Origin of the sequence: Priestia sp. YIM B13486 (assembly GCF_042787865.1) — a bacterium.
Lineage (GTDB): Bacteria > Bacillota > Bacilli > Bacillales > Bacillaceae_H > Priestia > Priestia megaterium.
In genome coordinates this window covers 1-55,604 of the sequence record NZ_JBHZOZ010000009.1, presented here as the reverse complement: position 1 = coordinate 55,604, position 55,604 = coordinate 1, and the positions used below count along the sequence as shown (strand labels likewise).

63 protein-coding genes, 1 pseudogene and 1 riboswitch (1 of these 65 running past the window's edge) are annotated in these 55,604 nt (G+C 37.4%); of the genes and pseudogenes, 38 read left to right on the top strand and 26 right to left on the bottom strand.

Annotated elements, in window-relative coordinates:
* Nucleotides 1-689, bottom strand: the beginning of a protein-coding gene (pruA, locus tag ACFX4G_RS20755) for an L-glutamate gamma-semialdehyde dehydrogenase (RefSeq protein WP_377576561.1). 880 nt of this gene lie to the left of the window's left edge; the window shows 689 of its 1,569 coding nt (coding positions 1-689); the start codon lies at nt 687-689; the stop codon falls past the left edge of the window.
* A gap of 532 nt (nt 690-1,221) precedes the next feature.
* On the opposite strand from pruA, the gene ACFX4G_RS20750 reads away from it, so the two are divergent.
* The 3 genes from ACFX4G_RS20750 to ACFX4G_RS20740 all read left to right on the top strand — a co-directional run bounded on the left by ACFX4G_RS20750 (nt 1,222) and on the right by ACFX4G_RS20740 (nt 4,531).
* A complete protein-coding gene (locus ACFX4G_RS20750; RefSeq protein WP_028409796.1) occupies nt 1,222-2,616 on the top strand; it encodes an amino acid permease in 1,395 nt (464 codons plus the stop codon).
* A 40-nt stretch (nt 2,617-2,656) separates the two neighbouring features.
* A complete protein-coding gene (locus ACFX4G_RS20745; RefSeq protein ID WP_016765133.1) occupies nt 2,657-4,045 on the top strand; it encodes an amino acid permease in 1,389 nt (462 codons plus the stop codon).
* A gap of 372 nt (nt 4,046-4,417) precedes the next feature.
* Complete coding sequence (locus tag ACFX4G_RS20740) at nt 4,418-4,531, top strand: YjcZ family sporulation protein (RefSeq protein ID WP_080781593.1); 114 nt, start codon at nt 4,418-4,420, stop codon at nt 4,529-4,531.
* Nucleotides 4,532-4,571: 40 nt separating this feature from the next.
* On the opposite strand, the gene ACFX4G_RS20735 is transcribed toward ACFX4G_RS20740, so the two are convergent.
* Nucleotides 4,572-5,246, bottom strand: a complete 675-nt coding sequence (locus ACFX4G_RS20735; protein ID WP_230184430.1) for a hypothetical protein — start codon at nt 5,244-5,246, stop codon at nt 4,572-4,574.
* Nucleotides 5,247-5,343: 97 nt separating this feature from the next.
* Here ACFX4G_RS20735 and ACFX4G_RS20730 point away from each other — a divergent pair, with 97 nt between their 5' ends.
* From ACFX4G_RS20730 to sigH, 4 genes are all read left to right on the top strand, one after another.
* On the top strand, nt 5,344-5,904 hold the full coding sequence (locus ACFX4G_RS20730) for a histidine phosphatase family protein (RefSeq protein WP_230184429.1): 561 nt from the start codon (nt 5,344-5,346) through the stop codon (nt 5,902-5,904).
* A 327-nt stretch (nt 5,905-6,231) separates the two neighbouring features.
* Nucleotides 6,232-6,432, top strand: coding sequence for a cold-shock protein (locus tag ACFX4G_RS20725; RefSeq protein ID WP_013058502.1), 201 nt, complete (start codon nt 6,232-6,234; stop codon nt 6,430-6,432).
* Between the two features lie 77 nt (nt 6,433-6,509).
* Nucleotides 6,510-6,665: a DUF3934 family protein gene (locus ACFX4G_RS20720; RefSeq protein WP_162837669.1), complete on the top strand. Its 156-nt coding sequence runs from the start codon at nt 6,510-6,512 to the stop codon at nt 6,663-6,665.
* A gap of 385 nt (nt 6,666-7,050) precedes the next feature.
* Nucleotides 7,051-7,701 carry an RNA polymerase sporulation sigma factor SigH gene (gene sigH / locus ACFX4G_RS20715; RefSeq protein ID WP_013058500.1) on the top strand — a complete coding sequence of 217 codons (651 nt, stop codon included), beginning with the start codon at nt 7,051-7,053 and terminating at the stop codon, nt 7,699-7,701.
* Nucleotides 7,702-7,722: 21 nt separating this feature from the next.
* Here the strand turns inward: sigH and ACFX4G_RS20710 are convergent, their stop codons facing one another.
* Nucleotides 7,723-8,151: a hypothetical protein gene (locus tag ACFX4G_RS20710; RefSeq protein ID WP_230184428.1), complete on the bottom strand. Its 429-nt coding sequence runs from the start codon at nt 8,149-8,151 to the stop codon at nt 7,723-7,725.
* Between the two features lie 252 nt (nt 8,152-8,403).
* Between ACFX4G_RS20710 and ACFX4G_RS20705 the strand changes: the two genes are divergently transcribed.
* The 3 genes from ACFX4G_RS20705 (at nt 8,404) to ACFX4G_RS20695 (ending at nt 11,454) form a co-directional block, all read left to right on the top strand.
* Nucleotides 8,404-8,856, top strand: coding sequence for a MarR family winged helix-turn-helix transcriptional regulator (locus tag ACFX4G_RS20705; protein WP_013058498.1), 453 nt, complete (start codon nt 8,404-8,406; stop codon nt 8,854-8,856).
* Nucleotides 8,825-10,024, top strand: coding sequence for an MFS transporter (locus ACFX4G_RS20700; protein ID WP_195782217.1), 1,200 nt, complete (start codon nt 8,825-8,827; stop codon nt 10,022-10,024). The genes ACFX4G_RS20705 and ACFX4G_RS20700 overlap by 32 nt, the downstream gene beginning before the upstream one ends.
* Nucleotides 10,025-10,203: 179 nt before the next feature.
* Entirely contained in the window at nt 10,204-11,454 is a 1,251-nt protein-coding gene (locus ACFX4G_RS20695; protein ID WP_377576556.1) for a C40 family peptidase, read from the top strand.
* Nucleotides 11,455-11,492: 38 nt separating this feature from the next.
* On the opposite strand, the gene ACFX4G_RS20690 is transcribed toward ACFX4G_RS20695, so the two are convergent.
* On the bottom strand, nt 11,493-12,032 hold the full coding sequence (locus ACFX4G_RS20690) for a DUF2199 domain-containing protein (protein ID WP_097823130.1): 540 nt from the start codon (nt 12,030-12,032) through the stop codon (nt 11,493-11,495).
* 152 nt (nt 12,033-12,184) lie between these two features.
* Between ACFX4G_RS20690 and ACFX4G_RS20685 the strand changes: the two genes are divergently transcribed.
* The 5 genes from ACFX4G_RS20685 to ACFX4G_RS20665 all read left to right on the top strand — a co-directional run bounded on the left by ACFX4G_RS20685 (nt 12,185) and on the right by ACFX4G_RS20665 (nt 15,890).
* The gene (locus ACFX4G_RS20685) at nt 12,185-12,850 is read left to right on the top strand and encodes a sigma-70 family RNA polymerase sigma factor (protein ID WP_377576553.1); all 666 of its coding nucleotides are present in this window, start codon (nt 12,185-12,187) and stop codon (nt 12,848-12,850) included.
* A 29-nt stretch (nt 12,851-12,879) separates the two neighbouring features.
* Nucleotides 12,880-13,461, top strand: coding sequence for an ATP-dependent Clp endopeptidase proteolytic subunit ClpP (gene clpP / locus ACFX4G_RS20680; protein ID WP_060747225.1), 582 nt, complete (start codon nt 12,880-12,882; stop codon nt 13,459-13,461).
* A 144-nt stretch (nt 13,462-13,605) separates the two neighbouring features.
* The gene (locus ACFX4G_RS20675) at nt 13,606-14,250 is read left to right on the top strand and encodes a Bax inhibitor-1/YccA family protein (RefSeq protein WP_013058492.1); all 645 of its coding nucleotides are present in this window, start codon (nt 13,606-13,608) and stop codon (nt 14,248-14,250) included.
* Nucleotides 14,251-14,611: 361 nt separating this feature from the next.
* Entirely contained in the window at nt 14,612-15,064 is a 453-nt protein-coding gene (locus ACFX4G_RS20670) for a hypothetical protein (RefSeq protein WP_230184425.1), read from the top strand.
* A 142-nt stretch (nt 15,065-15,206) separates the two neighbouring features.
* Nucleotides 15,207-15,890: a hypothetical protein gene (locus ACFX4G_RS20665; protein ID WP_377576548.1), complete on the top strand. Its 684-nt coding sequence runs from the start codon at nt 15,207-15,209 to the stop codon at nt 15,888-15,890.
* A gap of 106 nt (nt 15,891-15,996) precedes the next feature.
* Here ACFX4G_RS20665 and ACFX4G_RS20660 read toward each other — a convergent pair whose 3' ends face one another.
* The 3 genes from ACFX4G_RS20660 to ACFX4G_RS20650 form a co-directional block, all read right to left on the bottom strand.
* Nucleotides 15,997-16,158, bottom strand: a complete 162-nt coding sequence (locus tag ACFX4G_RS20660; RefSeq protein WP_165575905.1) for a hypothetical protein — start codon at nt 16,156-16,158, stop codon at nt 15,997-15,999.
* Nucleotides 16,159-16,225: 67 nt separating this feature from the next.
* Nucleotides 16,226-17,542: a CitMHS family transporter gene (locus ACFX4G_RS20655; protein ID WP_013084478.1), complete on the bottom strand. Its 1,317-nt coding sequence runs from the start codon at nt 17,540-17,542 to the stop codon at nt 16,226-16,228.
* Between the two features lie 296 nt (nt 17,543-17,838).
* Nucleotides 17,839-18,699 (bottom strand): LysR family transcriptional regulator, encoded by an 861-nt coding sequence (locus ACFX4G_RS20650; RefSeq protein ID WP_025750019.1) that lies wholly within the window; start codon nt 18,697-18,699, stop codon nt 17,839-17,841.
* Nucleotides 18,700-18,883: 184 nt separating this feature from the next.
* On the opposite strand from ACFX4G_RS20650, the gene ACFX4G_RS20645 reads away from it, so the two are divergent.
* Both ACFX4G_RS20645 and ACFX4G_RS20640 read left to right on the top strand, forming a co-directional pair.
* Nucleotides 18,884-20,011, top strand: coding sequence for a 2-methylaconitate cis-trans isomerase PrpF family protein (locus ACFX4G_RS20645; RefSeq protein WP_097823126.1), 1,128 nt, complete (start codon nt 18,884-18,886; stop codon nt 20,009-20,011).
* 102 nt (nt 20,012-20,113) lie between these two features.
* Complete coding sequence (locus ACFX4G_RS20640; protein WP_377576545.1) at nt 20,114-20,956, top strand: GNAT family N-acetyltransferase; 843 nt, start codon at nt 20,114-20,116, stop codon at nt 20,954-20,956.
* A gap of 27 nt (nt 20,957-20,983) precedes the next feature.
* Here ACFX4G_RS20640 and ACFX4G_RS20635 read toward each other — a convergent pair whose 3' ends face one another.
* A complete protein-coding gene (locus tag ACFX4G_RS20635) occupies nt 20,984-21,568 on the bottom strand; it encodes a YjgB family protein (RefSeq protein ID WP_377576542.1) in 585 nt (194 codons plus the stop codon).
* A gap of 331 nt (nt 21,569-21,899) precedes the next feature.
* Between ACFX4G_RS20635 and ACFX4G_RS20630 the strand changes: the two genes are divergently transcribed.
* From ACFX4G_RS20630 to ACFX4G_RS20620, 3 genes are all read left to right on the top strand, one after another.
* Complete coding sequence (locus ACFX4G_RS20630; RefSeq protein ID WP_377576539.1) at nt 21,900-23,510, top strand: putative polysaccharide biosynthesis protein; 1,611 nt, start codon at nt 21,900-21,902, stop codon at nt 23,508-23,510.
* Between the two features lie 13 nt (nt 23,511-23,523).
* Nucleotides 23,524-23,892: a hypothetical protein gene (locus tag ACFX4G_RS20625; RefSeq protein WP_377576536.1), complete on the top strand. Its 369-nt coding sequence runs from the start codon at nt 23,524-23,526 to the stop codon at nt 23,890-23,892.
* Between the two features lie 144 nt (nt 23,893-24,036).
* Nucleotides 24,037-24,143, top strand: a riboswitch (SAM riboswitch).
* 74 nt (nt 24,144-24,217) lie between these two features.
* Nucleotides 24,218-24,880, top strand: coding sequence for a sulfite oxidase-like oxidoreductase (locus ACFX4G_RS20620; RefSeq protein WP_377576704.1), 663 nt, complete (start codon nt 24,218-24,220; stop codon nt 24,878-24,880).
* A 33-nt stretch (nt 24,881-24,913) separates the two neighbouring features.
* Here ACFX4G_RS20620 and ACFX4G_RS20615 read toward each other — a convergent pair whose 3' ends face one another.
* Entirely contained in the window at nt 24,914-25,426 is a 513-nt protein-coding gene (locus tag ACFX4G_RS20615) for a MogA/MoaB family molybdenum cofactor biosynthesis protein (protein ID WP_043978592.1), read from the bottom strand.
* A 12-nt stretch (nt 25,427-25,438) separates the two neighbouring features.
* The gene (moaC, locus tag ACFX4G_RS20610; protein WP_377576533.1) at nt 25,439-25,927 is read right to left on the bottom strand and encodes a cyclic pyranopterin monophosphate synthase MoaC; all 489 of its coding nucleotides are present in this window, start codon (nt 25,925-25,927) and stop codon (nt 25,439-25,441) included.
* 114 nt (nt 25,928-26,041) lie between these two features.
* Between moaC and ACFX4G_RS20605 the strand changes: the two genes are divergently transcribed.
* Nucleotides 26,042-27,307: a molybdopterin molybdotransferase MoeA gene (locus ACFX4G_RS20605; protein ID WP_377576530.1), complete on the top strand. Its 1,266-nt coding sequence runs from the start codon at nt 26,042-26,044 to the stop codon at nt 27,305-27,307.
* A 12-nt stretch (nt 27,308-27,319) separates the two neighbouring features.
* Here the strand turns inward: ACFX4G_RS20605 and ACFX4G_RS20600 are convergent, their stop codons facing one another.
* Nucleotides 27,320-27,439, bottom strand: coding sequence for a YvrJ family protein (locus ACFX4G_RS20600; protein WP_306472928.1), 120 nt, complete (start codon nt 27,437-27,439; stop codon nt 27,320-27,322).
* A 702-nt stretch (nt 27,440-28,141) separates the two neighbouring features.
* Between ACFX4G_RS20600 and ACFX4G_RS20595 the strand changes: the two genes are divergently transcribed.
* On the top strand, nt 28,142-28,414 hold the full coding sequence (locus tag ACFX4G_RS20595; protein WP_028409822.1) for a WGxxGxxG family protein: 273 nt from the start codon (nt 28,142-28,144) through the stop codon (nt 28,412-28,414).
* 804 nt (nt 28,415-29,218) lie between these two features.
* Nucleotides 29,219-29,482, top strand: a complete 264-nt coding sequence (locus tag ACFX4G_RS20590; protein WP_097823117.1) for a DUF3973 domain-containing protein — start codon at nt 29,219-29,221, stop codon at nt 29,480-29,482.
* Nucleotides 29,483-29,529: 47 nt separating this feature from the next.
* Here the strand turns inward: ACFX4G_RS20590 and ACFX4G_RS20585 are convergent, their stop codons facing one another.
* Nucleotides 29,530-30,171 carry a DUF1232 domain-containing protein gene (locus ACFX4G_RS20585; protein WP_097823116.1) on the bottom strand — a complete coding sequence of 214 codons (642 nt, stop codon included), beginning with the start codon at nt 30,169-30,171 and terminating at the stop codon, nt 29,530-29,532.
* Nucleotides 30,172-30,290: 119 nt separating this feature from the next.
* Between ACFX4G_RS20585 and ACFX4G_RS20580 the strand changes: the two genes are divergently transcribed.
* Both ACFX4G_RS20580 and ACFX4G_RS20575 read left to right on the top strand, forming a co-directional pair.
* The gene (locus tag ACFX4G_RS20580) at nt 30,291-30,872 is read left to right on the top strand and encodes a manganese efflux pump (RefSeq protein WP_377576526.1); all 582 of its coding nucleotides are present in this window, start codon (nt 30,291-30,293) and stop codon (nt 30,870-30,872) included.
* A 425-nt stretch (nt 30,873-31,297) separates the two neighbouring features.
* Complete coding sequence (locus ACFX4G_RS20575; RefSeq protein ID WP_377576523.1) at nt 31,298-31,867, top strand: MEDS domain-containing protein; 570 nt, start codon at nt 31,298-31,300, stop codon at nt 31,865-31,867.
* Between the two features lie 137 nt (nt 31,868-32,004).
* On the opposite strand, the gene ACFX4G_RS20570 is transcribed toward ACFX4G_RS20575, so the two are convergent.
* Nucleotides 32,005-32,457 (bottom strand): DUF4288 domain-containing protein, encoded by a 453-nt coding sequence (locus ACFX4G_RS20570; protein ID WP_097823114.1) that lies wholly within the window; start codon nt 32,455-32,457, stop codon nt 32,005-32,007.
* A 15-nt stretch (nt 32,458-32,472) separates the two neighbouring features.
* On the bottom strand, nt 32,473-32,658 hold the full coding sequence (locus ACFX4G_RS20565; protein ID WP_377576519.1) for a hypothetical protein: 186 nt from the start codon (nt 32,656-32,658) through the stop codon (nt 32,473-32,475).
* Between the two features lie 109 nt (nt 32,659-32,767).
* Here ACFX4G_RS20565 and ACFX4G_RS20560 point away from each other — a divergent pair, with 109 nt between their 5' ends.
* The 3 genes from ACFX4G_RS20560 to ACFX4G_RS20550 all read left to right on the top strand — a co-directional run bounded on the left by ACFX4G_RS20560 (nt 32,768) and on the right by ACFX4G_RS20550 (nt 33,849).
* Nucleotides 32,768-32,953, top strand: a complete 186-nt coding sequence (locus ACFX4G_RS20560) for a hypothetical protein (protein ID WP_025749995.1) — start codon at nt 32,768-32,770, stop codon at nt 32,951-32,953.
* A gap of 80 nt (nt 32,954-33,033) precedes the next feature.
* The gene (locus ACFX4G_RS20555) at nt 33,034-33,315 is read left to right on the top strand and encodes a hypothetical protein (protein WP_025749994.1); all 282 of its coding nucleotides are present in this window, start codon (nt 33,034-33,036) and stop codon (nt 33,313-33,315) included.
* A gap of 15 nt (nt 33,316-33,330) precedes the next feature.
* Nucleotides 33,331-33,849: a YfiT family bacillithiol transferase gene (locus ACFX4G_RS20550; RefSeq protein ID WP_377576516.1), complete on the top strand. Its 519-nt coding sequence runs from the start codon at nt 33,331-33,333 to the stop codon at nt 33,847-33,849.
* 204 nt (nt 33,850-34,053) lie between these two features.
* Here the strand turns inward: ACFX4G_RS20550 and ACFX4G_RS20545 are convergent, their stop codons facing one another.
* The 4 genes from ACFX4G_RS20545 to ACFX4G_RS20530 form a co-directional block, all read right to left on the bottom strand.
* Nucleotides 34,054-34,524 carry an inorganic phosphate transporter gene (locus ACFX4G_RS20545; RefSeq protein ID WP_230184411.1) on the bottom strand — a complete coding sequence of 157 codons (471 nt, stop codon included), beginning with the start codon at nt 34,522-34,524 and terminating at the stop codon, nt 34,054-34,056.
* A 4-nt stretch (nt 34,525-34,528) separates the two neighbouring features.
* Nucleotides 34,529-35,317: a hypothetical protein gene (locus ACFX4G_RS20540; RefSeq protein WP_377576512.1), complete on the bottom strand. Its 789-nt coding sequence runs from the start codon at nt 35,315-35,317 to the stop codon at nt 34,529-34,531.
* 588 nt (nt 35,318-35,905) lie between these two features.
* Entirely contained in the window at nt 35,906-36,418 is a 513-nt protein-coding gene (locus ACFX4G_RS20535; protein ID WP_230184409.1) for a DUF3231 family protein, read from the bottom strand.
* 330 nt (nt 36,419-36,748) lie between these two features.
* The gene (locus ACFX4G_RS20530) at nt 36,749-36,958 is read right to left on the bottom strand and encodes an alpha/beta-type small acid-soluble spore protein (RefSeq protein WP_013084404.1); all 210 of its coding nucleotides are present in this window, start codon (nt 36,956-36,958) and stop codon (nt 36,749-36,751) included.
* Between the two features lie 595 nt (nt 36,959-37,553).
* Between ACFX4G_RS20530 and ACFX4G_RS20525 the strand changes: the two genes are divergently transcribed.
* Both ACFX4G_RS20525 and ACFX4G_RS20520 read left to right on the top strand, forming a co-directional pair.
* Nucleotides 37,554-37,817 carry a DUF1292 domain-containing protein gene (locus ACFX4G_RS20525; protein WP_377576507.1) on the top strand — a complete coding sequence of 88 codons (264 nt, stop codon included), beginning with the start codon at nt 37,554-37,556 and terminating at the stop codon, nt 37,815-37,817.
* Between the two features lie 18 nt (nt 37,818-37,835).
* On the top strand, nt 37,836-38,222 hold the full coding sequence (locus tag ACFX4G_RS20520) for a hypothetical protein (RefSeq protein WP_377576504.1): 387 nt from the start codon (nt 37,836-37,838) through the stop codon (nt 38,220-38,222).
* 12 nt (nt 38,223-38,234) lie between these two features.
* On the opposite strand, the gene ACFX4G_RS20515 is transcribed toward ACFX4G_RS20520, so the two are convergent.
* Nucleotides 38,235-38,468 (bottom strand): hypothetical protein, encoded by a 234-nt coding sequence (locus ACFX4G_RS20515; protein WP_377576502.1) that lies wholly within the window; start codon nt 38,466-38,468, stop codon nt 38,235-38,237.
* A gap of 215 nt (nt 38,469-38,683) precedes the next feature.
* Between ACFX4G_RS20515 and ACFX4G_RS20510 the strand changes: the two genes are divergently transcribed.
* The 4 genes from ACFX4G_RS20510 (at nt 38,684) to ACFX4G_RS20495 (ending at nt 42,156) form a co-directional block, all read left to right on the top strand.
* Complete coding sequence (locus ACFX4G_RS20510; protein WP_377576499.1) at nt 38,684-39,175, top strand: general stress protein; 492 nt, start codon at nt 38,684-38,686, stop codon at nt 39,173-39,175.
* Between the two features lie 216 nt (nt 39,176-39,391).
* Nucleotides 39,392-40,387 (top strand): DUF3231 family protein, encoded by a 996-nt coding sequence (locus ACFX4G_RS20505; RefSeq protein WP_377576496.1) that lies wholly within the window; start codon nt 39,392-39,394, stop codon nt 40,385-40,387.
* Nucleotides 40,388-40,833: 446 nt separating this feature from the next.
* On the top strand, nt 40,834-41,115 hold the full coding sequence (locus tag ACFX4G_RS20500) for a MerR family transcriptional regulator (protein ID WP_230184404.1): 282 nt from the start codon (nt 40,834-40,836) through the stop codon (nt 41,113-41,115).
* Between the two features lie 807 nt (nt 41,116-41,922).
* Nucleotides 41,923-42,156 carry a YczF family membrane protein gene (locus tag ACFX4G_RS20495; protein ID WP_322552354.1) on the top strand — a complete coding sequence of 78 codons (234 nt, stop codon included), beginning with the start codon at nt 41,923-41,925 and terminating at the stop codon, nt 42,154-42,156.
* Here the strand turns inward: ACFX4G_RS20495 and ACFX4G_RS20490 are convergent.
* From ACFX4G_RS20490 to ACFX4G_RS20470, 5 genes are all read right to left on the bottom strand, one after another.
* Entirely contained in the window at nt 42,149-43,252 is a 1,104-nt protein-coding gene (locus tag ACFX4G_RS20490) for a GerAB/ArcD/ProY family transporter (RefSeq protein WP_377576492.1), read from the bottom strand. The two genes, ACFX4G_RS20495 and ACFX4G_RS20490, sit on opposite strands and share 8 nt — an antisense overlap.
* 109 nt (nt 43,253-43,361) lie before the next feature.
* Nucleotides 43,362-44,453 (bottom strand): GerAB/ArcD/ProY family transporter, encoded by a 1,092-nt coding sequence (locus tag ACFX4G_RS20485; protein WP_377576489.1) that lies wholly within the window; start codon nt 44,451-44,453, stop codon nt 43,362-43,364.
* Nucleotides 44,454-44,491: 38 nt separating this feature from the next.
* Complete coding sequence (locus tag ACFX4G_RS20480; RefSeq protein WP_043978632.1) at nt 44,492-45,700, bottom strand: Ger(x)C family spore germination protein; 1,209 nt, start codon at nt 45,698-45,700, stop codon at nt 44,492-44,494.
* Nucleotides 45,690-47,333: a spore germination protein gene (locus ACFX4G_RS20475; RefSeq protein WP_043978636.1), complete on the bottom strand. Its 1,644-nt coding sequence runs from the start codon at nt 47,331-47,333 to the stop codon at nt 45,690-45,692. Before ACFX4G_RS20475 ends, ACFX4G_RS20480 begins: the two co-directional genes overlap by 11 nt.
* 760 nt (nt 47,334-48,093) lie before the next feature.
* Nucleotides 48,094-49,323, bottom strand: coding sequence for an MFS transporter (locus ACFX4G_RS20470; protein ID WP_377576486.1), 1,230 nt, complete (start codon nt 49,321-49,323; stop codon nt 48,094-48,096).
* Between the two features lie 393 nt (nt 49,324-49,716).
* Between ACFX4G_RS20470 and ACFX4G_RS20465 the strand changes: the two genes are divergently transcribed.
* From ACFX4G_RS20465 to ACFX4G_RS20450, 4 genes and pseudogenes are all read left to right on the top strand, one after another.
* Nucleotides 49,717-50,709 (top strand): LacI family DNA-binding transcriptional regulator, encoded by a 993-nt coding sequence (locus ACFX4G_RS20465; protein ID WP_165575914.1) that lies wholly within the window; start codon nt 49,717-49,719, stop codon nt 50,707-50,709.
* A gap of 238 nt (nt 50,710-50,947) precedes the next feature.
* Nucleotides 50,948-52,657 carry an alpha-glucosidase gene (locus ACFX4G_RS20460; RefSeq protein ID WP_377576483.1) on the top strand — a complete coding sequence of 570 codons (1,710 nt, stop codon included), beginning with the start codon at nt 50,948-50,950 and terminating at the stop codon, nt 52,655-52,657.
* Between the two features lie 60 nt (nt 52,658-52,717).
* Nucleotides 52,718-54,226 carry a glycoside hydrolase family 32 protein gene (locus ACFX4G_RS20455; RefSeq protein ID WP_377576480.1) on the top strand — a complete coding sequence of 503 codons (1,509 nt, stop codon included), beginning with the start codon at nt 52,718-52,720 and terminating at the stop codon, nt 54,224-54,226.
* 206 nt (nt 54,227-54,432) lie between these two features.
* Nucleotides 54,433-54,588 (top strand): annotated as a pseudogene (locus tag ACFX4G_RS20450) (esterase); the annotation flags it as partial.
* A 220-nt stretch (nt 54,589-54,808) separates the two neighbouring features.
* Here the strand turns inward: ACFX4G_RS20450 and ACFX4G_RS20445 are convergent.
* Nucleotides 54,809-54,967 carry a hypothetical protein gene (locus ACFX4G_RS20445; RefSeq protein ID WP_192995136.1) on the bottom strand — a complete coding sequence of 53 codons (159 nt, stop codon included), beginning with the start codon at nt 54,965-54,967 and terminating at the stop codon, nt 54,809-54,811.
* A gap of 83 nt (nt 54,968-55,050) precedes the next feature.
* Nucleotides 55,051-55,260: an alpha/beta-type small acid-soluble spore protein gene (locus ACFX4G_RS20440; protein ID WP_013084442.1), complete on the bottom strand. Its 210-nt coding sequence runs from the start codon at nt 55,258-55,260 to the stop codon at nt 55,051-55,053.
* Between the last annotated feature and the right edge of the window lie 344 nt (nt 55,261-55,604).

Below are 55,604 nucleotides of genomic sequence, written 5' to 3'. Positions count from 1 at the left end.
TCTTTCATTACTTCTACAAATTTTGCTGCGATAACCGGTGTGTTGTTAGCCGGTTTTAATAGAACTGTATTTCCTGCTACGATTGCTGCTGCTGCTGTTCCTGCCATGATCGCTAACGGAAAGTTAAACGGTGAAATAATAACGCCGACACCAAGCGGAATGTAGTTGAATTTATTTTCTTCACCGTCGCGGCTCTCCACAGGCGCACCGTCTTTTAGCTGCACCATTTGGCGAGCGTAGTATTCAAGGAAGTCAATTGCTTCTGCTGTATCAGCATCTGCTTCTTTCCACGGTTTTCCGGCTTCTTTCACAAGGTAAGCTGAAAATTCATGCTTGCGGCGGCGAATAATATCCGCTGCGCGGAAAAGAATATCTGCTCGTGCTTCCGGCGCTTCTTTTTTCCACGTATTAAAGGTAGAAAGTGCTGCTTGCATTGCTTTTTCAGCCAAGTCTTGATCTGCTTTTGACACGCGGCCGATAACTTCTTTTTTATTTGCTGGGTTAATGGACTGAATTTGATCTTCTGTTGTAATTAATTCTCCGCCAATTACAAGAGGATAGTCCTTGCCAAGCTCTGATTGTACAAGTTCTAATGCAGATTCAAATGCATCTTTGTTTTGTGCAACCGTAAAGTCTGTGAAAGGCTCGTGTTTGTATTGTTTGATTTCGTTGATATTCATTGTGTTCATTTTCATTACCCCTTTTTTAGAAAATTTTAAACATAATTAATATTCCAACACCCTATACCTGTATTATAATCACCTTATTATCGTTTTGTACATAGTTTTTTAACAAAAATGTTCAAAAAAATTTAAAAATAAACACTTTTGTTTAAAATGCCAATGAATCTATGGTTTTTATAGTGATTTTGAACAAAACGAAAAGAAAGGAGTGTCGGTAAAGGATAAGAAAAGATGTTTTGAAGTAAAGAATTACGATAGGGGAAAGAGTTTATCGGCAGTAAATTAAAATGATCTTCCTTTCAAAAAAACAATAGACAAAGTTGTTCAATATAAATTATCATATAATTCGAAAAGTAATTTTTGTCGAATGAAGCTGTCTTTTTCGTCAAGTGAAGGCTTTATTTGAATGTACAGATAGAAGGAGGGTAGAAAAACAGCAGCTATTTGTCCACATTGTTGTAAGGGCTTACATATTTAACGCGTGATGCGAAGAACGTGTAATTCTTTAAATGACGGTTCCTATAAGGAGGATTTTAACATGAGTCATCAACCGCCTGAGTTAAAAAAAGAATTAAAAATTCGACACATAACCATGATTTCTTTAGGGGGAATCATTGGTGCCGGTTTGTTCATTGGAAGTGGATCGCTCATTAACGCAGCGGGTCCTGGTTCCATTTTTTCGTACGCGTTTGCCGGTTTGCTGGTGATTCTAGTTATGCGAATGCTGGGGGAAATGTCTACGGCTAATCCTTCAAGCGGCTCGTTCGCCACATATGCCAGAGAAGCGCTTGGACCGTGGGCCGGCTACACAATCGGCTGGCTGTACTGGTTTTTCTGGGTAATTGTTATTGCAGTTGAAGCGATTGCGGGTTCAACGATTATTCAATATTGGTTTCCGTCTTTACCGTCTTGGGGCGTGAGTCTCATCCTGACGTTTTTATTAACGTTAACGAACTTATACTCTGTTAAATCATTTGGTGAATTTGAATACTGGTTTTCACTTATTAAAGTAGTTAGTTTAGTGCTGTTTTTACTTTTAGGAGGAGCGATCATCCTTGGTTTAATACCGGGAGTAGAGTCTCCAGGAGCGTCAAACCTTCTTCATAGAGGAGGATTTCTTCCAAATGGAATCAGCTCCGTCTTTTTAGGAGTGGCGATTGTCATGTTTTCTTTTATGGGGACAGAAATTGTCGCAACAGCGGCTGGAGAATCGGCTCAGCCTGAGCGAGCAATCACCATCGCAACAAATACCGTTATTTATCGTATTTTATTTTTTTATCTTGGGTCTATTTTAATCTTAGTAACGATCCTTCCGTGGGATTCTTCAAGCTTGATGAAAAGTCCGTTTGTTTCGATATTGGAGCTGGTAAACGTTCCGGCAGCGGCTCAAATTATGAATTTTATCGTACTGACTGCTGTTTTGTCTTGCCTAAATTCAGGTCTATACACAAGTTCTCGTATGCTGTACTCAATGGCGCAAAAAGGAGACGCGCCGCGCATGTTTTTGAAGGTGAGTAAAAAAGGCATTCCGTTTAATGCCATTGTAGGATGTACCGTGATCTCTTACATCAGCGTTGGTTTTAACTATCTTTCACCTGATAAAATCTTTTTATTTTTAGTAAACGCATCGGGAGGCGTAGCGCTTCTTGTGTACCTTGTTATTGCTTTTTCACAGCTTCGCATGAGAAAGAAATACGAAAAAGAAAAGCCGGAAGCATTAAAAATCAGAATGTGGCTGTATCCTTATTTAACGTATGGAACGATTGCGGCAATCACAAGTATCTTTATTGCGATGGCATTTATTGATTCACTTCGCACTCAGTTTTATCTCACGCTGCTGATTGCTGTATTTGTGGTATGTTCGTACTTCTTTATAAAAAAGAAAAAAGATGATAGTTCTCTATCAGGACAAGGGAATAAAAGAATTTCTTAATAGAAGAGAAAATCATCACGAGGGGCTAGGGGGAAGTGAATTGGCAAACAAAGAGTTAAAAAGAGGGCTTGAATCTCGTCATATCCAAATGATTGCTCTTGGAGGAACGATTGGGGTAGGGTTATTCATGGGTTCAGCAAGCACTATTAAATGGACGGGGCCATCCGTCCTGCTTGCGTATGCTATTTGCGGCGTTTTTATTTTCTTTATTATGCGTGCAATGGGTGAGATGCTTTATTTAGAGCCAAGTACGGGTTCGTTTGCGACATTCGGTCATAAATATATTCATCCGTTAGCGGGTTATATCACGGCTTGGAGCAACTGGTTTCAATGGGTGATTGTGGGCATGGCAGAGATTATTGCAGTCGGAGCTTATATGCAGTACTGGTTCCCGCATTTACCGGCGTGGGTTCCGGGAATTGTCGCCATGGTCATTCTTGGTGGGGCCAATTTAATTTCGGTGAAATCGTTTGGAGAGTTTGAATTTTGGTTTGCAATGATTAAAATTGTCACGATTGTTCTCATGATTATTGCCGGTCTTGGCCTTATTTTTTTCGGTCTTGGAAACGGCGGCGAAGCGCTTGGCCTGTCGAATTTGTGGGCAAACGGCGGTTTCTTTACAGGCGGATGGTCAGGCTTTTTCTTTGCCTTGTCCCTTGTTATTGCTGCCTATCAAGGAGTAGAGCTTATTGGAATTACAGCAGGAGAAGCAAAAGATCCTAAAAAAACGTTAACAAGTGCAATTCAAAGCTTAATTTGGCGTATTTTAATTTTTTATATCGGTGCCATCTTTGTGATTGTAACGGTGTATCCGTGGAACGAGCTGGATTCACTCGGCAGTCCGTTTGTTTCTACGTTCGCTAAAGTAGGAATTACAGCAGCGGCAGGCATTATCAACTTTGTTGTCATCACAGCGGCCATGTCTGGGTGCAACAGCGGAATTTTCAGTGCGGGACGTATGCTTTACACGCTAGGTGTAAACGGTCAGGCTCCAGCCTTTTTCACAAAGGTCTCTCGAAACGGTGTGCCTATTTATAGTACCGTTGCGGTGATGATTGGCTTAGCGGCGGGCGTTGTCTTAAATTATATTGCACCGCCAAACGTTTTCGTGTACGTGTACAGTGCGAGCGTGCTTCCAGGTATGATTCCGTGGTTTGTGATTCTCATCAGTCAAATTCGTTTTCGAAAAGCAAAAGGAGCGGCGATGGATCAACATCCGTTTAAAATGCCTTTTGCTCCTGTGACGAACTACGTAACCATCGCGTTTTTACTTATGGTGCTTGTAGGCATGTGGTTTAATGATGAAACGCGCATATCGCTGATTGTTGGCATTATCTTTTTAGCTATTGTTGTGCTGAGCTACTATGTATTAGGTATCGGTAAGCGTACGGAAGTAAGGTCTTCTGAAAGACGTAAGCTAGTGAAATAAATGATTTTGTAAGAGAGGCTGAAAAGCATTTTAGTTTAAGGAGAAGATCCGAACGATGAATGTAACGCGTTCGGATTTTTTTATTGATATGGTGAACGTAAGTTTCAGCTTATGGATCTCATTTCTTCGTCTTTAGATTGAATTAATTTTGTATGTCTTAATCTCTTTTGGACAGAAAAGAAGAACCGAAATCAGCGCTTTTCTTAGGCTGTTTTCTTCTTTTATTAATGAGGTGCATGGCAAGAAGGAAAAAGAAAAAAGAAAAAACCAGAGTCAAAAGGGCGTGTTCAGGCATAAGATAATCCAACTCAAGCGAAATGCAAGTGGCATTTTTCTTGAGGAAAGAGTAACTAAAGAAAAGGAAGTGTTCGTATGTCTGGAAACGCTGGATGTGGATATGGATCTGGTTTTGCTTTATTAGTTGTATTATTTATTTTGTTAGTGATCATCGGCTGCAGCTGCTACGGCGGAGGCTTTGGCTGGTAATTCACTCATTTAAAAAGCCCTATAAGGGCTTTTTCTATGCTTATAAATAACGCTTTTTCCCGTTTTGATAAATGTTGACGTGAAAGCCATTCATTTCCCCGATATAGAGTTCAGAGGGTAAATCAGCTACTTGGATAGATGAAGTAATTTCTACAGTTTGATACCCCTTTGATTCTAGCGTAACGGTATGAAGTTTAGGCTTATTCATCATTTGTAAAAAAGGCTGTTCATCTTCAAAAAAAGCGCGCTTATCGATTGCCACTTCAAACGTAACAGGCTTTGAACGGTTATTTTCAAAGGAAAGCTTGCAATTTCCCGTTAATATGGTTTCTCTTTTATTAGTCTCGAATGTGCAGTTGCTGTTTTCAGCATCGTAAGAAACAGCATACATTCCTGACAACACGGTCTTTTGCATGACTTCAATCATACACCCAGGGCCAGAAGTAACGATGAATGCAGCTAAAATTGTTAATTTTAAACGATGACGGTTTAAACTTTTATAAAGTAAAAAAAGACTTATTAAAAGCATGATTGCCCACGCATTGTTAGCATAATAGAATCCCGTCATTGTTTCTTCATCTCCATAGAGGGGAAGACCTAAAAGAGAAAAGACAGAATGACTGAGCGGCGTTGAATTAGGAAAAGGGATGTTTAAAATAAAAACAGCTAGTAAAAAGGTGAGTCCTTTTATCAAAAGTGATCGTTCACGAATCATGTTGTTCCTCCTTAGCTATAAATCACGTATCATTATATACTATTATTATCTTATTTTGTAATTAATGGTTATTTGGATGCGCCTGGAGGGAAGATGTATGAAAACTTTTTTATTAGTTAGGCATTGTGAAGCAGAAGGGCAAGAAGCAAAAGCATCACTGACGGAACAAGGCATACAGCAAGCCCAGCAGTTAATGGATTATTTGAACAAGCTGAGTTATCCCATTGATAAAATTATTTCAAGTCCGTACAAACGAGCCGTTCAAACAATTGAACCTTATGCAAAAGATACCGGTCTGCCTCTTCATATAGATCAAAGGCTAGAAGAAAGGCGTTTAAGCGGACAGCCTCTTTTCAACTGGATAGAAGTATTGAAAAGAACTTTTGATGACATAGACTTTAAGGTAGACGGAGGAGAATCGACCAAAGAAGCCACGGTACGTGTTTTAGAGCTGTTTAAAGAAGTAATGAATGAAAAACAGAAAACGACTCTGTTTGTTACGCACGGCAATTTGATGACGTTAATCCTCAGATATTTTGATCCGAAATTTGGCTTTGGTGAATGGTCGCGTTTAACAAATCCCGATGTATATCAAATCGATTTCCAAAAGAAGAACGTTTCCATTACAAGGCTTTGGAATGAGCAGAAAACAAATTAATGAAATAAAAGATTTTTTGTGCATTTGTGCAGATGATAAGTTTAGCTCAATATAAAAACCTTCTGCCGCATCACAATCCAGAAATGTTGGTAGCCTCAAAGCTGCCCCGTAGGCTTTTAGCAGATACATAATTAGGATAAAGCCTGTCTTAGAACAGAAACTTGCTATTTCTAAATTGATATGTTACACTAAAGTTAATTATTTTTGTTCGGTATGAAATTGAAAGAAGAGAAATATTCTTCAATAGAAATTTTTATCTGGAAATAGTACGATTGAGCAAGGGTAGTAATATATGCGTGGATTAATTCCACCACTGGAGGAAATAGTATGACTGAAGGTACAGTAAAATGGTTTAATGCAGAAAAAGGTTTCGGTTTCATCGAAATTGAAGGCGGAGAAGATGTATTCGTACATTTCAGCGCAATTCAAGGCGACGGATTCAAATCTTTAGACGAAGGTCAAAAAGTGACTTTCGACATCGAGCAAGGTCAACGCGGTGCACAAGCTGCTAACGTTGTAAAAGCATAATTTTATGCAATCCAAAAAAGACTCCGACTTTGGACGGGGTCTTTTTTTATTGTAGCAAACACGCAGGTAACGGAGGAATACGTATGAGTAAAGCAAAAGGTAAAGGCGGCACGGGGCGAGGCACCGGCAAAAAAGGGTGGAACCGCTGGCAGGCGAGTGCAAAAAAGAAGAAAAATGCAAAGCCTTATAAAAGCAAGGGAACAAAAAATGCTGATAAGCCGGAAGGCAACTAATCCTATATGCGCAGTATCATCTGCAACTTCGACTTACTCTGCTTGAGTAAGTTTATTTCATATGGAATTATTTTTTTATTGCTTTTTTGACAGATTGCTGTCACTATATGAAATAATAAAGTGATTTGTGTGAATTTTCTATAAAAATTGATTTTTTTTGCAACCACTTTCATATTTCGACAACCTTTTTGATTTTTATCGGTTATACTTCTTTATAATAGATTATAGAAAGATGCAGGGGAGCATAAAGTGAGAGAGGAAAGCGACAGTTTACTCTGTACGCTTTTTACGTTTCTGGACCGTATTGCAGTAGCGTCGTAACAAGTAGATCATGCATCAGTTTAGAACACATCAAAACTCAACTAAGTGTAACGGGGGGATATGAGTGAGCGTAGGCATCGTAATTGAAAAAGTTCAAAATTATGCTATGTTAGAAGATCATGTTTTGGTTGAAATGGTTCACAGCGGAGATGAAAAATCATTGGAGTATTTAATCAACAAGTATCAAAATCTTGTGAGGGGTAAAGCAAGAAAATACTTTTTGATTGGTGCTGAAAAAGAAGATATTGTCCAAGAAGGAATGATTGGACTGTACAAAGCAATTCGCGACTTTAATGAAGACAAGCTAACATCGTTTAAAGGGTTTGCGGAGTTATGTATCACAAGACAAATCATTACGGCGATTAAAACGGCTACTCGTCAAAAGCACGGTCCGTTAAATTCGTACATTTCATTGGACAAGCCTCTGTATGATGAAGAATCAAATTATACGCTGATGGATATGATTCCTGGCGATCAAATTGCTAATCCGGAAGCGGTGCTGATTCATCAAGAAAAAGTGGAAGACCGCGAGTTAAAAATTGCGGAAACACTTAGTGAATTGGAAAGAAAAGCATTGACGCTGTATATGGACGGCCATTCATACGCTGAAATTTCGAAAGAATTAAACACGCACGTCAAGTCAATTGACAACGCGCTGCAGCGTATCAAAAGAAAGTTAGGTCGAGACGTAGAAAGCAGACAAGCTATTTCATAATAGGTAAAAAACAGCCGGACCTCAAAGGGGTTTCGGCTCTTTTTCACGGTCTTTTAAAATGTCTTGAATAATTTCAATATGAACAGAAGCCCACGATTGTTCACGGAAATGAAGAAACACGCTTGGAATGAGAATAAAAACATACAGCACCACAAAAATGATCCAAAGCCAGCTGCCGTCTTTAAATAAAAATTGCTGCAGCCGCTGCGAAAATAAAAAAAAGAGCCAAGGCAAAGCAGAAACAAGGATGGGAATGACGCCGGAGCCGTTTTTTTCTTTAGTCATTCGGTAATACACTTTTCGCAAAATAGCGCTGTCTAGCGTAAGGTAAAGCTGCCGGATTTCTTCCATTTCCGCTAATTCATCAATTTCTTCTGCGTTTTGGTTTTGATGAGCTGCTTTTTTCAGTTTAAGGTAGACTTTATGAGCATCGCCGCGCAGTGAAAACATATACCAGCCTCCCGCATATTGTTTCGTCTTCTTTAACAGAGTTTGCAGGTGCATGTAAATATATACAAAAAGTTTCGTGATACGAAAGAATAAGAAAAAAGAAGTGAAAGCGTAAATCATTAGTAGAAAGTAAGAGAAAATAGCTGATTTTCGCCCTTTTTAGGCGCCTTTACACATCAAGTAGCAGCACATATACTAATAAAAGAACAATTAGTTACCTAGGTAAATAAAATGAAAGGTGAGGTGGGAAAAGTGAATAACTTGGTGTTTCATGAGCTTCATCAAAAGTCGAGATTGTCTATTAAAGAAGTAAATGAAGTGTTAAAAGCGTACGGGCTATACAGCTCACAGTATTCAATTTTATTTTGTTTAAAGCGATTCGGCTCGATGACGCAAACGGAGATTTGGCAGTATTTAAATGTCGAAGCGCCAACGGTGACCCGAACGTTAACAAGGCTTGAAAAAAGCGGATGGATCGTTCGAAAAGCAGGCAGTGATAAACGAGAGCGCATCGTTTATTTATCTCCTCAAGCGAAGAAAAAACTTCCGGAAATCCAGCAAGAAATTGAACGTTTGGAAGAAAATTTGCTGATTGCTTTATCCGACAGCGAACAAGATCAGCTTATTTCGTTATTAAAGAAAATTTGTAAATCTACAGAAAAGGGTGAAATGAATGACGAACCAGCAGGAGCCAATCTGGACTAAAAGCTTTATCAGTATTGCGATTACTAACTTTTTTATTTTTGTCGTGTTTTATGCATTGCTGACGCTGCTGCCGATTTATGTATTAGACGCCTTAGACGGCACGAGTACGCAGGCAGGGCTTGTTGTTACTATCTTTTTATTATCTGCGATTATTGTTAGACCATTCTCAGGGAAAGTCATTGAAAACATTGGAAAGAAAAAAACGCTTGTATTTAGTACCCTCATTTTTGCGCTTTCTTCCTTCTTATATATGTTCATCCACCATTTTAACGTGCTTTTATTACTGCGCTTCTTTCAAGGGATTTCATTCAGCTTAGCAACAACCGTCACCGGAGCGATTGCAGCGGATTTAGTTCCCGCTAAACGACGAGGAGAAGGGCTTGGCTACTTCGGAATGTCAATGAACTTAGCCGTTGTTGCAGGGCCGTTTTTAGCACTAACGCTTCATCAATACATGGCATACAACATTATTTTTCTTGTATTTGGCGTGATTATGCTCGTTGGCTGGCTGTGCGGAATGATGGTCAAAAATCTTCAAGAAAACGCTGCTCCGTCAGTAAAGAAATCATTTTCACTGAGCGATTTGTTTGAAAAGAAATCCATGCCGATTTCATCTGTAGGTATTCTCGTTTCTTTTTCGTATGCAAGTATTATTTCTTTTATTTCTGTGTACGCACAGTCGCTTGGATTGATTAAAACAGCAAGCTTTTTCTTTGTCGTGTTCGCAGCTGCGATGCTGATTTCACGACCGTTTACAGGAAGATTATTTGATAAATCTGGCCCAAACATTGTGATTATTCCATCATGTATTGTCTTTGCGATTGGTCTATTTAGCTTAAGCCTTACACATTCTTCTTGGATGCTGCTGTTTTCAGGTGCATTAGTAGGACTAGGCTATGGAACGCTTCTTCCTAGCTTCCAAACGCTTGCGATTCAAGCGGCGCCTGCTCACCGAAGCGCATATGCAACTGCTACATTCTTTACGTTTTATGATAGCGGTATTGCGGTTGGTTCATTTGTATTAGGAATTGCAGCAGGTGCTTTAGGGTATTCAAAACTGTACTTTGCGCTTGGTATTTTTGTTCTTTTGATTACACTTTACTACAAGTGGATTGCAAATTTACGTCAAAAACAAAAAGCAGCAAATATCCAGGTGGGCATGAAATAAAAAAGCTCGGCGTAATATGCGCCGAGTTTTTTTCTGGATTTTTTACAGGACTTTGGAAGGGAAGCATATTTAAGTCAAAAGGTACTAGCCAATTCCTATCCATCTGCACCATACTTTAACAGAGGAACCATTTACATATAAAACTTCTTGGATGAAATAAAAAACAAAGGAGAACAAAGATGAAAGTAATGAAACCTCTTATGGTCACAGCGTTAGGGCTTAGTCTTGCCACTTTTTATGAAGGCGCTTTTCCTGCAGAAAAAGCTGTGCAAGTACAGGCTGCAACAGATGAAAACGTGATTGCTGACAAAGCAAAAACGTATGAAGGAGCGGATTATACGTCTGGAGGAGAGACGCTAAGCGAAGGGTTTGACAGCTCTGGCTTCGTTCAATATGTGTTTAAGCAAGCGCTCGATACAACGCTTCCTCGTTCCGTGAAAGAACAGTCAGAGCTTGGAACAGATATCGATAAAAACGAGCTGCAGGCAGGCGATGTATTGTTTTTTGACACGGATGAAAACGGTGAAGTGAACGTAGCCGCTATTTATATCGGAGACGATGAAATGATTTATGCATCTTCTTCAGATGGAAAAGTTGTGGTGAAAAACATTTCAAGTAGCGCGTATTGGTCATCACATTTCACCAAAGCAAAGCGCATTACAGGAGCACCGGAAATTGCAAAAGATAATGAAGTCATTGCAGAAGCATTAAAACATCTCGGTACACCATATGTATTCGGAGGCGAGTCGCCAACGGACGGCTTTGACTGTTCTGCATTTGTTGCATATGTATTTCAACACGCATCGGACGTGTACCTTCCGAGATCAACCGATCAGCAGTGGCAAGTTGGAGAAGAAGTTGCTCGCACAGATTTAAAGCCAGGAGACGTTATCTTTTTTAAAGATACGTATCGTGAAGGGATTTCACACGTCGGCATCTACGCAGGCGGCAATCAGTTTATTCATGCCAAGCGCAGCGAAAATGTGACGGTGGATTACCTGACAAGCAGCTACTGGACGTCTAAGTACGCAGGAGCAAGACGCTACGATGACTTATCGCTGTCAAAAGACAATCCATTTGTGACGGAATCTCTTAAATATGTAGGAGAAGTACCTTACGCACAAGGTGGGACAAGTCCTTCTACAGGCTTTGATACGGCTGGTTTTGTTCAATACATTTACAAAGAAGCAGCTGGAAAAGACATTCCGCGCTATGCGAGTCAGCAGTGGGAAACAGGAGAAACCATTTCAAAATCTGACTTGAAGCCAGGAGATCTCGTCTTTTTTGAAGGAAGTTCGCTTATTCCATCTATCTATATTGGAAATGATTACGTCGTTCACGTATCTACATCTGAGGGCGTGAAAATTACAAACTATAAAGTAGACAGCTACTGGGCGCCTAAATACTACGGAGCAAAGCGCATGCCATAAAGGTAAAAACCAAGACAGTCTGGGGCTGTCTTGGTTTTTTAATAGGTAGCCAATTGTTTTTGTATGTCTTTGATTCGCTCTAGCGTTATCCCTTCCCGCTGCTCGACGGCTAAAGGGTGATTCGTTGGCTCTAACTCGATGAGCGGTCTTGTTCCAACAGATCTTGTATGCACATTTGTTTTTAAATTTAACGTTTCCGGATAGCCTGGAATTGAAACTGAAAACCAGCCGAAATAAGGCGGTTCATTTTCTCTTTTGTCACTTTCCCATAAATCTATCATTCGATGAAAATTTTCTTCGCTTAAAGAAACCCATATGTTCCAAGTGAAAAATTTTTCTTCATTAAAAACAGGAATTTCAACACAGCCTCTTACGAAAAAATGTTCTTGATTCATGATACAAATCTCTGAATATAGTTCAAAGTCGTTTTGTCTTTCATCGTCTGACGCGTCATAATAGTAAAAAGGAGCTTCACTTGTATAGCTCATAGGCAAAGCAGGCTGAGGGTGTTCACAGGTTAAGTCTTTATAGTGAAGTTTGTTCGTTTTCTTCTTGCCGTATAGTTTTCTTCTTCGCATATTATTTTAGACTCCTCAGATAAAAGTATCTTCATTATAATACAAAAAAATGACTGTTTAAGCGTATAATGTGTAAAAAAGTTTGATCCCCCGTATCTTTTGAACTTCCTTTAATCGTTTAGTAAATAGAGAGTGCAAAAGGAGTGAAAATCATGTCACATTCAAAAAAAATCGAAACACAAACAGAAAGCTTTGACGATGCATGCTGGAACGAGCATTACCCAAAATTGCAGCAGTACTGCCGCTTTTTAGCGCAAAATGCGTGGGACGGAGACGATATTGCCCAAGAAACGTTTTTAAAAGCTCAGCGATATAAAGGTGAAGAGCACAATCTGTCTTCCGCGCTGTTAAATAAAATTGCGTATCATCACTGGATTGATCTGCTGAGAAAACGAAAGCGTGAAGTAATAGCTGAAGAAAAAGGTTTGGAGCAGCAGGCCGACAAGCATACGTTTGATAGTAAGGAACACTCGGTCGAGCTGCTGCTTAGTCAGTTTACGCCGAAGCAAGCGGTTATCTTTTTCTTAAAAGAAGGCTTTCGCTATCAGCTAAAAGAAATAGCGTTGATTTTACAAACGTCAGAAACAGCGGTGAAAAGCAATTTACATCGTGCTAAGCAGCGGTTAGAAAAAGACGGGGAGCCATTTTCCACAGATTCTTTTTGGAATGAAAAAGAACGAAAAGAGCTGTCAGAGCTTTTTTATAAGACGCTAGAAGCTCAGGATCCAGCACTTTTGATTCAGGCTTTGCCTTCCTTAAAAAATGTCATTCAAAAACCAACGTATACTCCGACGTGCACTCTCTGCATGGCTGCATAGCCGTATTACGTGTGATAAGGAGGATATATATGAGCACGATTCCATATGTAATTGAACAAAGTAACCGCGGTGAACGTTCGTATGATATTTATTCGAGGCTGTTAAAAGACCGAATTATTTTAATTGGTGATGAAATCAATGATCATATTGCCAACAGCGTGGTCGCACAGCTCTTATTTCTTGCGGCAGATGATCCTAAAAAAGATATTTCACTTTACATTAACAGCCCTGGAGGTTCGACTTCAGCAGGGTTTGCGATTTATGATACGATGCAGTATATCGAACCGGATGTTCAAACGATTTGCACGGGCATGGCTGCTTCTTTTGGCGCACTGCTTCTCCTAGCAGGAGCAAAAGGAAAGCGCTATGCATTGCCGAATAGTGAAGTTATGATTCATCAGCCGCTAGGAGGGGCTAGAGGACAGGCGACTGAAATTGAAATTAGCGCTCGCCGAATTTTAAAGCTCAAGCAGCATATTAATGAAATCATATCAACACGAACGGGACAGCCGGTTGAAAAAGTGGCACATGATACGGAACGAGATTATTTTATGAGTGCTGAAGAAGCAAAGACTTACGGAATTATTGACGGTATTCTGTTGCCAAAATAAAGAGATACCAAGTAAGCATAGACGGCAGCGTCTATGCTTACTTTCTATAAAAATAAGAAAAAAGACCTTAGTATTATCTTTATTTTTCTTGAAAAGGTAGGTATTATATAAAATATAACAGATTTTAGAAAGAAGGTTTTACACATGCAAGAAGTAATTGGAGTAGAGCAGCGGTCTCTGTTTCAAAAAGTATTAGTAACATTTATTTTTTCGTTATTTATTTCCACAGTTGGCTTATACGTAGGTCAATATGTGCCGCCGGCTTATTTTATTCCATTAGCGATTGCTGAGCTTGTGATGCTGGTTGCGGCATTTATGTTACGAAAGAAAAAAAGCGTAGGATACGGTTTTACATATGCGTTTTCATTTATATCAGGCATCACGCTCTTTCCAATTGTTAGCCACTATGCGTCAGTAGCGGGAGCACAAGTTGTTCTTTATGCGTTTGGAAGCACGTTCGTTATTTTTACGGTGATGGGTGTAATTGGCGCAAAAACGAAAAAAGATTTAGGATTTTTAGGCAGCTTTTTATTAGTAGCGCTGTTAGCACTAGTCTGTATCAGCATTTTCTCGTTGTTTAGTCCATTAACAACGCCTGGACTCATGGCATTCTCAGTGATTGGTACCATCGTTTTCTCACTTTACGTGCTGTATGATTTTAACAAAATGAAGCACGGTGAAATCACGGAAGAGCTTGTTCCGATTTTGGCACTGTCTTTGTATTTAGATTTTATTAATCTATTCATCAACTTGCTTCGCTTTTTCGGTATTTTAGGAAGCGATGATTAATAAGAAAAACCTGTTGTCACAACAGGTTTTTTCTTTTATTTATTCTCCGCCGTCTCCATCTCCATCCTCGCTAACGTCATCCTCTGTTTTTTCATAGTTTGGTCCGGTAGCGTAAGGTTCTTTAAAAAACTTGTCAAACCACGTGGAGCTTGTAGCGACCGCGCCGTTTTTAGCGTGAATAAATTCACTGATTGTATATATTTCAACGACTTGTTTTCGATATTTCCGAAATAAAAATGCGCTGGCAACAACGCCAATGCTGATGATTTTTAATGGTTTCTCTTATGGTTATTTTTGGTATTGTGTATTTATGATGAAAAACAAGCTGAGGAGAAGATCCAGTCTGAAAAGGAGGGTAAGTATGAACAAAGTAGCTATTACATCGTTATTATTTTTCTTACTAGCTGGTTGCAATCAAGAAAAGGTAAATGTATCTACACCTAATGATGAACAAGTTCCAGTGTCAGGAAGCATTGTGGTTAATGACAAAGAGTATGAAATGCGAGTAGGAGAATATGAATGGAACGGTGACGATGGTGCGCATATAACCAAAACAGATTCTTACTCACCAAAAGAGGTTGCTAAAGAATTTGATGACCTTACGCTAGAGAAAGATACCAGAGTTCAAATTCTACTAAAAAACAATCCAAAACTTACTGTCTATCAACTGAATCAAAACAACCAAAAAGAAAAAGTTACGATAAAAAATAATCGTATTGAAGTGTCTTCAAAGAGTGGTTACTATCTTTATGAAGTATCTGGGAAATGGCCTCATGGAAAGGCAACTTATTTATTTGATGTGAATGTAAAATAGCTAGCTAATTGCACATTGGTGAGCTATAGTAAATTGTTATACATGCACGAACCTAAAAGAAGTTCGTTTAGTGGTGCGAGCCTTTGAAAAAATGGTAGTATAGAGCAGGTACATAGCGAACGTAAATTTTTTGGAAGGATGCATGTTAGTGGTGAATTTTAACGAGTTTTTTACTATTTCTTCGTATGAAGTAATGGAGCATTTGAGTCGAAAAGAAAATGGAAAGAATATAGATGAATATGAAGTGATGTTGTATAACGAAAACGTCAGTCAAACAGAAAATGTGATGATTAAGTTTAAAAAGGTGAGCGATGAAATAGCAGTGGAAAAGGTCCAAACGTTCTCTTACTTTGATCAGCAGAGTCCCAAACATCCCTGTAAGATTTGCGGCAGTGAAGTGATGGTAAAAGAGAACTGCACTGAAGAACTAAATGTTTACGCACATAATTGTTCATTTAACTATGAAGAAATAGAGTGCTGTTTAAGAGAACTAGTACAAAATGAACTTTTACAGGATAGATTTACTCAAGAAGAATTCGACCGGAACTATGGAGTTAACTATCGTGATGACGCTAACCAGCAATACAGCTTTTACGATGCCCAGCAACGAAATACTTTTTATACCATCTTTAACGATAGTGTTTATCACACTTCTTACGCAGGACCACAAGAGCTGCGCTGTAAGTTTTGCGGGATGGATGAAGAGCTGCTTGTTGTAGACGGAGCTTTCTATCAAAAATGCGCTGTGCTAACTCCACATACAAATCAAATTATTAATATGATTGAAGCAAGAAAACAAAACGAACCAGACGTAACAAAACGTTGAGGAGAGAAAAGGGACCGAAGTCTCAGAAGAACATAAAAAAAGAAGCTTCCTTTTGAGCGAAAGGAAGCTTATCAAGTTTGTACCTATAGGGTTGAGTGGTGCATAATTAAATAGCTACCGGAATAACCGATGAATCATTAAAGTAAACAACTTCTGAAAGAATGGTGCAGCCTTTCAGGTTTTTGAGCTGAGAAAGGGCTTCTTCTTTGCTATCAAACTCGTACATTCTCATTTCACCTTTTCCTACATAACACGTAATTACATACATTTTAGAAGTACCTCCACGTATCATTTATCAATTTATTAATAAAAAGCCATAGCGGCTTTTCTTCCTATTAAAATAGCGTAAGTGCACCTGTGACAATAGCAAGGACAATTAGAACAAGAGACGTTAAAATGGCCCATTTAAATGCAAAGCGCTGATGTTCACCAAGATCAACACCTACCATACCTACAAGTAAGAAAGTAGACGCAACGAGCGGGCTTAACAGATGAACAGGTTGTCCGAGCACTGAAGCTCGCGCAATTTCCATCGGATCAATTCCGTAAGAAGCAGCTGTTTCAGCGAATATTGGTAAAACACCGAAGTAATAAGCGTCGTTACTCATCACGAATGTAAACGGCATGCTTGTTAAAGCAACGATTGTCGGTAAAAATGAACCGAGTGAATCAGGAACTAAATGAATTAACAGGCTTGCCATTTCATCAACCATTTTAGTGCCGGATAGTATTCCTGTAAAAATACCGGCTGCAAAAACAAGTGCTGCAACGGTCAGTGCGTTGCCTGCATGAGCCATTAAACGTTCTTTTTGATCCTCAAGTTTTGGATAGTTAATCATAAGAGCAAGCGCAAAGCCAATCATAAATAAAACAGAAACTGACCAAATGCCTGAAACCAATACGACCATGAGTGCAATGGTTAAAGCTAAGTTGATCCAGATTTTTTTAGGCTGTGTAATATCTTCTTGAGAAGTTAAAGATGCGTCTTCAGCAAACGCAAGCGAGCTTTTTAATTCAAACTGCTCGATGTCAATAGCACCAAGTCGTCTGCGCTCTTTTTTTCCAAGAATATAGCCTGTAAAAACAACCCACAAAGCTCCGCCAATTAGCGTTGGAAGAAGTGGAATAAAGAACTCTGATGCATCAAGGTGAAGGGCAACAATCGCACGAGTAGCCGGGCCTCCCCAAGGCGTCATGCTGCTCATAATACTAAGAGAAAGCATCGCAACTGTCGTTAACACTAACGGACTCATATTCAGGCGTTTATAAAGTGGAAGAAGAGCAGAAACCGTAATCATATAAGTGGTTGTACCGTCTCCGTCTAGTGCAACTAAAAGCGATAGAAGAGCCGTTCCGATGACGATTTTAAGCGGATCGCCTTTTACGATTTTTAACAGCTGCTTAATTAATGGATCAAACAGTCCGGCATCAATCATAACCCCAAAATATAAGATGGCGAACAGCAGCATCGCAGCTGACGGAGCTACTTGTTTTAGACCTTCTAGCATCATGTCTCCGACGCCTTTGCCAAACCCTCCAATCACCGCAAAAAGAAGTGGAATGACCATTAAAGCTACGATAGGAGACATCCTTTTTGACATAATGAGATACGTAAAGACAATAATCATTGTAAAACCTAGTAGTGCTAGCATTCAAACAACCTCCTTTATTTTCCCTCTTTTCTCTGAAAGCGTTTTCTTTTAGAGTAAAAAAACGTGACTAACATCTCTCATCCCCATGTATGAGCCGTAGTTTGATTATTAAGAATTTTTAAAGCCGCTCTTTACTCCCGCTGATGTTTCTTGTTTTCATGTTAGTACATTTTTAAAAATAAAGGAAATATAGGTTTTTTTAGAAAGTTCATAAAAAATTTTTATAATGGTAGTCTAGAAAAAAGCTTGGTCTAAAAGAGAGATTCTTCCAAGACGCAAACTTTTTAGCTTTGGCTTTATTTTTCACTTAGCTTTAAAAAGTCAATAAACGCTTTCACGACCGATAGATTCAAGTAAGAAGGATCATACATGAGCCACGTGTTTCGAAGCAAAGGTGATTCATCTCGGTACGAAAGTCCGTATGTATATAAGTTGTCGCTGGAGTGAAGGCAAATTTCAGGTAAAATGGCAAAGCCTAAATCATTTTTGACCATTTCTTTGGCCGTTTCTTGCCGGTCAACTTCCATTGCCACAAACGGAGGCTCTGAAAACTTGTCATGCCACCAGTCTTGAATGAGATCTTTTAATGACGTATCGGTTTTATAGTTAATATAAGGCAGGTTCGGCAAGTCGTCGATCGCAATCTCTTTTTTCGAAATTAAGCAGAGTCGTTCTTTCGTCAGCAGTGATTTTTCTCCGTTCCACGGGTAATTGCCTCGTAAAATACCAACGTGCACACGCGAAGAGTCTAATAGATTCATAACTTGCGTACTCCAGCCCGTATTGACGCTGAACTGTACATTTGGGTAGTGAAGAGAGAACTGCTTTAAAATTTTAGGAAGCTTATGCTGTGCAAAGTTACTCGATACCCCTAAGCGAAGCGTTCCCGTAACGGTTTCGCTCATATTACGCATGCTGTCTTTTGTTTCCTGCAGCTGTTTCCACATATTTTCCGCATAGCGAACAAGATGCTCACCTTCAGATGTAAACTCAATTCCTTTTTTCGTTTTGAAAAAAAGCGACACGCCAAATTCTTCTTCAAGATTTTTAAGGCGGTAGCTTAAAGAAGGCTGCGATACGTAGAGCCTTTCAGCCGTTCGCGTAATGTTCTTTTCTTCGTGAAGCGTTTTAATTAATATCCAATCTTTTTGATCCATCCCGATTCCCCCTTGTATTTAGATTATAAAAAAATTTTTAAAAAGACAATAAATTTTATGTATTTTACTTATGACCACCTCTATTATACGATAAATGGCAAATGAACCGGTTCTAAATAGTAAAAAAATAAAATGGTTTGATGAACGCCTCGGCGTTTGTTAGTAGGGGAGAAAGGTGATTAATATGACGCGTATTCCTGTAACGGTTATGAGAGGTGGAACAAGTAAAGGGGTTTTTATCAATCATGAAGAAATGCCTGTGAACAAATCGGATTGGGAACCGTTTTTGCTAGATATAATGGGAAGTCCGGATCAACGTCAAATTGACGGACTCGGCGGAGCTAATTCGCTGACAAGTAAAATCGCGATTATAAAAGAATCAGATCTAGAGAAAGCTGACGTAGATTACACGTTTGCGCAGGTTAGCATCAGCGAATCTCTCGTTGATTTTAAAGGAAACTGCGGCAATATCTCTTCAGCGGTCGGACCTTATGCAATCGAACAAGGACTTGTACAACCTGTGGAACCGGTGACCAAAGTGCGGATTTATAATACGAATACGAAAAAAGTAATCGTAGCGGAAGTAGAAGTAGAAAACGGAAAAGTGAAAACAGAAGGATCCTGTATGATTCCTGGAGTGCCGGGTACGGGTTCACCCATTTATCTTTCGTTTGAAAACGGAGAAGGAGCCGTTACTGGAAAACTGCTTCCGACCGGGAACGCTATCGATCTTCTGCAAACATCCATTGGGACGATAAAAGCATCAATTGTTGATGTAGGAAATCCGCTTGTATTTGTTAAAGCAGCGGATATTGGCCTAAAGGGAGCAGAACTTCCGCATGAATACACGGACAAACAGCTGAAGCTATTTGAAGAAATTCGCTCCATTGCAGCGGAAAAAGCGGGGCTCGCACCTCAAGACAAAGCAACTAAACTATCACCAGCGGTTCCAAAAATGACGATTATTTCTCCTCCTATGGACCATCGGGACGGGACTGGCAGAGAAAAAGCTGCTTCTCAAATGGACGTATTAATCCGCATGATGTCGATGCAAAAACCGCATCAAACGCTTGCGATTACAGGAGCAATTTGTACAACGGCGGCTATCTATACAAAAGGCACGCTTCCGTCAGAAATGGTTCAATTAAAAGATGATACCGTTCGACTTGCTCATCCAATGGGAATTATGGAAACCAGTGTGGATCTAAAAGATGGACAGGTTAACGGAATCAAAGTAGTGCGTACAGCCCGTCTTATTTTTGAAGGATTTGTTTATACGAAGCATACGTACGATGTATGTTTATCAAGTTAATAACGTTCTCTAAAAAACCTCTTTCTAGGAAACTAGGAAGAGCTTTTTTATGTTAGAATATTTTTACTGAAAAATGGAAAATCAGATGGAGGTGCAAAGAAAATGATTGAGCTATGTAAATATAGAGAAGTGCAGGAGTTTAAAAACCATGTAGAACCGCTTTTAGCGAAAAATGAAATTCTTCATAACTTAGCGCTTGGCATTTTACACAGCTTGCAGGAAAACAGCAAACCAAATTTTATGGGTGTTATTTTAAAAGACAGCCGTGCTGCGCTTGTGTTGCTGCAAACCCATCCTAAGCAAATCATACTGTCTCAGATACAGCAGCTAACGGAGGTTGAACTAAGCGAAGCGGCAGAGCTGTTACAAGAAATCGACATACCGGGCTTAGTTGGAGAAAGACAAATGGTTTTATATCTTTCTCAAAAGCTAGCAGATTTAAAAAATCAAGAAGCTTCTTTAAAAATGGATCAGCGCATTTATCGGTTAGACAAAGTAAAAAAAGCTGCGGACGCTGACGGAGTGCTGGTAAAAGCAAGGTTGAAGCATCTTCCGCTCGTGACAGAATGGGTTTGGGAGTTTATGGGCGTCATTGGAGACCCTGTATCAAAAGAACAAGCTGCCAAAACAGGAGAAGCTTTTATTAAAGCAGGACGGTTATTTTTATGGGAAGTGAACGGTGAGTATGTGTCGATTGCCAATGCTACGCGTCCAACGGCCTATAACATTACGATTAACTTTGTATACACGCCTCAAAAAGAACGTAAAAAAGGCTATGCCTCAAGCTGTGTATCCACGCTTTCTCAGCTTATGCTAGACGAAGGATTTCAAACAACAAGTTTATACACAGACATGACAAATCCTACGTCTAACAAGATTTATATGGAGATTGGGTATGAACACGTAGCGGATTCAGCATTGGTTTTATTTCATGAAAAAAAGTAGCAGGCTGCCTGCTACTTTTTCTATTACTTAAGGTTTTTTAACTAAATTAACGTGATTTAACGTTTTGCTATCATCAAAAATGAATTCAAGATCATAGGCGCCGGCGTGATAGGTGTACTTCGTTTGAGTAGTACCATCACCTTTTACTTTGCCTGTAAAGTTCGGCTGACCTAATTCTTTCTTTAAGTTAGCTTGGGTGATGGAGCCTAGATTTGTTTGACGCTCTACATTTGTACCAAAATAGCGGATTTCGTTAATGACGTTATTTTGGTCATAGCCAAATGCGTATCCAGGGTGACCCATTTCCGCATGATAGTAGTCAAAGTTGTTTGATGAACCTTCAGGCGGCGGACCGAACTGATCGCGAACGTCTTGACGCAGTGTTTTGCCAATTTTGAAGTCTGCCGTTAAGCGTGGCACTTCACCTTTTACTGCGGCGTTGTAAATTTCATTAATGTTTTTTACAGCTGTTTGACTTTGACTGCTTGTTTCTTGAGATGTAGCTGCATGTGCTGGTGTATCAAGCTGAGCGACAGGAGCAAATCCAAACGCAGCAATTCCTGTAATCGTTGCAGCCCCCGCTGCTTTTGATAGTCGTTGTTTCATTTTCATGATTTTTTCCTCCTATAAATAACGATTTAGAAACTTCAGTCTACCTAAAAGAACAGGTAGGCCAGAATAATCAAGGAGTCTTAGTTGAGTTGGTAACTGATATATATAATGTAACACGTCTTTTAGAATGTAAACGTCAGATAAAGTAAAAAGCAAAAAACGATTCATTTATCATAGGTGAAAAGATTGGTTTATATTCCTTTATTAGGTAAAAAACGTAATATAGAGAGGGTTCTAATGTTTTATAAAAAACTAGATAATAATTGTAAGTATGATACAATAAATCAAGTATTTGTTAAAAATACAATATTTATTTCTGGAGTTTTGATGTATGGAAAAAAATTTGATGAGAGGTACGCTTTTATTAACAGCGTCTTCTTTGTTAACAAAGATTTTAGGCTTTATTTATATTATTCCTTTCACAGCCTTAGTGGGAACGTCAGGTTACGCGCTTTATAAGTATGCATACGGTCCATATACCTTGATGCTAAGCTTGTCGACAATGGGTCTTCCGCTTGCTGTTTCGAAGTATGTATCGAAATATAACGGTCTTGGAAACTACCGTGCGGGACAAGATTTGTTAAAAGCAGGACTTCTATTAATGACAATAACGGGCATAATAGGTTTCTTAGTCCTCTATACGATGGCACCGTGGCTCGCTGAACTAGTCATTAACGGAAAAGATTCCTCGGGAAATAGTCAAAAAGACGTAGTGTATGTCATCCAAATGGTAAGCTTTGCTTTAATTGTTATCCCGCCTATGAGTCTATTACGAGGCTACTTTCAAGGTAACCAGTCTATGGGACCGTCCGCGCTAAGTACGATTATTGAACAAATAGTGCGAGTGTTGTTCATTTTAGCAGGAGCATACGCTGTTATTCACCTTTTTCATAGCACAATGACAAAAGCTGTTGGAATCGGCACGTTTGGAGCGTTTATTGGAGGCGTAGGGGGAATTGGGATTCTTGGAGCGGTTTATTTGAAGCGCAAGCGGTTGATTATGAAAGAAGTGAACAGCGGAAAGAATAATAAGTCCGTTTCGTTCTCTTCAATGTCCAAAGAGCTTGTAACGTACGCCGTTCCGTTTGTATTAGTTGGTTTAGCTATTCCTATCTATCAAAATATTGATACGTTTACGATTAACATGCTCTTTCAATCAATAGGATATGGACAAGCTAAAGCTGAAACGATCAACTCCGTTATTGGATTAGCCCAGATTTTGGTGATGGTGCCAGTATCGTTAGCGACTGCCTTCAGCATGTCACTGATTCCGGGCATTACGTCTTCCTTTGTGCAAGGAAATTTACGGGAAGTAAAAGGGAAAATTACAAAAACGCTGCAGCTGCTGTTATTTTTTACTCTTCCTGCTGCCGTGGGGCTTTGTTTATTAGGCAAGCCGGTATATATGATGATTTTTGGAGAAAAAAACAGTCCTGAAATCGGTGGAATTGTTTTACAATGGTACGCGCCTGCTGCCATTTTATTTGCTCTTTTTACAGTAACAGCCGCAATTCTCCAAGGAATTAATCAGCAAAAGAAGCTAATTTTAGGCTTGGGCTTAGGAATTGTTGTGAAGATAGTATTAAACGTACTGCTGGTTTCAAGCTTAAGAGAAATTGGACCGGTTGTCGCGACTTACGGAGGGTATGGTGTATCGGTTATATATAACTTTTATTTAATTGAAAAATCCATTTCTTACCGAGTTCAATCACTGGGACAAGCTGCGTTGACACCTGTTTTATTAGTAAGTGTAATGTCAGCCGCTGTGGTTATTGGCAATTATGCTTCTCACTATTTTTTAGAAAATAAGCTGTCCGCATCTTCACTTGCGATGAGCACGTCTTGTATTTCAATTACTGTAGGTGCAGCCGTGTATCTAGTACTTGGCGTAAAAACAAGTTTAGGACAATCTATTGTATTAAATAGAAGAAAAAGAATGTAAAGGAGAGAAAGTAGTGTCAAAACGATTTGTACTAACCTTGGCGGCTGGAGGATGTATAATAATTTCCGGCGCGCTGCTGCTATTAAATTGGGAAAAAGTGTTTGGAGACTACCGTCCGATTCAAACAGCAACAGCTGTATTCAAGCTAGAAGTGGGAAGTCAAGATGTAGCGAGGACTACAGATTCAGATGATGCTCTTCACTATATGGTGAAAAAAGGACATTTAGATGAATATATTCATATGATGAATGAAAAAGGCTATATGTTAAAAGAAAAAGATATTGATCATAACCGACTTGTTTTTAACGATGGACAAGAGGATGAGCAAATTTACTATAAGCGATTTGCGAGGAAGTATACGATGATTGATGGAGAAGGGTAAAGGCTTTACATGGTATTTTAGTAGACTAAAACCTTATAACCTTATCTGTTTTTAAAGTTTTTTTGCGAAAAAGAAAAATAATATTGACAATTATGACAAAAAGCTTAATACTGACTTTATTACATAAAACAAATACAATTTGTTTCCTTATCAAGAGAGGTGGAGGGACTGGCCCTGTGAAACCCGGCAACCGCTGTCTATGACAGAATGGTGCCAAATCCTTAAGAGTGTATCGCTCTTAGAGATAAGGAAGAAGCTGAAACAAAGCTCTTCCTTATTTATTTAAGGAAGGGCTTTTTATGTGCAAAAACAACGAGGTGATAATTTGAACAAAGCAGACCGTATTAAACGAATGAAAACACCAGAAATTGATTCAAAGTATGAAGGAAGAGTGCCTCCGGGGCAAGTAGTGACAGAGCGCTTTCCGATTTTACATGAAGGCGACGTGCCGGAGTATAACTTAGAGGAGTGGACGCTTCGAGTGTTTGGATTAGTAAACAAGGAAGTGACGCTTTCGTATCAAGATATATTGGACATGCCGCAAACAACGGTGAAATGTGATATTCACTGCGTAACCAGATGGACAAGGCTTGATAATGAATTTACGGGCGTGCTGTTTACAGACTTTTTAAAAGCAGTTGGCTTGGAGTTGAAAAGTAAATACATCATGCTGCACGGAGATAATGACTATACGTCAAACATTGAGGTAAAAGATTTACTGAGAGACGATATTCTTCTCGCTCATTCCTTTAACGGAGAGCCGCTTACAGCTAAGCACGGATATCCGCTGCGATTGGTTGTTCCGCATTTGTACTTTTGGAAAAGTGTTAAATGGCTTCGAGGCTTTGAAGCTATTGATGAAAATCATCCTGGCTTTTGGGAGCAAAACGGCTTTCATCTTAGAGGAGATCCGTTTAAAGAAGAGCGTTTTTCCGGAGAAGATTTAGGCATTCCAGAAGATGAGTGGGTACATAAAGACTATGATTAATGAAAATGCCTATGCGTGTGCATAGGCATTTTGTCAGCGCTGCCGGTTTAATTCCCACACAACGTGGCGAAGTTCAGGCAAAATCAGCTTGGTCATAGCTAGACGAACAGCACCGCTTGATCCTGGTGTAGAAAAAACGGCTTTTTCGTTAATCGTCCCGGCAATTGCCCGGCTCATAATTGCTGCGCTGCCAATGTCTTCGGTGTAGCTCAGCATGCGAAACAGCTCGCCAAACCCAACGATTTCTTTATGAATCAGCGCTTGAACGGCTTCAATTGTGACGTCTCGTTTTGTAATGCCAGTCCCGCCGTTTGTGAGAACAACGTCAATGTCCTCAGCACTGCATCCGGCAAGTATCGCTTGTTGAATCGACGTTTGGTCGTCTTTTACAATTTCATAGGAAGCGACCTGCATGTCGTGTTCTTTCAGAAGTTGGATCATTAGCGCGCCGCTTTTATCGGTTTCTTTTGTGCGTGTATCTGATACCGTAATGACTTTGCAGCGAACGGGCTGTGTTGCTTTGGATTTATGTTCATGTACGCTCATTATGTACCTCCTTTACGCTTCCGTACGCTTGTAGTCACCGTTTTTGCCGCCAGATTTTTCAAGCAGATACGTTTCGCCGAGAATCATGCCTTTATCAATGGCTTTACACATATCATAAACGGTTAGAGCGCAGGCAGAAGCGGCAGTTAAAGCTTCCATTTCAACGCCCGTTGAGCCTTCCGTTTTAACAGTTGCTTCTATTAATAAACGGTACTGATCATTGCTTGTATCCCAGTCAAATGAAAGGTTTACGCCTTTTAATAAAAGAGGGTGACACATCGGAATAATGTCAGACGTGCGTTTTGCTGCCATGATTCCCGCTACTTGTGCGACAGCAAGGACGTCGCCTTTTCCAATTTTATGTTCTACAATGGCTTCGTGAATTTCTTTGTTAACAAGTATGCTTGAACGAGCTGTTGCGACGCGGCGCGTGATAGATTTTTCGCTAATATCGACCATATTGGCACGGCCCTGGTCATTAAAATGTGTAAAAGAAGACATCGGTGTTTTCATCCTTTTTCAGTAAATTTTGTTGTATGATAGAAATAGTGAGATATGCTATGATTTTACACCATAGCGTAAAAAGTGAACAGACATAAAGGAAGTGAAGAATGTATGTTAGAAAGCAGAACACCTATTTCAATTCCTGAAGCAATTGAAAAAGTCATGACTTATAAAAGAAAAGGAAGCATCGAACGCGTATCGATCACCGAAAGCTACGGACGCTATTTAGGAGAAGATATTATCGCCGATCAAAACGTTCCTCATTTTAATAAATCGCTTTATGACGGCTTTGCGGTTCGAGCGCAAGACTGCCTAGAAGTCTCAAGTGAACATCCTATGGAGTTCGAAGTTGTAGGTGAAATCGGTGCAGGCTTTGTCTTTGAAGAAGAAGTAAAGCCGTTTCAAGCGGTGCGTATTATGACAGGAGCGCAGGTCCCTCATTCGTGTGATGCGGTTGTGATGCTTGAAGTAACGAAGTCGTATGAAAAAGAAGGCAAAATGTATATGGCGTTAAGCCGGCCTGCTTCAAAGTGGGAACACATTGCATTAAAAGGAGAAGAAACAAAAAAAGGAGAGGTGCTTGTTTCCAAAGGGGCGCGAATCAATCCGGGCGTCACGGCTTTTTTAGCTACGTTTGGCTATGCGGATGTAGCCGTGGTGAAGCAACCGGTGGTTGGCGTGTTAACAACAGGAAGCGAACTGCTTGATGTGAACGAGCCGTTAGAACCAGGAAAAATTCGCAACAGCAACTCCTATATGGCACTTGCGCAAATTGTAAGAAGCGGGGGAATTCCGAAATACTTAGGAAAGCTTGAAGATGATTTTGACCGCTGCTATGAAGCGGTAGAAAAAGCGCTTGAAGAAGTGGACATTCTACTAACAACCGGCGGGGTATCCGTTGGCGACTATGATTATTTGCCGGCTATTTATGAAAAGCTTGGTGCGAATGTGCTGTTTAACAAAATTGCGATGCGCCCAGGAAGCGTCACAACAGTCGCAGAACGAAACGGACAGCTGCTGTTTGGACTATCAGGAAATCCATCTGCTTGCTATGTGGGGTTTGAACTGTTTGTGCGTCCGATTGTTCGCAGCTTTTTGTATTCACCAGCGCCTCATTTACATAAAACAAAAGCGGTATTAAACGGCCGTTTCAAAGAACCTAATGCTTTTACGCGAATGGTGCGAGGAGAGATTTCAGACGAAGGCGGAAAGCTTGTTGTGACGCCTGTTGGCATGGACAAGTCAGGGGCTATTTCATCATTAGCTGCAGCAAACGCGCTGATTGTTCTTCCAGGTGGAGAGCATGGATATGACAAAGGAACAGAAGTGAACGTGCTGCATCTTGAAAACGAAGGAACGAGTTCGCTTTGGGTATAAATAGCATTCTGCTTATTGCTTGTCCTTTTTTTCAATAAGAACTTGAAGCAGTTCTGTAATTCTATCTAATTTGCTTTCAATGCGAACAAGTAAGTAAAAAGATAGGGCAATTGGAAAGCCTAAATCTTTAATATAGCTAACTAAGTTTTCTATAATAGCATACCTCCTTCACTTAGAAGATATATTATAATATGTGATTTCTAAGTATTTGTTCGCGGGTGATATGCCCATTTTTAAGACAAAAGTCCTTGAAAAATAAGGAAAAGCAGCCTCGGCATTGGCAAGCGAGGCTGCTTTTTTTTAAGGGTTCATTTATACGTATCTCAGCATAAATGACTACTAGATTTTAACATGTTTTTAAATGTAAATACTACTTTTGATTTGCTTTAACATAGGTATAAACGGCAGGCTTTTATGCAGCCTTCTCTATCCCTATTGATCATAGCCTATAAATAAGAATTGTATAAAAACTGCATATTCTATAAAAGTGAACCATCTAGAACCCTTACTCTCATTAGGGTTCTTTTTTTGATTTGTTCTGGAAGAAGCGGTTATGTAAAATAGTTATTTATATAATATTTAAGGGCCAGAAATGAAAAAACTACCTTAGAGTTAGAAAAAAGGAAGTTTTTTCTATGATGTAATTAGATTTCATGAGTGATGCTTCATTGCATTTTAGTTAATTTGCTTAATAAATTATAAATATATTCATATTAATTTGGCTTCTTTAAGGTAGGTATTAATGAGCAGTTTCAAACAATAAATCTACTTAGCGAATAGTAACCAATAACGTTGGGAACTTTATCTATTAACAAAAGGAAAGGAGGAGAAAGTATGCGAAAAAAGTGGTCTGTTTTATTATGTACGTTAGCTTTAGCTATGATGACTTTCATCTTGCCGGTTAATGCTGAAAACAATAACGTAGATAGAGCGAATTATAATGATAACGTAAATACTTATAACGATGACGTAAATACTCGAAATGTCACTACAGCAACTGATGTGGATGATGACAATGATTCACCTTGGGAACTACTTGGATTATTAGGACTAGTTGGTCTTTTTGGTCTTAAAAGAAGAGATGATCGTGAAGAAAAAGTTCGTTAATATCTATTTTGCATGAGTAGAGATAAATAAAGGTTATCAAAGATTAGCTTTCTCTAGAGTCCACAAAGGTGTCTTCTAGCAATCAGGGGCACCTTTGTTATCTCCTACAAAGTACATTATGTTTACTGAATCCGTGTGGGCTTTACATAAAAAGCAGAAAAAACTCCCTATGTATTTCCGTAGGGAGCTTTTCTGCTAGGAGAATTATTCTCACATAGTCGATACATTGCGGTATCTTGAGTAGTTTAAGCAAAAAGTGGAATATTATTCGTTCTTTAACTAACAGTGTTTAGTTTTGATTTAGAGTTCAAGCTCCATAAGCTAAATAGTATGATCATTAATTAAAGTATAATGCTAGACTAAAGCGCTCCATCTGTTAATGAATAAATAAAGGGAAAAAGAACAAATCATAATCCAGTAATAAGCGAAGTCCAGTTTTGTTGTGACTGCCACTCTAGTTTGTTAGTTCCCCAAAAAGACATGATCACTTGAAGGGTCCCAAATACAATGCTCGCTGAAGTAACTCCTGCATCGTATGAAAACCCAAGCATCTAAGGGGCAATAACGAGCCAAATCCCCATTACAGCGTTCACAACACCTCTTGCTTTCATCATTCTCCCTCCTCAAAGTATGAAACTCTTCATGCTGTCATGATTAAACTATATGTTTGTAAGGGACGTGTGTTGAGTATGCTTCAATGCCTGTTGAGATTTCTTCAAATTTTAATATAGGAACAAGCACTTGTGTTGATGAGTTCTCATAAGATGTTTCAAAATCAAATATAAGAAAGAGAGTGGAAAACGAATGTACTATTGCGTTACTTGCTGCAGATTGCAAAATGAAAATGTTATTAAGAGTAAGCTGTTTGAAAATGGATTTTATATAGATCCATTTTTCGGAGAGAAAATCCCTTTAGGTATGTGTGCACATAGGTGTAACCATGAGCTATGCAAAAAAGAAAAAGTGATTAAAAAGATTGCGCCAAAGAAAGTATTTAAATTAAAAAAAGCAATAGAATATGTACCTGCTCATCGTCATGATCAAGAAAAAGTTCCATTTTCACAATAAATAGAGAACGGTATGCCGCGTTCATTTCACTTAATAGAAATCCATTGTTATTCCGTAAGTTGATTCATTACCAGTTGTACAGCTATTGCATCGTCTAAATAGCCGATTGGAAAGACATAGTCTGGGATAATATCGGTAGGCAAAATAAAATACAGTAGCGCACTTCCCAATATTGAGCGCTTGGAAGCTGATGTTTTTTCATCACAATATTCAAGGTACATTTGCTTTAATTGATCAATAAAGGTTCCGACGCTGCCGACTTGCTCTATTTTGGTTTGAAAGTTATTACAAATCATGCTGTGTCCTTCGTCTGTCTGTGCATATTGCTTATATTTTGTTAGTTCTTGTTCGACACGTTCAATCGTAAAGTTTGTATCTACTATATTAAAAGATTTAAGTATTTCTTGAATTTTATCAATGGAGTAATGAATGCCTGTTTCTAATTCATTTTCTGTATTGTTTGAAGCAGCTCCAGCAGGGTCAATTAATGCTTCAAGAGGAGTATTTAAATAGTGCGCAAATTGTTTTAAATGGTGTAGATTTGCTTGCTGTTTTCCATTTATAATCCGTGAGATAGTTGCCGTATCAATCCCCGTAAGTGAGCTAAGTTTCCGCATAGATAAAGCATTTTCCTTTAATAAAGACCTTAATAACAAACCAAGGCTTTGATCATTTTGGATGTTAGACATAGCGGTTCACCTCTTTATATTTTTCAACGCGCAGTAATCATTTTATTGAAGGTTTATCAACAATATATGCAACAAGGAAGCAAATCTCCTCAACATTATCAATAAAAGGAGAGTACAAAATGGAATGGTTATTCATATTAGGTTTTGCACTATCATCGAGTATAGATAACTTCGGTGTGGGAATATCATACGGAGTTCGAAAGGTAAGAATAAAATGGCTTTCTAATTTACTGATAGCGGCTATTTGTTTCCTCTTTAGCATGGTGGGGATTATGTTTGGCAGGTGGATTTCAACCATCTTGCCAGGGGTGTTCCATGTTATTGTAGCCGTCGTATTATTAACGCTAATCGGGATTCGCATTATTTTATTAGTTGGATCCCAAAGAAATAACGGAAGTGATGAATTAGATAGTAGTGGTCAAGAAAACGTACGATATATTGGTTGGATCGAAAGCAGTGTCCTAGGTGTTGCACTTTCAGCAAATGCACTTACAACCGGTCTGGGAGCAGGCTTGCTTGGTTTATCGCCTTTAGCTATTTCGCTTACATCAGCCTTTGGCAGTTTTATAACCGTATGGCTAGGAGTAATGGTGGGGAAAAAAGCCGCAAATGTTCAAATTGGAAAATTTACATTGAGTCAATTTGGAACGTTAATAAGTGGGATCACGATTTTAATTGTAGCTTTTACTCAAATATTTTAAAAGAAAAGGCGCCACTTGCTAAAGCAAGTGGCGTTTTTTCTTTGTATTTTGTAGTAACTAGTTTTAAAAGTTATACAAAGTAAAAAACAAATGGCTAATACTCCTATCAATGCTACATGAGAATTTATCGAATAAAGAGATAAATGAACTTAATTCTTTCATTATTTCTTATTAAGTTTTAATTGTATTTGAGAAGGGTACAGTATTCTTTAGCCAAAGCGCCAAAATAACTGGCGCAAACGTTATCTCATTTACCACATAGGCATACTATTCTAAAAAACAGCCGTATACCCTAAAACAAAGGGGAAACTATCTAATTTTGACAGATAAGAATGCAAAGCGTAGAATTGTTCTAATGAACAGGCAATTTACCAGTTTAAGAGTCTTAAAATTTAGGTTGATTTTATATAAGGGAGCGTACACACTTGAAAAATCAGTTTGCTCAATTGATACAGAATAATGAAAGCGTTCATATTTACTATAATATTGACGATATGAGAAGTTACTTAGACAATCTTGTGTCTTATATTGTTTCGGGGGTTGAAGAGGAGAGACATACTTTAGTTATAGAAAGCGAAAGACTAATCCCGCTGATTTTCAAAAGATTAGAGGGGATTTTAACTCAAGATCAATTAACATATATACATACCATTAATAATTTTGATTATTACTGTTCAAGTGGAAGTTTTCAGCCTGCCATAATTTTTGAACATCTTTCTAAACATTTAGAGCCTTTCTATAAAAACAATACGTCTTTTCAAATATGGGCTCATGTAGAGTGGGGACAGCAAGAAGGGATTATACCTATTTTAGAAGAGTTTGAAAATGAAGCAGACAAATTGGTGAATAACGGCGGATTATATTTAGTATGCGCGTATGATGAAGAGAGAGTACCAGAAGTTCTTAAACTGGCTTTAATGAAGTGCCATCCATACTTAATTTTAGAAAATGAAATTACTCCGTCTAATTTATATGTAATGACAGATGCAGTGTAAGTAATAATGGCCTTGGACATTATTTTTTAAAAGCAAAAGGTAAATAGAGAACAAATAAGGAGCCTTATTTAAGGCTCCTTATTTGTTGTTTCTCCAGAGTATGTATACCATAGTATCTTTATATCTAGTGTGAGTCTTCAATTAAAATCTCTATTCCTTAAAATGAAGCTTTTTCGTATCCGCTCTGTTTCATCTTCCGTAACTTCTGGATAGTGCCTAGATAAGACATTAGCTAAACTTTCTTCTTTAGGTATATGTAAAAAACGTGAATATACTTCCGTACCACTTGGGAACTCATCTTCTTCACATAAGAGGAAGGCATCTAAACTCTCAATCAATTGGAAATTCACAGTCTGATCATAAACGTTGGTATAGCTGTCTTCACATTCTTTTGCTTTCTTTTCTGCAATTTCATAGGCTTGAGCAAATGATTGGGCTTTAATTAATAAAATACTTTCTTCAAATATCTGATGTTCTTCATAATTTTCGTCAATCTTTTCTATATTAGGTTTACCGACTATTAAGTACTTATAAAGAATCTTTACCCCATACCATTGGACGTCTAACTCTTCGCTATTAGTTGTTTTCATATCAACTCTCCATTCTTAACTAAAGAAACCATAAGGAATTCCTAATATAATTACAAACGGTGCAATATACATAAATCCAAACATTATTTGGTCTAGAAAATGGTTTAAGCTCATTTGCTCGTAACCATCAGAAAAAGATAGTTCAGAAAGAACTAAGCTACCGCACAAGGTAGAAATCAAAAACGATATAACTTTTTTCATGATTCTATAATCTCCCTGGTTATTAATAAGTGTATTTTAACATTTAAAAGTAAAACAAGTGTAATTATGTTAAAATATAACTATATTTACTTTTTTGGTGGTGAAATAGATGGATAATCGAAGCTTGGGATTAGTTCTAGTCGGTACAGGAACAGTCTTTTTGATTTTGACTTTAACATTACATATTACGGGATTACTATATGGTGTTATTTTAGGTAGCAGCATCGTATTAAATGTTTCAGGTGCAGGTATACTTATGAAGTTTATAGCTGATAAAAAGCTGGCTAATCTGTAGAGGCGTTATAAAGTAAGGTCTCTTTTTTATGAATTTTATGTTGGGATTTATTTTATGGGAATGTTTGGGGGTATCCTACTTTGGAAATGAACTTTTTTTGGTTAGCGTTAGGATTGGCTGCCCTTGGTTATTTTATAGGCGACGGTTTAAAGAATTTCAGCAAACCTCAAAGAAAATCAAAATATCCTTATTTGATTAAAGAAAAAGATCTACACTATCACTTTCACTTAAGCAAAGGTGAAATTGAAGAACTGTTAACTAAATATCCCGGAGCTCCAAAGATAGAGCTGAAAGGGACTACCTATTATCCGTATCATCAATTCGTTGACTGGCTATCGTCTAATGAAATTTATAAGGTGTAAAGGAGAGGAAGAAATATGTTTAATCAATATCCTATTGGGAACTTTATCGTGAAAGAAAATATTCAGCCAGAAGATATTCAAGGGTGGATTCATGACATTGGATATGCACCAAAGCAATTAGCTGATGCTGTAGAAGGACTGACCAAAGAACAATTAGCTACGCCTTATCGAGAAGGCGGTTGGACATTAAGTCAAGTTGTCCATCATTTAGCTGACTCCCATATGAATGCTTATACTCGTTTTAAATTAGGCTTAACAGAACATGAGCCTACTATTAAGGCCTATGATGAAGTGGCTTGGTCGGATCTTCCTGACAATGATTTACCTATAGAAATTTCGCTCCAACTTTTTTCAGCTTTACATAAGCGTCTTCATAAATTGTTAAACTCACTTGATGAAAAAGATTTGAAGAAAATGATCCACCATCCTGAAAACGGACAAGTGACGATTGAGCAATTAATAGCTACTTATGCCTGGCATGGAAAGCATCACGTTGCTCATATTACGACATTAAGAAACCAAAGAGGATGGTAGAATGGCATTTAACATACATTAGAACCCAAAAAGCTCTTTTTAAAAGCTTTTTGGGTTTTGATAAATGACATTATGCTGACTAAAGAGTATACAGTTTAAAACCAGAAGCTCTCTCTCCGTGAGTTAAGGAAGTTATCTCTAATCCTGAATAGTAATTCATTCATCCTGTATCTGGCCATTATATTGTACGATGACGACTTAATTTTATAAGCCATCAGATCTGACTTTTGAAACACCTAAGGCAAGGTTTTTCCACAAAGTTTGTTCAACCACTTCGGCGTCCACCGTACGACAATCAACAATGAGTATGACTTCCGAATGTTTGCCGCGTGAGAGCCGTTGATTTTTCCTGATTACTTTAAACATAAATAGTTTAATTCCTAGTCCTAAGATAAATCCGATAAAAGCACTAATTATTCCCCAGTAGATGGGACCCCAGCTTAGTTTAAACCCAATGCTTGCACCGATGACTGAAAAGGCTGTGGCTAGAGCCATTCCTAGATCAATAAGAGAAACTCCATCGGCTCGATGAAGGCTATCAAAAATCCGGCGATCTTCCGTTCGATTATTAAGAGGGACAATAAATATATCTTCTATTTTTATCCCTTTTTTTTCTAGCTCTGAAACAGCTAATTCTATGTAACTGGAGTATTCAAATGTAGAAAAGACCTGCATGTTTTCACTCCACCTTTTTTCCTTTCGCAATACAAAAGCTTGGATGTTGATATGTTTTTTCAAAGAAGTTTTTCTGCACTCTTTCAGCAAGTTTATTATTCTCAACCGTATTTATATAGGAATCGAAGATAGCAAAACCATATAGAGAAGGGAAAAATAACAGCCATTCTTTATTTAAAACGGAAGTAGCCTGTTTTATTTCTCCTAAAAATAGAAAAGAAATTCCTTCAAGCAGGTGAGAGTAATAAAAGAAAACAACTGCCCAAATGATAACAAAGAAAGCACCAATGATGCGATGAATATAGAGTTGTCCTAGACCTGGCATCACCAAGGACCAGAAAACGGATAGGATGGGATTCCGTTTATCTAAATAGTTTATTTCCATGGCTCCTATACTAAAGGTGTTGAACTGATGGTTTTCTCGTTCAGCTAACACGTATATTCTATTTAAATCAACGGTTGTTCGGTAACTATCCCATATAGCAAAAATATAAACGGGAATATAAATAAGAAGCCATCTTGTATTAAGTACGTCTTTGGCCATATCAATGTTTCCTTGAAAAGAATAAATCATAGCTAAATTTACATGAGATTCAAGGTTTATGACGACTTCCCATACAAATAACACAAAGCCGCGAAGGTACTTAGACAGTAGTAGGTGCCCAAACCCTGGAAAAGCTGCTGACCACCAAGCGATAATATAGGGGTTTCTTAAATGGATTTGAGTCGTTCCAAATATACTGACATGAGCAATATAGCGTCTTGCAGTATTGTCATTTTTATAATTATTCATTTACGATCTCCTATGGATTCGAAAAAATATACTTTTTATACCTATCATCCATATTTAATATGGTCTTGTTCATTTATTTTATACAGTTCATTGATATACACCTAATCTTTATCGAAATGAAGAGTTCTGTGACAAGAAAAAGCTCTTTATTTTTCCTTAAAGAGCTTTTTTACATGTTGGTTCTGAAAATTGGTATTATGTTAATAAAAAGGTGGTTAAATGCTTCACGGCGTTTTGGCTCGTTTGTTCAAGATATAGAAAGGTATTCAATTTAGTTTTTATTTAATGAATCAAGAACTCTTTTCGAAAATAGCATGCTGGATATTTAATGTTCTTATGAGTAATAACAAATCTGTCAATTATCCCGTTGGTGTACCCATTAAGTAGAGAAATCAATATTGAGTCTTTCAGGGGGGGCTTTCTAAATAAGAAGGGTAAATCTAATAGAGTTAAAATAAACAGTAGTTTGCTCTTATGATTGCTCTTTATTCATAATGAGAAGGAGCTACTAATATGGAATGAATCAGCAGCTCCTTCTTGTAGGATTGACTTAATGTGAAATCTTGACGTTTTATACGAATTTTATGATTAACAATCCGTGTTTTTTGACTTGTGAAGAGGTGGTGGAATTAACCAGCCTTTTTCTTTGTTAAGTCGTAAAAACTTTCCACCAAGAGCTACTTTTTGCATGTGAATTTGACCAAACATTGCTGCAATATCTTCACGAATAGATTGGCCAATCAGTTGACTGCAAGCAACTAGACCAGCAGCTATATCCAGTGAAATAGCCGCAGCAACTTCGGGATCTTGAACACGTGCACCTACTGGAATATCATCTAAACAAGCTTCTGGACGTTCAGGCGGAGTTGGAGGTAAAGCCACTCCATTTTCTTTTAATAGCTTTTCTACACCTTTCATTTCCTGCTGACATTGTTCAATCGTTTCTTGTACCAACTTATGTAGATCCTTGTCCCCTACATGATTTAGAAACGTTTGATAACCAGCTACTAATCCTTTTGAAGCAGAAAGAAACGACCATGTTCCAAATACTTCACCGTAATGCATCGGTTCATCTGTAGGATTTCCACTTAAAATACCCATTGTTATCCTCCTTAACATATTCATAATAGTGTGCCACCTTTCTTACTATGCACACACTTAACGTCTCCAGATCATGTTTTATTATTCTTCTAGATATAAAAAAGGAATTTTATCAGTGAATACAATCTACGATTTTACACATACTATTCAAGATGCCTATAAGGGCATCAGTCACAATACCCTTGTTATAAAGAGAGCTGCCTTCTTTGGCAGTTTTTGTTTGTCATGCTTTATGTGGCTTTCTGCTTGTGATGATAAATAGAAAATGTCCATGATAAAAGGAAGAGTGGAGACCCACTCTTCCTTCAGCCATCATTTTATAAAGTTGTCTTAGAAACGTCCGCCGCCAAGTTGTTGCTCAGCCATTTGTACAAGACGTTTTGTGATTTCGCCACCTACTGATCCGTTTGCACGTGCAGTTGTATCAGCACCAAGGTTTACACCAAATTCGCTAGCGATTTCATATTTCATTTGATCGATTGCTTGTTCAGCACCGTATACTAATAATTCGTTGTTGTTGCTGCTTTTGTTGTTTGCCATGTTGTGTCACCTCCTTGTTTTTCTTAAGTTTCCTAGGGGACAAGAAGTATATACATGGTAGTTTATGGATGTTTATTTCCTTAACAGGCTGATCTACTAATTTTTAGAAACAACTGACACTGTAAAAAGTGTGATTAGATGTTTCAGTTCCTTGTTATCTAAAAGTTGCCATGTGAGAAGAGGATTGCATTGCTGTTGCAATCCTCTTTAGGTACCGTATCAGTGGTTATTTTTATGCCAAACATAAAATTAAAAATGCAAGAGAGGAAGAGGTTATATTGTCAAAGACACGTCAGAAAAAAGAAGACTGTAAAAAGTGCAGAAAAGAAACTATACATACGCTCACAGAAGATGCTTTAGAAATTAATTGTTACTGCCATGAATGTCATTCACAACACGATATCGTAAAAACATTTTTTTAATCATTTCTTAGAGTTTCACTCTCCAATAGACGAATAAATAACTGTTTTTTTAGATATATCCATAACCAAACTCCATATTCGCCTTCGCTATTGAATTTCATTTTGTACGATTATAGAAGCAGAGAAGAACGGGTAAAGTAACCGGGAAGATTTTTAGTGGAGGTGAACGAGAAGTGAGGAGTAGGGAAAGAGATTTTATAACCATTGAAGATGAAAACGGTATTGAAAAACAATATGCAGTTGAGGCTTTATTTGATATGAGAAATCAGACTTATGCTTTGCTGCAATCGAACGGGGAAGCGCTGTTGATGCGCGTTGAAGATGAAAAGGGTGAACAATATCTTGTTGGATTGACCAATCCTGAGGAACGTGACTCCATTTTAGATGCTTATCAAATCGCTGTAGAGGCTACGCCTGCTGACGGAGAATTCAGCTAATGTGATGAGGAGTGCGTTATGAAGAAGAAAATTGTAGATGCAGCTCATTTGGAGCAAAAAATGCGGATTGAAAAAGTGATCAACGGAATGACCTTTACGAAAAATTTCCGGTCTGCTACAGCAGAAGAATGGTACGTATTTCTTCCAGGTTATGAAGATCCAAGAACAGGTGGAGCTGCAGGGAAAGCAATGATTCATTATAACCTTTATGGAAATAGAGATGTGTTTATCAACACTACAGTCATCTTAGATGATCCAGCGCTATTTAAAGGAGAAACCCATCCTCTTGTTTATGCAATTGCAGATGAACTTGTCAACAGGCTGGTTGGCTATGCTGATACCTTGCTTTCTGTCCATGCCGGTGAAAACTCGTTTGATGCAGAATATAAACAAAACAATCATTAATCTTGATTTTTTTCAATTAAACCTTCCCTTAAAAAGAGGCTGAGACAAACGTATTTTAAAAAGATCCGAACGGTTCATCGTTCGGATCTTTTTATTATGATGGTAAACGTAGGTTTCATATGTTTTGTTGCTTCTAGCACCCGCCCGTGGAAAGCGAAGTCTTGCACGGAAATCAATAGCGGTGTCACAAGCCATCCATACTTGCTCTTCAATAGCATAGGCAGGATACATTTCATTATCAATCATATAATGAGCGATCCTTTCATGAAGCTCCATAGCTTCGTTGAATTGCTTTTAATACTTTGCGAACTTTTGGTGCTGCCGTTTCCGTAAGGGCTATCTATCTAAACAATGATTGTCTAATTTTTTGAATGTTTTAGAAAAAGAGGCCAGGGTATTACAAGTACCATAAACGAATTAATTGATATAAACCATTTTTTTACTAGAAGGAGGAACTGCTCATGACAAAAAATGTGATAGGCACGTATGATAATGAAGAAGATATTGTAACCGCTATTCAAAACTTAAAGACACAAGGTTTTCAAGAGAAGGACCTTTCTCTTGTAACCAGCAAAGATATCGATAAAGAGGACTATTCGAGAGTAGAAAGCAGAGAGGGAATTGATGTCAAGAAGGTTGAAACCACAGCACAAAATCACCAAGATGAGTCGATTATGGATAAAATTAAACATATGTTTTCACCAGATCACCCTAAAGAGATTCGTAGTGATAAAGCAAGAGTAGAAAAGCGTTTAATTAACTTAGGTGTCCCTCTTACAGAAGCAGGACCTTATGCAGATGATCTGCAAAAAGGAAAAGTATTATTGCTAGTAAAAGCTAATAGAGAGACAAAAACAAATCAGTTCTTAGGAAGTAGAGAAGATTCTTCTTTTGCAAAGGGTGACTCCGTTTATGATAAATCATTATACGGAGAACATCGTAAGCATGAATAGGTAGGAAGAAGAATAAAATTCGAGTTTGTGGGCAAACTAAGAACATAGGAACCCCAATTCCTCATCTTTCATTAAGTATGTGTTTTTTAAAAGCTGCTCATTTGAGCAGCTTTTTCTTTTTTTTATCGGAAATATTAAAAGAAAAGCTAACTTGTATGAAAGCTTAAAAGAAGGGGAAGTTAAGAAAAAATGGCTTGAATACGGAGGAACAGAAAATTGCAAAAAAAGAATCGATTAACATCTCCTGAAATGGCAAATTTATGGACACACTATATCCGTGAAACATTATCTGTATGTGTAAATAAATATATGCTTCACACGATTCAAGATCCTGAGATACATAGCCTTTTTCAAACGGCTCTTCACTATTCACTTAAACACATAGATGCTTTAAAAGCATTATTTAAGAAAGAGAAGTTTCCTATTCCTAAAGGATTTACAGAAGAAGACGTAAACTTAGAAGCTCCTCCTCTATTTACGGATGTTTTGTGTCTTAAATCCCTTTATATGATGAGCACACACGGACATAATGAAATGAGTTTATCATTTACGACTTCCTTACGCCCAGACATTGTAGATTTTTATTATCAATGCAACCTTGATGCGATGGAGATTTATAAAAAAGCTAAGGACCTTCTTGTTTCAAAGCAACTTTATCAGCAACCACCTACTTACATAACACCGAACAAGGGGGAAATGATTGAACACTACCACTATGTAACAGATGTATTCGGTAAACAGAGGCCGATAAATACAATAGAAAGTGGACATGCTTATTTTAATTTAAACAAAACATTTATTTCCAAAGCGATGATCCTTGGCTTTTCACAAGTTTCAAAAAATCAAAACGTACGAGCATTATTAGAAAAAAGCCTGCAAGTAAAAAACAAACACATTGATGTGTTTGCATCCTTATTAACCAAAGATAATCTTCATCTGCCTAAATCATGCGACACAGAGGTTACAAATTCCAATATTTCTCCTTTTTCAGATCGGCTTATGCTTCTCCAAACAGGTTTCCTTTTTGGTGTAGCAGTTACTTATTATAACGCAGCTCTCATTGCAAGTATGAGAGCTGATATTTCAGCACACTGTGAAAAGGCATCCTTGGATAGCTTGTGGATTTATAGCCGTATTGGGAAAGATATGATTGATAATCAGTGGATGGAAAAGCCTCCCCAAGCAGACGATCGTAAAAGATTAGATGATTAGAAAAACGTTCTTAATAAATTAATGTGTAATCCTCCGAGCATGCTACTAAGGGTGATGCAAATCATCATTATTCCGTATAAGGTTACGTGTAAACAGACAAGACTACTGTTCGGGAGCAGTAGCCTTTTTGTTTTTAGGATGTATCTTCTATACACTCTTAGTTAACATATATAACTTTAGATTGTTAAACTAAGAATATTTTTCTGTATTATCCATTAAGGATTAGGGAATCTTGTAACTACTCTCTAATAAATATACTCCTACTAATTAAATAGTCGTGTTAGGAATTATAACCAAGTTGTAGATTATTTGTATAATTTGTTGTTATTGTAGGTATAATTATTTGAAAATTTAGATATTAGATTAGATTTATTATTCATAACATACATACTTACTTATTCTTTATTATTTTAAAACCAATCAAATGGATAAAGGAGAGGATATATTTGAAGAATAATTATTTATATCGAGAGAAAAAAATAATGACTATGAAAACTGTTACTGAAATGACCGGATTGTCTGAGAGACAAATTCGTTATTATGAAACTCAAAAACTTATCTTTCCTGAACGTACCTGCTCTGGTACCCGTAGGTATTCTTTTTCTGATATTGAGAGATTAATGGATATTGCAGAAAAAATAGAAGATGGAGTTCTTACACGAGAAATTCGAGATGATCTTTATAAAAGAAGAAAAAAGATATTAATACAAGAAACGAAACGATTATAGGTGAACTAAGAACTTATTTTCCACGAACCTAATTGAATAATTTTATCAAGATTAATAATAATTATTACATTGCTTAAAATAAATAATTTAAAATCCTTTCTTCTCTATACTTTTTTCAATTTCCAGAAGGGTGAATTATATATGAAGGGACTAAAAGATATGAAAATATTTATGAATCGGTTTATAAAAAACATTACTTGTATAGTTGAATTTGTTTATCTATATATGCTGCTCTCTTTTATAGAATTACAGGCGGCTTTACTAAAATCATTACAAATAAAATAGTCTTTTGTCTTAAAAGATTCACAATATATACATCTTTAAAGATGTATATATTATGAACCTTTCTACTGGTTTATTTGTGGTTCTAACGTAAAAAATGAGGGGCGAAAATTAAGAGGTAATTAATAGGTTTATATAAAATGAATTTTCTTCTCTTATAGAAATTACTCATTAGTTTGTTTTAACCATCATTTTTAGTTCTGTGCGAGCTTAATTAAAATCAATATGAGATCTTGTCGCAAGGCGCTGACTATACAGAAACAAGAAAGGATGCAGTTACCCTTCGTTAGGGAATAAAGCTTGAACAACAACTGTTATAAACTCATTCATAGGAAGACCTACTTTCTTTAGGAGGGTTGAAGTCACTTAATTATCTAAGAAAAGTCCTTCCTTTTTGTATTTATTCATTTACACAAGATATTACTATCTTACGCCTTTCCTTTAATTTCAAACAATAAGGTTTATTATTAAAAACTTTATTTTTGACAAATAATATATTTACTTTAAATTAAAGGAGGGAAGAACATGAAGATTTTTCTAGCAATAAGTATTGTCTTTTTATTATCTACTTCAAACCTCTTGCTAATGGATTTTCTATTAGGTTTTAGTTTTTATGATTCATTTCTGCACCTTCTAAACCCTTTTTGGGTAATGAGTAATGCTGAATATATCATGTTAGCTGGACTTTTTCTTATTGTCATTAGCCAACAAATTTTTATGATTATTAAAAAAAAAGAGAAACGCTACCGTCCTAATTAGTTTTTTTCTTCACATAGTTCCGAATGAGGGAGACAACCAGCATAAACAAAGGAATAACAATCAAAAAAGGAACATGAAGGTATTTTAATGTAATAATAAACCCTTCTTCTAAATGTTCTGAAAAACTGGAAGCTATTGTCATGGAAAGGAAAATCAAAACAAAGCCCATGGGAAGAATGATTTGCTGGCGGTTCTTCACCTTAAATAAATCAGTAATTCCAAGGATAGCTCCATACATAAAAATAGATGCTTTGAAAAAAACGGTCATTAACAGGGTAAAAACTACAATTGCATCCATTCTTTCAATAAAATCAAATAGATTAACTTTTCCAATCGTAGCTAAGGTAGGAAATGTAGATCTTTGCATTACATCCAAACCTAGCACCGACATATTTAGAGCAGCTGTCCAGCTTAGGATCAATCCGCTTGAAATTAATGCAGATACCCATACCTTTTTTATTAGTTTAGGACGATTTAAATATGGTAGCAGCATCGTAAATACGAGCATTTCACCAAATGGAAAAGATACGACAGGAGGGAACGCTGTAGTTAAAACGGGTTTCCACCCGTGTTCGAGAAAGGGGCGAATATGATTTAAACTAACATTTCCAGATACAAGAACAAAGAAATTAGCTCCTAGCCCAAGTAATAGTAGGATGACAATAAATACTTCTGCTGTTCTTCCTATTACTTCTATCCCTAGATAAATGACATAACACATAACAAGAATAAGCGAGAGGTTAATTACTAGTAATGGTGTTTCTGGTAAAGTAGACGAAGTCAATAAGTCCCCGAAATCACGTACATTTCTAGCTGCAATATACAAGAAAAACAAACAGTATAATAATCCAAGCACCCAGCCAAAGAATTCACCAAATATTTTTCTAACATATCCAGTAAGGGGAATGGTCGGATATTGACGAAATAACATATAGTAAATAAAGAATAAGAGTATGCCTCCTCCCATTCCTAGAAGGATAGCAAGCCAGGCATCTTTACCGGCGGGGATTCCATAACTTACAATTAGAGAAGTACCCAAGTCGAAGATAAACATAAGGGCAAAGAGTTGTGTAACGCTTATTTTTGCTTTCTCCATCTTTGAGGCGTCTCCTTTCTTTATTATGTCTTATCTTTGACTTTTTTAATTGTTTGCTAAAAGTTTTCATAATGATTGGTAATAAAACTAGTTTAAACCCGTTGCTTGTTCAGTTTCTTGCAAAATGATTGCGGATAACAGAAACTAAAAGCATGATCATGGGAACAACAATTAGAAGAGCAATCGAAAGATAATGATTAAGGAAGCCTTCTTCTCCTTGCTCCGAAAAACTGGAGGCCATAGTGAGAGATAAAAAAATGACAATAGTTCCGGTTGGGAAAAGAATTTGATGGTACGTTCTTAATTTGAATAAATCAGCTATTCCTATAACCGCGGCATATAGATAAATAGATGCTTTGAAAAAGACGGTAATCAGCAGAGTGAACACCACAATTGCATCTAATCTTTCAATAAAATCGAATAGATTGACTTTTCCAACTGCTGTCAACGTAGGAAATACGGACCTCTCCATCACATCTATACCCAGAACCGATGTATTTAACAAAACGGTCCAGCTTAAAATCATCCCGCTTGAAATCACAGCCCCCAACCATGCTCGCTTTACTAATTGAGGACGATTTAAATATGGTAATAGCATTGTAAAAGCAATCATTTCGCCAAAGGGGAAAATGAGCAGGTGGGGAAAAGCCGTGGTGAAGATAGGCTGCCATCCGTGTTCAAGAGCGGGGCGTATCTGGTGAAAATCAACATCTCCTGATACAAGAACAAAAAAATTCCCTGCCGCTCCAAGTAAGAGTAAAACGACAATAAATACTTCTGCTGTTCTCCCTACTACTTCTATCCCGAGATGAATGACGTAGCATATCACAAGTACAAGCGTAAGGTTAATGGCTAGTAAAGGAGTTTCCGACAGGGTAGATGAAACCAATAAATCTCCTAATTCACGTACATTCCTTCCGCAAATATACAAAAAGTGAAGACAGTATAGCAAACCAATTATCCATCCAAAGTACTTACCAAATATTTCTCTTATATATCCAGTGAAGAGCAAATTGGGATATTGACGATATAAAAAGTAAAAGATGTAAAATAATCCGACTCCTCCACACAAGGCTAACAGAATAGCAAGCCAAGCATCCTTTCTGGCATTTGTTCCGTAACTAACAATCAATGCTGTTCCCAAGTCGAAGATAAACATAAGAGCAAAGAGTTGAATGACACTTAATTTTGCTTTTTCCATTCGTCTCTCAACTCCTTTCTTTACCCTTTATGATTATTTTATTTGTTTATATAGGACTTGGTTGTCATACCTGTCCGACGAATAATAGCTTGTACATTCACGTGAACTTCTGTTTTCGGAAAAATATCTTTTTCCCATGAATTATGAATGTTGTTCCACACATGTTTATTTGCTATATTAACCGTTTCACCAAAATTGAAGATATCACTTTTTTGCTTTTGAGCTTTTTTTACTGTCAATAGTATTTCCTGTTTAATCTCTTCTTCTAATTGTTCATCTAGTTGGCCAAGTGCTTGTGATTTGGCAAGATCTATAGAGCAATTATTTTCTAAGACTGTTCCTTCTGCACGAACTGTAATATAGATAACGGGTTTCTGATGTTTGAATGTTACATGGGTAGACGATTTGGAACGCGAAATTTCAATTGCGATGGCATCCTTTTTCTTTCCGCAATTAAGATTCATCACGGTTCGTTTCATTTCGTTCGTAATCCATGTCACTCCTCGTGCAGGAGGCCCATCCAACCATTTTTTTAACTTTCCATTTTTAAAAAGAGCAATCCCTTTAATTTCAATGTTTGCACTTGGAGAAACTTGTTGTGTATTTGTTGTCGCATTCCCACTTTCTTTCTCCCCGTTAATCTTAACCCCTGTGACTACTACACTTCCTTCTTTTAGCCCCTGAATCACTTGATCTGCACGCGTACTTTTATAGGTTCCCCAGTCCTCTTCAGAAGATTTTAAAGCATCACTAATCTTTGCAGAGGGGATGGCTTCTAAAGATGTTGTGACTTCTAGCGTTTCTTTCGCTGTAATATGTCCTCTTGCAATTAAAACTGGAAAAAGAACCCGAAACTGGCTATCCCGTTCGATCATATCAAATAAATCTTCAATTCCTTGTTTCGCTACCTTCTCGCCGATAACTAAGATTTGAAGGTGAGGAAAGAAAAGCTCTCCAGGTGACTTTGTTGAAATCTTTCGAAGGGTCTCAGCAAGGGTACTTCCTGTTTCAGTAAAGGTTGTCACAGGCGAAGCTTGAACTTTTCCTCCTTGTTGTCCACCAGCTACTTGTGAAGGATTGATAATTTGAACCGTAACTCTATATCTGTTCTTTACTTTGTCACTGCCTTTATCAATAGCCATCCCTGAAACGATACTTAGCTGCTGTAGCTCTTCGCGGTCCCAGCATCCTGACAAGAAGACTAACAATACGGAAAGCAAAAGAAGCATCAATGATTTATGTCTCATCAGAATCCCTCTTTGATTCTTGATTTTTCATCTTTCCTTCCCTTGGTGAAGGACCGCGATCTTTATTAGTGTCTGTTCGCTTCGTTTTCACCTGACTAATTAAACGGGGGCGTTTAGACATAAAAGGTAAAGGAAAACGGAAGATGGAATCTTTCTGATCAGCTAAAATGGCAGGAGCAAAAGGAGCTAAGTACGGAATACCAAAGGAACGCAAGCTGCACGTATGAGCTACTAACATGATTACTCCTAATCCAATACCATATAATCCAAAAAAACTAGCTAAAATCATCATTCCAAACCGAAGTAAACGAGTAGCATCTGTCATTGCATAATGAGGAATGGTAAAGCTTGCGATAGCCGTAGCTGCCACGACAATAACCATCGCGCTTGAAACAATCCCAGCTGAAACAGCTGCTTCTCCCAATACAAGAGCCCCGACGATGGAAACAGCCTGACCAACGGGACGCGGCATACGAACACCAGCTTCTCGCAATACTTCAAAGGTAAATTCCATCAATAGCGCTTCTATAATAATGGGAAATGGAATATTTTGACGTTGGGCTGCCAAATTAATCAGCAACGGTGTTGGAATTAATTCTGGATGGAATGAAAGAAACGCAATAAATAAAGATGGGCCAAGAAGAGTAATTAAAAAAGAAATGATTCTCAATATGCGCAAAAAGCTAGACATTGTCCAACGCAAATAATAATCCTCCGCCGTTTGGAAAAATTGATTCCAAGTCGCAGGGACAATGAGAGGCGTAGGTGTTTCATTCACAAAAATCACAACTCTTCCCTCTAATAGATTTCCTGCCACCACATCGGGGCGTTCTGTGATAAAAACAGTGGGCCAAGGGGTCCAGGTTTCATCGGAAATCCATTCTTCAATTGTATTAGAGCCTTGAACTTCATCTACTTCCATTTTACCTAATCTTTCTTTAATTTCTGTAAGAAGCTTATCATTGACAATTCCTTTTACGTACATCATCCCAACGCCAGTTTGCGTGATTGTTCCTATTTCCTTCGTTTCTAACCAGAGGTTTGGACTCTTAATACGACGACGAATCATTGCCGTATTAGTGATAAGGGACTCTGTAAAGCTATCTCGAGGGCCTCGAACGGACGATTCTGCTACGGGTTCCGAAATGGCTCTAAGATCTCCTCCTTGCGCCGCACAGGCAAAGCCTTGATTCCATCCATCAACTAAGACAATTGTTTCGCCGGATAAAAGATGGAAAAAAAGTTTATCGAAATTCGTTATCTCTCCCACATTTGTAATAGTTAATATATGTTCTTTTATGTACATCCCTAATTCGATTGGTCCATAAGGGGCTTCCTCTTTAACCATCTCTACATCGTTCATCAGCCTTTCTATAATGGAGTTTCCTAAAATTTCTTTATCCGTTAATCCATTTATATAAATAGAAGCTACTTTACATAAAAAGGGTTTTCCCATTTTGAAATCTCGAACCACTAAATCTCCACTATTCCCTAAAGAGTTCTTTACTTTTGTCAGGTTTTCAGTCAAAGATGAATGAAGAGTCTCGTCATTTGAAGTGGTTTCTTCATACTGAAGGGGCATTTTTTTTGGTTTTCTGGCTTTTTTTATCAGGCGATTCCAGGCGCTGTTCATATTTTAATAACCCTCCACTTTTGAATGTCATCGAATGAAGAGGACATTGGTTTTTCCAATATTCACTAGTAATTTTTCCTTATATTACTTTTTTATACATTCATTCTTCTTTCCTTCATTAATTTGTTACAAAGGAAAGTAATTAACGAAGCATAAAAGTTACTACAATGTGATAACTGAATTTAGATTGAATGAACCTGCCAATATCTTTATTGGTTAGATCGTTTTGGTTGTAATAAAAAAGAAAGCCTGTAAAGAGTAGAATGTCATCAAAAAAGAGGGTGAGGCAGCTATTACAGTCTTGGATATGCTATTGTTGGATACAGCTCAGTAATAAGGCTAGGTTAGTTTTGGAACATTTATTACGGATTTAATTCTGAAAATTCTGTTTTGGTACTCCTAAAAGAAAGAGATTGTATTCGCAAGCATCGAGGAGAGAAAATTGAGGCTGCGCTAAACATGAGGATAACTTTTGAAAGACCTAAAGCTAAAGTTAGCCAGGAGTTTACGGAAGTTTATAAATGATGGAAATAAAATTAAAACAAAACTGTACAAGTCATGAAAGAAGAAAATATGAAGAAAACAATATTTTATAAAGTAATAAAGCAATATGAAAGTACTATAAAAAAGATCACTTTATAATAGAAGAAACTCACCAAAAAGAAGCCTTTGCTAATTATAGCGAAGGCTTTCAAATAATAGGAACACCCTAAAAGATATTTTTGAAATTTTAAGCCTATTTATTATATTTTTCCTGATTCTAAGCAGTAAGTTTTGAATCGTTCCTATCTTTAGATGCTTGATTCTGGTTTCTTAAAAGAAATGTACCAAATAGAGTAAAGATAGTGACAATAACCCCCATGATTAAGTATGTTTGACGAAAACCAATTGAATCGTATAGGTTTCCTACGATAGGAGAAAGTATAACGGCCCCTAGCTGCATCGCGAATTGGTAGCCAACCAAATATAAAATTGAAGAGAATTTTGTATCAAAATGTGTAGCCAGATATTTAAACACAGAAACGATGATAATGGCAAACTCTGGTGCGTTAAGAAGCTTAATAAATGAAATGCTGTATGGATCTGATACTAGACCTGAACCTATCACGCGCAAAATCATAATAATTCCCGCTAAAACTAAACCTCCTTTAGGACCTACTTTACGGACAATGAATGGAGCAACTAATAACATACCGGACTCTAAAAAGACCTGACCTGCATTTAAGTAACCAAATATTTGGTTTCCTAATTGTTCTGTTGGAAACAGAGAGGCATAATATACAGGAAATTGCTGGTCAAAGACATTATAAATACAGCCCGTCCCGAGCATAAAAATCATAAAAATCCAGAAATCTTTTCGTTTAAATAAACTGCCCAAATCTTGAACAGAAAGGGATTTTGCCTTCTTTTCTTCGATAGTGGATACTTCTACTTTTGTAAGGAAAATAACAAGTAATAAGAGAATGCCTGATCCCGATGCAATCCAAAAGTTGATATCAGGGTTAATGTTAAGCATTCGTCCACCAATAGCAGCTGCCACGGCGGCTCCTATTGATCCCCAAAGTCTTGCACGACCGAATTCAAACTCATACTTTCTGCCAACTTTTTCGATATATGACTCGATAGCTGAGATACCAGCTAAAAAAGTGATGGCAAGATAAGACCCGCCTGTCAGGGCTCCTATCCAAAAATTCCAGTTTAAAAGAGGTTGATAGATGAAAATGAGAAATGGTCCAGATAAAATAACTAAAATTGAAATAAAGTATAATAAATTCTTTCGTAACCCCAATTTGTCAGAGATATATCCATAAAGCGGTTGGAAAAGCATAGTGAAGATAGCGTTTACAGAAAAAACAATACCCGTTTGTGCTCCGGAAAGGTTAAGGCTTTGTCCCAACCAGATAGCAAAAAAAGTGAAAATAGAGGCAATAGATAAGAAGAACAAGAAAAAGAAACTGCTTAGCTTCCAGTAAAGTTTATTGTTTTGCATATTTAAATCCCCTTTGCTGTTTATGTATCTAAATTTTATTTAGAAAGCGTTTTCGATTTGATTGTATTATATATGGTACCGATTTCATATGTCAATAAGAAAATAATTAACAAAACTACCCTTTTAAAAAGGGTTTTTTTAAGTGTAATGTATTTTTTAGTGTGGTACTGGTTTCTTACTTATGAAATAACTGCTTTTAAGTATACTGGTTTATTAATCATGAAACATTTTATATAAAAAGGTTCTGTCTTAAAGAGTCACAGCGATTTTACTGGTATTCTTATTGAACACATGATATAGAGATGCAAACGAATTCATTCATTGCATTTTGGCTCTTTTTTAACGTAAAATAAGTATGAAACTGATTTCAGTTAGTGATGGAGTGATAAATAAATGCCTACCATATATGACGTAGCAAAATTATCGGGGTTATCAAAGACAACCGTTTCCCGTGTTATAAACAATCATTCATATGTTTCAGAAGAGAAAAAAAATCTGGTGCTAAAAGCAATGAAAGAGCTTAACTATACCCCGAACCCTTCGGCAAGAAAGTTAAGAGGACAGGTAACGACTACAATTGGTGTTATTGTACCAAGAATCGTAAATCCATTTTTCTCTTATTTAGTCGATTCAATTGAACAAGTTGCTTATAAAAACGGCTATCACGTATTAATCTTTCAAAGTAATGAAGATAAAGAGAGAGAATTGGCCTTTTTAAATTTACTAAAAACAAAGCAAGTTGACGGAATTATTATGACCTCTATTGAAAATGACTGGAGTATCATAGAATCGTTTACTGAATCTGGTCCTATTTTGTTATGCAATGAATATGTAAACAACGCAAATGTTCCAATTGTTCGATTAGATCAATACAAGGGTGCATATATAGGCGTAAAGCATTTACTTGAAAAAGGCCACCGGAAAATTGGGTACTGTACAGGTGGATTGTTTGCAGAGGAAGGCAAGGACAAGGACCGTAATCAAGGTTATCAAAAAGCACTTCAAGAGGCAGGGATCGAGCCGGATCCAAAGTGGATTTTTGTTAATCAACACAGTATTGAAGACGGAAAACAAGTAGTTAAAAAAATCCTGTCAATGGAGGATCGTCCAACGGCTATATTTACAGGGAGTGATGAAATTGCCGGGGGAATGATGATTGAAGCCAAAGAGTGCGGTCTAAAAATACCTAATGATTTGGCTATTATTGGCTTTGATGATCAACCTCTTGCACAAATGTTAGATCCAAAGCTAACAACTATACGACAACCTATTGATCAGATGGGGATTAAAGCAATGGAAACTCTTATTGATATGTTGAATGATTCTGAAGTAAAAGTGGAAACTTTTGAACTTCCAATCGAGCTGGTTGTTCGAAGTTCAACGTAATAGCAGATAACAGATGAAGGTGAGAACTGAATTTATTCGTTCTCACCTTTTTTGAAAAATTTTCAGAAAAGTTATTGAAACCGTTCCCATGATGTAATACAATGAATTTATCTTAAGGAAGAAGAGTCATATTAGACTTTTTAATAGCAAAAATTTTTTTAACCAAATATGGTATCGGTACCATACAAACAAAGAATAAGTACATAATTTTAATATAAAAATACGGGAGCTGATAGAAATGGTTCAACTAAGTGAAAGAATGAATGAAGAAAGCGCTACAATAAAGAATAGACAATGGTGGAAGGAAGCAGTTGTATATCAAATTTATCCGAAAAGTTTTTATGACTCTAATGGTGACGGAATTGGTGACTTAAAAGGAGTTATTCAAAAATTAGATTACTTAAAAGAGTTAGGTATCGACGTTATTTGGTTAAGCCCAGTTTATCAATCACCAATGGACGATAACGGATATGACATCTCTGATTATCAAGCAATTGCAGAGGAATTTGGCTCTATGGAAGATATGGATCTATTAATTCATGAAGCTAAAAAAAGAGATATAAAGATTATTATGGACTTAGTCGTTAACCATACTTCGGATGAACATGAATGGTTCATAGAATCAAAAAGTGATGTAAATCATCCTAAAAGAGATTGGTATATTTGGAGAAACGGAAGAGAAGACGGGACTCCGCCTAACAATTGGAAATCTATTTTTGGCGGTTCGTGCTGGGAGTATGATGAGCAAACCGGACAGTATTATCTTCATGCATTTTCTAAAAAACAGCCTGATCTTAATTGGGAAAACCCTGATCTTCGAAATGCCGTTTATAAAATGGTCAGATGGTGGTTAGATAAAGGAATTAGCGGCTTTAGAGTAGATGCCATTACATTTATAAAAAAACGACAAGACTTTGATGATTCGCATGATGGAATGAATGTAATTGAAACCAATCAACAAGGCATTCATGAATTTTTAAGTGAACTACGTAAAGAAGCTTTTACTTCACCTGATATCTTAACCGTAGCAGAAGCACCTGGGGTATCACACAAAGAACTGCCTATTTATGCGGGAGAAGACGGACATTTTAGTATGCTTTTTGAGTTCGATCATGTCGATTTAGATGTAGGAAAAGAAGGAAAATGGTATGAACCGTATAATTGGAATCTACTTGATTTCAAAAAAACCATTTCTGACAGTCAAACGTTCTATAACCACACAGGGTGGGGAGCGCTTTATTTAGAAAACCATGACCAGCCTCGTTCTTTAAACAAATTTATTAAACCAGAAGATATAGGACCTATTCCAGCTAAAATGTTAGCTACCGTCTATTTCTTATTAAAAGGGACACCATTTATCTATCAAGGGCAAGAAATTGGAATGACAAATGTAGAGTATCCATCAATTGAGCATTATAATGACTTGGCTTCAATCGATCAATATTACTCTGCGCTGAAAGAAGGATTCTCAAAAGAGGAAGCATTAGAAGCGATTTGGAGACGCAGTCGTGATAATTCTCGAACACCTATGCAGTGGAATCATTCTGAATATGCAGGGTTTAGCCAAGGTACACCGTGGCTAGAGATAAATTCTAATTACTCTTCTATTAACGTCGAGAATGCTTTAAAAGATCGTAATTCTTTATTTTATTTCTATAAAAAGTTAATTAGTTTAAGAAAAAGCAGTCCATATTCAGATATTATTGCTTTTGGTAAATACGAAGACATGTTTAAAGATAGCCTGCAAATCATGGCCTACACGAGAGAGTTGAACAATAAAAAAATAGCGGTGATTGCTAACTTTGATAATAAAGAGTTAACTCTAAGCTTAGATTTTAATATAAAAAATGTTATTTTATCCAACTATGAACATTTAGAATTACACCTAGATCAGATAAATTTACGACCTTACGAGTCCATTGCTTGTGAAATCGATTCATCATTTTAATCTCTTTTTATTTTTATCACAATTGACTCATTCACGTATAGAAAGGCAGGGCGAAATCTTTTGAAAACATTAAGAAATCAACATCAAGAAAAAATCTCAAAGGCAATGGAATTTGTGTTAAACGAGCAGGAGTCTGTTGATCAGAATCATTGGCGACTACAATATCATGTGTCTACACCAGCATACTGGATGAATGACCCAAATGGATTCAGCTTTTATAAAGGTGAGTATCATTTATTTTATCAACATCATCCTTACTCTCCCGAGTGGGGGCCGATGTATTGGGGGCATATAAAAAGTAAAGATCTTACTTACTGGGAACAACTTCCTATCGCTCTTGCTCCGAGTGAAGAATACGATCATGATGGATGTTTTTCAGGAAGTGCAATTGAAAAAGACGGAAAGCTTTATGCAATGTACACAGGGAATGTGTGGACAGGGGATAACTATGATACGGACTTACGACAGGTTCAGTGTCTTGCTGTAAGCGAAGACGGCGTTCATTTTAATAAAGTACCTCAAAATCCAGTTATTGATTCAGTGCCTGAAGGGGATATTCATCCTCATCATTTTAGAGATCCAAAAGTATGGAAGAAAGACGGCTATTATTATTGTGTTCTTGGATCACGTACAAAGGATCATGAAGGGCAAGTTCTTTTGTACCGTTCAAGAGATCTGTTGAATTGGGAGTTTATGAATGTAATGGCCAAAAGCCAAGGAAATCTTGGTTTTATGTGGGAGTGTCCAGATCTTTTTAGTCTCGAAGGACAGGACGTGCTTGTTATGTCACCTCAAGGAGTAAAACCGGAAAGAGATCTCTATCATAACTTGCATCAAGCTGGATATGTAAAAGGGAAATTAGACTATCAAACAGGGCTGCTTCAACACGAAGACTTTCAGCTTTTGGACTACGGATTTGACTTTTATGCTCCTCAAACGGCAGAAGATGAACATGGCAGACGCATTATGATAGCGTGGATGGCTATGTGGGAAAGCAGAATGCCTGAACAAAAACACAATTGGGCAGGCGCAATGACTGTTCCGCGTGAGCTTTCTACTAAACAAGGGAATATAATTAGTAAACCAATTCCAGAGCTTAAGCAGCTTCGTCAACATCACGTGCAGTATAAAAATATCACGGTTAACAGAGAACAAGAACTTGCAGGTATTTCAGGTGATTGTTACGAACTTGAAGTGAAAATTAACGCAAAAGCTGCTTCACAGTTCGGAATAAAAGTGAGAACAGATAATGACACTCACCAAGAAACGCTCTTAACTTATGATAGGCTAGAAAGTTTGTTTATCTTTAATCGTGATAAATCAGGTGAAGGTGATGGGGGAATAAGAAAAGCACCTGTTGGATTAAATGATAATCACTTGCACCTTCATCTGTTTGTTGATAAATCGTCCATCGAAGTTTTTATTAATGAAGGCGAGAAAGTGATGACGAGCAGAATCTATCCTGGAGACAATGCAAAAGGTATTTGTTTCTTTGCAGATCAAGAAATTGAATTGATTACCTTAAATAAATGGAACTTAAGCAAGGGCGTTTCTCCACTGATTTTTTAAAGGCTAATAGAAATTGGATAAAGATAGTAGCCAAGCAACGTACAAGAAAGAAATTACAACAATTTATGCAACTAGATTAACTTGAAGAACAGATCCCCTTAAGGGGATCTGTTCCTTTTATATGTACATTAATATCTTTATTACATGGAAAAGTGCTTTTTTTGATTACTGTTATCTTTTATAAATAGTTTTATAAAGAATAGAGGGTAAATCATCAAATTGTTGCTAATAGTCTCTCTAGGCTGCAAGGAGCAAGAAATATTCAACTTTATGGCATTGGACATATTGGATTGCTTTCAAATAGTCAGGTTAATGCGTACATAAAAGAAGGGCTGAATGGCGGGGGACAAAATACAAACTAATTATTTTTCAGGTGAACAAGGCAGGATCGACTTTTATATATTGGGGACTAGAATGTTTGCCTTTGTGTTTCACCACCATGTACCGGATGAAAAACAACCGAAGTCAAAGCAGCTCCCGCGCCGAAATAGAGTAGACTGCTAAAAGTACCTCAGTTAATCGAGGTACTTTTTTTAGTTTTTGTACAAAGAATCGAGGATTAAAAACCGCTCAAATTGATTTTTAATCGCGCATTGCGCCTGCTTCTCGAGAAGTCATTGCACCTTGTCCTTCACTTACGTCTCTTTGGATTTCTTGTTTTACTTTTTGTGCATTTGTTGCAGAAGCTGCTGGTTTCTCAGTAAAACCCGCCTTTTCTTTAGCTGATTGATGTTGCTGCATATGATCTCTCCTTACTTTTTTATTCGTACAAAAAGGAAGAATGGAGACCCATTCTTCCTTCAGCCATCAATTATAAAGTTGTCTTAGAAACGTCCGCCGCCAAGTTGTTGCTCAGCCATTTGTACAAGACGTTTTGTGATTTCGCCACCTACTGATCCGTTTGCACGTGCAGTTGTATCAGCACCAAGGTTTACACCAAATTCGCTAGCGATTTCATATTTCATTTGATCGATTGCTTGTTCAGCACCGTATACTAATAATTCATTGTTGTTGCTGCTGTTGTTGTTTGCCATGTTGTGTCACCTCCTTATTTTTCTTAAGTTTCCTATTGTGGAAGAGATGTATTCGTGGTAAATAATGGATGTATATTTCCTTGTTAGGATGACATACTAATTTTTAGAAACAACCGACACTGTAAAAAGTGGGATTAGATGTTTCATTTCCTTGTGACTAAAAACTAAACGCTTGCCATGTGTAGGAGAGAGAATGACAACTCGTTTGTCATTCTTTTTTCATGTTCATGGATATATTATTTGAAGGACAAAAGACTAACTCTATAAGGGACTGACCCCATAGAGTGAGACAAATAAAAAAACACCTTTAAGTAAAAAACGGGTATGTAGTACCTAACAATAAC

Coding starts and splice junctions, on each gene's coding strand:
- ACFX4G_RS20750 (WP_028409796.1), top strand. CDS start 1,222: ATGAGTCATCAACCGCCTGAGTTAAAAAAAGAATTAAAAATTCGACAC.
- ACFX4G_RS20740 (WP_080781593.1), top strand. CDS start 4,418: ATGTCTGGAAACGCTGGATGTGGATATGGATCTGGTTTTGCTTTATTA.
- ACFX4G_RS20735 (WP_230184430.1), bottom strand. CDS start 5,246: ATGATTCGTGAACGATCACTTTTGATAAAAGGACTCACCTTTTTACTA.
- ACFX4G_RS20730 (WP_230184429.1), top strand. CDS start 5,344: ATGAAAACTTTTTTATTAGTTAGGCATTGTGAAGCAGAAGGGCAAGAA.
- ACFX4G_RS20725 (WP_013058502.1), top strand. CDS start 6,232: ATGACTGAAGGTACAGTAAAATGGTTTAATGCAGAAAAAGGTTTCGGT.
- ACFX4G_RS20710 (WP_230184428.1), bottom strand. CDS start 8,151: ATGTTTTCACTGCGCGGCGATGCTCATAAAGTCTACCTTAAACTGAAA.
- ACFX4G_RS20700 (WP_195782217.1), top strand. CDS start 8,825: ATGACGAACCAGCAGGAGCCAATCTGGACTAAAAGCTTTATCAGTATT.
- ACFX4G_RS20695 (WP_377576556.1), top strand. CDS start 10,204: ATGAAAGTAATGAAACCTCTTATGGTCACAGCGTTAGGGCTTAGTCTT.
- ACFX4G_RS20690 (WP_097823130.1), bottom strand. CDS start 12,032: ATGCGAAGAAGAAAACTATACGGCAAGAAGAAAACGAACAAACTTCAC.
- ACFX4G_RS20685 (WP_377576553.1), top strand. CDS start 12,185: ATGTCACATTCAAAAAAAATCGAAACACAAACAGAAAGCTTTGACGAT.
- clpP (WP_060747225.1), top strand. CDS start 12,880: ATGAGCACGATTCCATATGTAATTGAACAAAGTAACCGCGGTGAACGT.
- ACFX4G_RS20675 (WP_013058492.1), top strand. CDS start 13,606: ATGCAAGAAGTAATTGGAGTAGAGCAGCGGTCTCTGTTTCAAAAAGTA.
- ACFX4G_RS20670 (WP_230184425.1), top strand. CDS start 14,612: ATGAACAAAGTAGCTATTACATCGTTATTATTTTTCTTACTAGCTGGT.
- ACFX4G_RS20665 (WP_377576548.1), top strand. CDS start 15,207: ATGTTAGTGGTGAATTTTAACGAGTTTTTTACTATTTCTTCGTATGAA.
- ACFX4G_RS20660 (WP_165575905.1), bottom strand. CDS start 16,158: ATGTATGTAATTACGTGTTATGTAGGAAAAGGTGAAATGAGAATGTAC.
- ACFX4G_RS20655 (WP_013084478.1), bottom strand. CDS start 17,542: ATGCTAGCACTACTAGGTTTTACAATGATTATTGTCTTTACGTATCTC.
- ACFX4G_RS20650 (WP_025750019.1), bottom strand. CDS start 18,699: ATGGATCAAAAAGATTGGATATTAATTAAAACGCTTCACGAAGAAAAG.
- ACFX4G_RS20645 (WP_097823126.1), top strand. CDS start 18,884: ATGACGCGTATTCCTGTAACGGTTATGAGAGGTGGAACAAGTAAAGGG.
- ACFX4G_RS20640 (WP_377576545.1), top strand. CDS start 20,114: ATGATTGAGCTATGTAAATATAGAGAAGTGCAGGAGTTTAAAAACCAT.
- ACFX4G_RS20635 (WP_377576542.1), bottom strand. CDS start 21,568: ATGAAAATGAAACAACGACTATCAAAAGCAGCGGGGGCTGCAACGATT.
- ACFX4G_RS20630 (WP_377576539.1), top strand. CDS start 21,900: ATGGAAAAAAATTTGATGAGAGGTACGCTTTTATTAACAGCGTCTTCT.
- ACFX4G_RS20615 (WP_043978592.1), bottom strand. CDS start 25,426: ATGAGCGTACATGAACATAAATCCAAAGCAACACAGCCCGTTCGCTGC.
- moaC (WP_377576533.1), bottom strand. CDS start 25,927: ATGTCTTCTTTTACACATTTTAATGACCAGGGCCGTGCCAATATGGTC.
- ACFX4G_RS20605 (WP_377576530.1), top strand. CDS start 26,042: ATGTTAGAAAGCAGAACACCTATTTCAATTCCTGAAGCAATTGAAAAA.
- ACFX4G_RS20595 (WP_028409822.1), top strand. CDS start 28,142: ATGCGAAAAAAGTGGTCTGTTTTATTATGTACGTTAGCTTTAGCTATG.
- ACFX4G_RS20590 (WP_097823117.1), top strand. CDS start 29,219: ATGTACTATTGCGTTACTTGCTGCAGATTGCAAAATGAAAATGTTATT.
- ACFX4G_RS20585 (WP_097823116.1), bottom strand. CDS start 30,171: ATGTCTAACATCCAAAATGATCAAAGCCTTGGTTTGTTATTAAGGTCT.
- ACFX4G_RS20580 (WP_377576526.1), top strand. CDS start 30,291: ATGGAATGGTTATTCATATTAGGTTTTGCACTATCATCGAGTATAGAT.
- ACFX4G_RS20570 (WP_097823114.1), bottom strand. CDS start 32,457: ATGAAAACAACTAATAGCGAAGAGTTAGACGTCCAATGGTATGGGGTA.
- ACFX4G_RS20565 (WP_377576519.1), bottom strand. CDS start 32,658: ATGAAAAAAGTTATATCGTTTTTGATTTCTACCTTGTGCGGTAGCTTA.
- ACFX4G_RS20560 (WP_025749995.1), top strand. CDS start 32,768: ATGGATAATCGAAGCTTGGGATTAGTTCTAGTCGGTACAGGAACAGTC.
- ACFX4G_RS20550 (WP_377576516.1), top strand. CDS start 33,331: ATGTTTAATCAATATCCTATTGGGAACTTTATCGTGAAAGAAAATATT.
- ACFX4G_RS20545 (WP_230184411.1), bottom strand. CDS start 34,524: ATGCAGGTCTTTTCTACATTTGAATACTCCAGTTACATAGAATTAGCT.
- ACFX4G_RS20540 (WP_377576512.1), bottom strand. CDS start 35,317: ATGAATAATTATAAAAATGACAATACTGCAAGACGCTATATTGCTCAT.
- ACFX4G_RS20535 (WP_230184409.1), bottom strand. CDS start 36,418: ATGGGTATTTTAAGTGGAAATCCTACAGATGAACCGATGCATTACGGT.
- ACFX4G_RS20530 (WP_013084404.1), bottom strand. CDS start 36,958: ATGGCAAACAACAAAAGCAGCAACAACAACGAATTATTAGTATACGGT.
- ACFX4G_RS20520 (WP_377576504.1), top strand. CDS start 37,836: ATGAAGAAGAAAATTGTAGATGCAGCTCATTTGGAGCAAAAAATGCGG.
- ACFX4G_RS20515 (WP_377576502.1), bottom strand. CDS start 38,468: ATGATTGATAATGAAATGTATCCTGCCTATGCTATTGAAGAGCAAGTA.
- ACFX4G_RS20510 (WP_377576499.1), top strand. CDS start 38,684: ATGACAAAAAATGTGATAGGCACGTATGATAATGAAGAAGATATTGTA.
- ACFX4G_RS20495 (WP_322552354.1), top strand. CDS start 41,923: ATGAAGATTTTTCTAGCAATAAGTATTGTCTTTTTATTATCTACTTCA.
- ACFX4G_RS20490 (WP_377576492.1), bottom strand. CDS start 43,252: ATGGAGAAAGCAAAAATAAGCGTTACACAACTCTTTGCCCTTATGTTT.
- ACFX4G_RS20485 (WP_377576489.1), bottom strand. CDS start 44,453: ATGGAAAAAGCAAAATTAAGTGTCATTCAACTCTTTGCTCTTATGTTT.
- ACFX4G_RS20480 (WP_043978632.1), bottom strand. CDS start 45,700: ATGAGACATAAATCATTGATGCTTCTTTTGCTTTCCGTATTGTTAGTC.
- ACFX4G_RS20475 (WP_043978636.1), bottom strand. CDS start 47,333: ATGAACAGCGCCTGGAATCGCCTGATAAAAAAAGCCAGAAAACCAAAA.
- ACFX4G_RS20470 (WP_377576486.1), bottom strand. CDS start 49,323: ATGCAAAACAATAAACTTTACTGGAAGCTAAGCAGTTTCTTTTTCTTG.
- ACFX4G_RS20465 (WP_165575914.1), top strand. CDS start 49,717: ATGCCTACCATATATGACGTAGCAAAATTATCGGGGTTATCAAAGACA.
- ACFX4G_RS20460 (WP_377576483.1), top strand. CDS start 50,948: ATGGTTCAACTAAGTGAAAGAATGAATGAAGAAAGCGCTACAATAAAG.
- ACFX4G_RS20445 (WP_192995136.1), bottom strand. CDS start 54,967: ATGCAGCAACATCAATCAGCTAAAGAAAAGGCGGGTTTTACTGAGAAA.
- ACFX4G_RS20440 (WP_013084442.1), bottom strand. CDS start 55,260: ATGGCAAACAACAACAGCAGCAACAACAATGAATTATTAGTATACGGT.